This window comes from Pseudoxanthomonas sacheonensis (assembly GCF_031455975.1).
Lineage (GTDB): Bacteria > Pseudomonadota > Gammaproteobacteria > Xanthomonadales > Xanthomonadaceae > Pseudoxanthomonas_A > Pseudoxanthomonas_A sacheonensis_A.
On sequence record NZ_JAVDTT010000002.1, the window covers coordinates 1,017,501 to 1,074,606 of the forward strand.

The following is a 57,106-nucleotide window of genomic DNA, read 5'->3' on the forward strand; positions in this document are numbered from 1 at the left end:
TGACCGACCGATAGTGAACCAGTACCGTGAGGGAAAGGCGAAAAGAACCCCGGAGAGGGGAGTGAAATAGACCCTGAAACCGTGTGCGTACAAGCAGTAGGAGCTCGTAAGAGTGACTGCGTACCTTTTGTATAATGGGTCAGCGACTTACTGTTCGTGGCAAGCTTAACCGTATAGGGGAGGCGAAGGGAAACCGAGTCTGATAAGGGCGCATAGTCGCGGGCAGTAGACCCGAAACCGGGTGATCTAGTCATGCCCAGGGTGAAGGTGCCGTAACAGGTACTGGAGGCCCGAACCCACTCCCGTTGCAAAGGTAGGGGATGAGGTGTGATTAGGAGTGAAAAGCTAATCGAACCCGGAGATAGCTGGTTCTCCTCGAAAGCTATTTAGGTAGCGCCTCATATGAATCTTCTTGGGGGTAGAGCACTGTTATGGCTAGCGGGCCATCGAGGCTTAGCAAACCATTGCAAACTCCGAATACCAAGACAGACTGTATGGGAGACACACGGCGGGTGCTAACGTCCGTCGTGAAAAGGGAAACAACCCAGACCCACAGCTAAGGTCCCAAATTTATCGCTAAGTGGTGAACGATGTGGAAAGGCACAGACAGCCAGGAGGTTGGCTTAGAAGCAGCCACCCTTTAAAGAAAGCGTAATAGCTCACTGGTCGAGTCGGTCTGCGCGGAAGATTTAACGGGGCTAAGCGATGAACCGAAGCTTGGGGTGCATAACTTTGTTATGCGCGGTAGAGGAGCGTTCCGTAAGCCGTTGAAGGTGGATTGAGAAGTCTGCTGGAGGTATCGGAAGTGCGAATGCTGACATGAGTAACGATAATGCGGGTGAAAAACCCGCACGCCGAAAGCCCAAGGTTTCCTTGCGCAACGTTAATCGACGCAGGGTTAGTCGGCCCCTAAGGCGAGGGCGAAAGCCGTAGTCGATGGGAAGCAGTTTAATATTACTGCACCTCGCGTAAGTGCGATGGAGGGACGGAGAAGGTTAGGTGTACCAGGCGTTGGTTGTCCTGGGGAAAGGAGGTAGGTTTGGATCTTTGGCAAATCCGGGATCCTTTAAGACCGAGCACCGAGACGAGCCCTTTTGGGCGAAGTCACCGATACCACGCTTCCAGGAAAAGCTCCTAAGCTTCAGCTTACGCAGACCGTACCGTAAACCGACACAGGTGGGTAGGATGAGAATTCTCAGGCGCTTGAGAGAACTCGGGTGAAGGAACTAGGCAACATGGCACCGTAACTTCGGGAGAAGGTGCGCCCTTTTTGGTGGCTACATGCGTAGCTGAGCTGAAGAGGGCCGCAGTAACCAGGCCGCTGCGACTGTTTATCAAAAACACAGCACTCTGCAAACACGAAAGTGGACGTATAGGGTGTGACGCCTGCCCGGTGCTGGAAGGTTAATTGATGGGGTCAGCCGCAAGGCGAAGCTCTTGATCGAAGCCCCAGTAAACGGCGGCCGTAACTATAACGGTCCTAAGGTAGCGAAATTCCTTGTCGGGTAAGTTCCGACCTGCACGAATGGCGTAACGACAGCGGCGCTGTCTCCACCCGAGACTCAGTGAAATTGAAATCGCTGTGAAGATGCAGCGTTCCCGTGGCAAGACGGAAAGACCCCGTGAACCTTTACTATAGCTTTACATTGAACGTTGAGTTCGTCTGTGTAGGATAGGTGGGAGGCTTTGAAGCGATGGCGCTAGCTGTCGTGGAGCCAACCTTGAAATACCACCCTGTCGTGCTTGACGTTCTAACCTAGCTCCGTAATCCGGAGCGGGGACCATGTATGGTGGGTAGTTTGACTGGGGCGGTCTCCTCCCAAAGAGTAACGGAGGAGCACGAAGGTACGCTCAGCGCGGTCGGACATCGCGCACTGTGTGCAAAGGCATAAGCGTGCTTGACTGCGAGATCGACGGATCAAGCAGGTACGAAAGTAGGTCTTAGTGATCCGGTGGTTCTGTATGGAAGGGCCATCGCTCAACGGATAAAAGGTACTCCGGGGATAACAGGCTGATACCGCCCAAGAGTTCATATCGACGGCGGTGTTTGGCACCTCGATGTCGGCTCATCACATCCTGGGGCTGTAGTCGGTCCCAAGGGTATGGCTGTTCGCCATTTAAAGTGGTACGCGAGCTGGGTTCAGAACGTCGTGAGACAGTTCGGTCCCTATCTGCCATGGGCGTTGGAGATTTGAGAGGGGCTGCTCCTAGTACGAGAGGACCGGAGTGGACGAACCTCTGGTGTTCCGGTTGTCACGCCAGTGGCATTGCCGGGTAGCTACGTTCGGAAGCGATAACCGCTGAAAGCATCTAAGCGGGAAGCGCGCCTCAAGATGAGATCTCCCGGGGCACAAGCCCCCTAAAGGAACGATGAAGACTACGTCGTTGATAGGTCAGGTGTGTAAGTGCAGCAATGCATTGAGCTAACTGATACTAATGATCCGTGCGGCTTGACCATATAACCTCAAGTTGCTTTAGTCTCGACACACGTCGATTGAAATCTAAATAGCAAACTACTTCCCAAGACCTTATGAGAGACAGGCGCCATTCCTCCTTTATAGGTGTGTGCGACGCTCCAACCGTCTCCCTGGTGAAATTAGCGCTGTGGAACCACCCGATCCCATCCCGAACTCGGAAGTGAAACGCAGCTGCGCCGATGGTAGTGTGGCTTAAGCCATGCAAGAGTAGGTCATCGCCAGGGTCTTACCCCAAACGCCGGATCGAAAGATCCGGCGTTTTCTTTTGCGCCGCAGGCGCGACCCGCAACAGGCCACCGCCAGGGTCTTTACCCAGAACGCCACTCCGCGAGGAGGTGGCGTTTTTGTTTGCTCGATCCACAGCGGCGGGATCGCAGGATTGCTAACATCGTTCGAAACCGGGGAGCTGACGATGATTGCGAAATGGTGGTGCGCGGGTCTGGTGCTGTTTTCCCTCCACGCGCAAGCGGATGAAACCGTTTCGCCGAGAGCCCGCCAATTGCACGAAAACGCCATCGTCCTGGATACGCACCTCGATACGCCTTCCAATCTCCATCGCCCGGGATGGAACATCCTTGAGCGTCATGATCAGGATGGCGAATTCGCCCAGGTGGATCTGCCGCGAATGAAGCAAGGCGGTCTCGATGGCGGTTTCTGGGTGATCTATACGGCACAGGACAAGCGCGACGAGGCAGGCAATCGCCAGGCAAGGGATCATGGTCTGGTCAGATTGGCTGCCATCCGCGAAATGATCGCCGCGCACCCGCAAGATTTCGAACTGGCTCTCACCGCGGACGATGCGGCGCGCATCGAAAAAGCCGGCAAGCGGGTGGTCTTCATCAGCATGGAGAACGCCTCGCCTCTAGCCAGCGATCCAAGCCTGCTTACCGCGTACCACAAGCTCGGACTGCGGATGCTCGGCATCACTCACACCAGCAATAACGATTTCGGCGATTCTTCCACCGATCCGGCCGGGCACGAATGGAACGGGCTCAGCGACAAGGGGCGCGCGCTGGTCCAGGAAGCCAACCGGCTAGGCATCCTTTTGGATGCTTCCCACGCCAGCGACCAGGTATTCGATCAATTGGTCGAACTATCGAAAGCGCCGATCGTGCTTTCGCACACCAGCGCCGACGCCGTTTACGAGCATCCACGAAACATCGACGACGCGCGTATTCGCAAACTGGCCGCTAAAGGCGGCGTGATTCACGTCAATGCCTATAGCGGGTACCTAATTCCGGTGCCGAAGATTCCGCAACGCGACGCGGAAATGGAAGCACTGGAAAAACACTATGGCGAATACAGCAAATTGAGCCCGGCGCAGATCCAGCAGTGGCGACGCGACCAAGCGGAGATAGACCGCAAATACCCGGTTCCGCGCGCGAATCTGGACGACTACATGCGCCACCTGCTGCACATCCTGAAAGTCGCCGGCCCGGAGCACGTCGGCATCGGCGCCGATTGGGATGGCGGGGGCGGGGTGACCGGACTGGAGGACGTTTCGGCACTGCCGAAGATCACCGAACGGTTGCTGGCGGCGGGTTATAGCGAGCGGGATATCCGCAATATCTGGGGCGGCAATCTGCTGAGGACGATGCGGGCGGTTCAGACCACCGCAGAAAAGAAGTGAGAAAAATCTCATTGAAAACAGACACTTGTAGGAAGGTGGTCGAGCCCTGCTGTTCTACCTGCGAAACGATGGAACTCTTTTCCTGTTTAGCAGTCCAACCTCGCGACTGCTAAAATGACCGCCATGAACCAGACCACTGCAGCCACCGCCATGGTGGCAAACAATCTTCCCATTCCCAGCGCGCTCGGCTCGCTCGATGCGTATATCGGCGCCGTGCACCAGATTCCGGTGCTGACGGTCGACGAAGAGCAGGAGCTGGCGCGCCGCTATCGCGATGCCGAGGATCTCGATGCCGCGCGCGAGCTCGTGCATTCGCATCTGCGTTTCGTCGTGCACGTGGCCCGCGGCTACAACGGCTACGGCCTGCAGCTGGGCGACCTGATCCAAGAAGGCAACATCGGCCTGATGAAGGCGGTCAAGCGTTTCGACCCCGAAATGGGCGTACGCCTGGTCAGCTTCGCCGTGCATTGGATCCGCGCCGAGATGCATGAGTTCATCCTCAAGAACTGGCGCATCGTCAAGGTCGCCACGACCAAGGCGCAGCGCAAGCTGTTCTTCAACCTGCGCAAGTCGAAGACGCGCCTGGGTTGGATGAACGATGCCGAGGTCACCGCGGTCGCTGCCGATCTCAACGTGTCCAAGCGCGAAGTGCTGGAAATGGAATCGCGTCTTTCCGGCCGCGATATAGGTTTCGATGCGCCTTCCGACGAGGACGACGACCACTCGCCGCCGTCGCCGGGCGCCTATCTGATGACCCAGGACGAAGATCCGTCGCAGGCCTACGAGCGCGCCGACAGCGAAGGCAACAAGCTGGAACTGTTGCGCGAAGGCATGGCGGGTCTGGACAAACGTTCGCGCGACATCGTGATGCGCCGTTGGCTGGACGACGACAACAAGGTCACCCTGCAGGAACTGGCGGACGAATACGGCGTATCGGCCGAACGCATCCGCCAGATCGAGGCCAATGCGTTGAAGAAGATGAAGGCGCTGTTCGCGGCTTAAGCGGCAGCCCGATGGTAGCGAAACGGCCCTGGAAACGGGGCCGTTTTCGTTTGCGCAAGAATCGGATATCGCACGCGCCTGGCCGCATCCATGCTGCCGCCGCCAACAGCAGGAGTGGATCATGGCTTACCGCATTTCAGGCTTGGCCCCGGAAACTTTCCAGGCCTTGTTCGCTTACGACGACACGCAACTGGCCGCGCTCGATATCCGTCGACTGACGGCGGCCGATTCCCACGGATATCCGTGCCGGGTGTCGCTGCAGGACGCGCAGCAAGGCGAAACGCTTTTACTATTGCCTTACGAGCATCATGCAGTCGCAGGACCGTACCGGGCGAGCGGTCCCATTTATGTGCGGGAAAACGCCCATGCCGCTGCCGTGTTCGAGGATTCGGTGCCGCCTTTTCTGCATCGCCGCCTGATGTCGGCGCGGGCCTACGACACCGAGGGATGGATGCACGCGGCGGAAGTAGTTGAAGGGAGCGCGCTGGAGGCCTGCATCACCAACCTGCTCGCTCTCCCGCAGGTCGATTATCTGCATCTCCACAATGCGCGTCCGGGCTGCTATTCCTGCCGCGTCGACCGCTGCTGATTGTCCGCGTCGCTGCCGAGGATGATGCGCGCGCCACGCTGATAGCTCCAGTACGCCCAGGCCCAGTTGAGCAGCACCACCAGGCGATTACGGAATCCGATCAGGAAGAACACGTGCGCGGCCAGCCAGAACCACCAGGCCAGCAAGCCGGAGAGTTTCAATTTTCCGAAATGCACGATCGCCGCCATCCGACCGATGGTGGCGAGGTTGCCGTAGTCCTTGTAACGGAACGTCGGCGCCGATCTGTTGTCCAGGCGCGCGCGGATCGCGTTGGCGACGTGTCGGCCCATTTGTTTGGCCGCAGGGGCGACGCCCGGTACCGGCTTGCCATCCTGCTGCACCGACGCCAGGTCGCCCGCAACGAAGATTCGCGGATACCCCGGCACGCTCAGGTCCGCCTGTACCAGCACGCGGCCGGCACGATCCAGCGGCACGCCGAGGGATTTGGCCAGCGGCGAAGCCGCCACGCCCGCCGCCCAGACCACGGTACGCGCGGCGATGAATTCATCGCCCAGCCGATAACCGGAGTCGTCGATGTCCGTTACGGCGGCGCCGGTGGAAACTTCGACGCCAAGCTTCTCGAGCTGCCTGCGCGCTTTCTCCGAAAGATCTTCCGGAAACGAGGCCAGCACCCGTGGTCCGGCTTCGATCAGGCGTACGCGCGCATCCGACGGATTGATGTTGCGGAATTCGTTGACCAGGGTATGGCGCGCGATTTCCGCCAACGTGCCCGCCAGCTCCACCCCGGTCGGGCCACCGCCGACGATGGCGAAATTCAGCCAGGCGGCGCGCTTGACCGGATCCGGCTCGGCTTCGGCGCGTTCGAAGGCAAGCAACAGGTGCCGGCGCAGTTGCAGCGCATCGTCCAGCGTCTTCAGGCCCGGCGCGTGTCTGGCCCATTCGTCGTGCCCGAAGTAGGCGTGAGTGGCGCCGCTGGCCAGCAGCAGATAGTCGAAATCCAGGTGGCTGCCGTCATCGAGGGAGATCCGCTTCGCTGTAGCATCGATATCGCCGACTTCCGCCAGCCGCACTTCCACATTGCTCTGCTTGCGCAGGATATGACGCAGCGGCGCGGCGATATCCGGCGATGACAAACCAGCGGTCGCCACCTGGTAAAGCAGCGGCTGGAACAGGTGGTGGTTGCAACGGTCGACCAGGGTGATGCGAACCGGCGAAGCGGCCAGCGCGCGCGTGGCCCAGAGGCCGGCAAAACCACCGCCGATGACGACGATGTGCGGAAGCTGGTTGGAAATCATGGAAGGCTCGGTACTAGGTGGTTGCGAAATCGGACCATTCTGCGGGAATAGCGTCTCGACAAGGCAAAGCAGGCGTCTCGGCAAGGCAAAGCAGGCATACAGTGTAGATGTGTCGGTCGGGCCAAACGATCCGGCCGCCCATAAGCCGCGCCGTGGGCTATGGGTTGCCGTCCGGCTAGAGCACTTGTAGAAAGCATTGGTTGTGGGCCATATGTTTGCTTGGGGGCGGGTTCGTCTTAATCCGTGCGTATATTATTGAACTAGCGGTTGGTGGGAGCCGGTGGCATGAGGCCAATGCAAATCGCCGAAGATCGGCTGCCTACGCGCTGGCAGAGTCTGCTTTTCGAAGCCAAGGCTTGTGTGTTCAGGTGGCGTCGTTCACTGCTCGATCTACCCACCTCCGTGCGCAGGCAATTCCATGCATCCGCGCTCCGCGATGCGCCGGTGCTGGCGGAGTTCCGTAGCCCTCTATGGCCAGCAGGGGAAGCGGCCGAATATTTGGTCGCAGGCAAGATTCACAACCTGCGTGTGGCGGCCCGCTCGCTCAATGGCATTGAGGTCCCGCCGGGCGAAGTTTTCAGTTTCTGGAAGCAGGTAGGACGGGCGCGCAAGCGACGCGGTTTCGTCATGGGGCGAGAGTTGCGGGAAGGTTGCTTGGTTCCTGCGATCGGTGGCGGACTATGCCAGCTTTCCGGTGCGCTGTACTACAGCGCGGTTCGCGCAGGCCTGGAGGTGGTGGAGCGCCATCGCCACTCGCGCGTAGTGCCGGGTTCGCTGGCCGAAAACGATCGCGACGCCACTGTGTTCTGGAACTACTTGGACCTGCGTTTCCGCGCTCCTTGGCCATGGCGTCTTGAGTTCGCCCTTGATGAGCGTGAGCTGCATGTCTCAATACGAGGCCATGCTCCGGCGGCGCTGGCCGCGGTTCCTTTGGCGCCCGCCTTGCGCAAGCCTGTGCCTACTGAAGATTGTGCCAGTTGCGGCGAAACGGAATGTCATCGGTACCAAGGCGTCGATTCTTCTAGCGCCTATCGAACGTGGCTTGTGGAAGATGATTGGCCCGAATTCAGCGCCTATCGCAAAGCCGAAAAGTCCGTACAAGACAGAGTGCTGGACTTCGCACACAGGGCGGGACTACGCGAGCGCATAGCCGCAACGAGAGCCAAGGCGGCACGTCGCTGGCTGCTCTGGCGGGGTAAGCCGTTGCCACAAGCGAGATTGGGCGGTCATCAGCTAATCGCCGGCACATATGCACGCCGGCTCGGCTACAAGGATACGCACCTGGTAGTGCCTCAGAGCGTGTTGCCTTTTCTGTGGCTGGCGGGAGAATTGAATGGGCGTTCGTTCGATGTGTTGATGACGGCATTGCCCATGCACGAAATACAACGACGGCTCGATAAAGCGTTCGCGCTCCATCCGTCTAGCCGAACCTTGTCCGACTTTCGCGCAGACCCGACGTTGGCGGAAGCGGAACGAAGTGCGTTGGAGCGCGCGCGGCACTGGATCACACCCCATGCAGAGATACTGCGCATGGCGGGCGGGCGCGCATTGCCTTTGCCATGGCAAAGGCCCGCTTTGCAGACGACCGAGCCACGAATCAATGGAAAACCTCGCGTGTTGCTTCCCGCGTCGTCCTTGGCGCGTAAGGGAGCGATCGAACTCCGCGAAGCTTTGACTGGCATGTCCATCGAGGCGCTGCTTCCCCCGGGGGCCGAAGACCATGCGGATTTCTGGCGGGGCTTCCGGGTCACATGCGTGGGATCCATTGGCGAGGGCGTCGATGCTGCCGACATTGTGGTTCTGCCCGCATGGATAGAGCATCAGCCACGCGGCCTATTGCGCGCAATCGCTAGGGGTAAGCCGGTAATCGCAACCCAAGCATGCGGCCTGCCGAGCGAGCTGCCATGGCATAAGGTGGCCGAGGGCGACACAGAGAGATTGCGCGCAAAAATAAGCGAACTGCTGGTGACCCTGCGCCCTTGAGCGTCGTCAGTAGAGATCCAGCGGGTCCACATCCAGCGACCAGCGCGTCTTGCGCGCTTCGCGCAGTTCGTAGATGACGGGCAATGCGGAATCCAGGAGCGCATGCAACTCGCGGCGGCTGGGGGACGAGAGTAGAAGTTGCATGCGGTGCATGCCGGCGCGCCGGGACATGGGGGCGGGGATAGGTCCTTGGATTTCAATGTTCTGAGCCCCTCTCTCGGCGGGAGAAGGGAATGCAGCCGTCAGCGCCGACTTGGCCGCATGCAGAAACGCGTTCGCGGCATCGACATGCTTGGCTTCTGCACGCAACAAGGCCAAATGCGCGAACGGCGGAAATCCTGCGGCCTGGCGCTGCTCCAGTTCGCTATGCGCGAAGGCGTGATAGCCGCCATTGATGAGCGTGTTGAGCAGAGGATGGTCGGGGTGGTGGGTTTGCAACCAGACCTCTCCGGGTTTTTGCGCGCGCCCCGCGCGCCCCGCGACCTGGATGAGTTGTTGAGCGAGTTTTTCGCCCGCGCGGAAGTCGGCCGAAAACAATCCTTCGTCCACACCCACCACCACGACCAGGGTCAGGTGCGGCAGGTCATGACCCTTGGCCAGGATCTGCGTGCCGATGAGGATGCCGGGGCGGTCGCCGAGCTTTTCCAGATGGCCGGCCAGCGCATCGCGCCGTTGGGTGGTGCTGCGGTCGATGCGCAGTACGGGCACGTCGGTGAACTTCTCCCTCAACCTCTCTTCGATGCGCTCGGTGCCGATGCCCTGGGGCTGCAATGCCAATCCGCCGCAATCCGGACACGCGGGCGGCACGGCCTGGCGCGCGCCGCAGTGATGGCATTGCAGGCGGCGGCCGGCACCGTGCACGGTCATCGGAGAGCTTTTCGTCGGAGTGCCGCAGCGCTTGCATTGCGCGCTCCAGCCGCAGTCGTGGCACATCAGTACCGGTGCGTAGCCGCGCCGGTTCTTGAACACCAGCACCTGTCCGCCGGCCTGCAAGGCACTCGAAATCGCAGCCGTCGTTTCCGCGGACAGCCCCGCCTCGAGCGGGCGCTTGCGCACGTCCTGCACGCGCACCGAAGGCGGCTTCGCATCGCCAGCGCGCTGGCCGAGCCGCAAGTGCGCATAGCGTCCGCCGAGAGCGTTATGCAGCGATTCCAGCGACGGTGTGGCGCTGCCCAGAATGACCGGCACATCCAGCGCCTTGCCGCGGACTAGCGCGAAATCCCGCGCGTGGTAGCGCATGCCGTCCTGTTGTTTGTAGCTGCCGTCGTGCTCCTCGTCGACGATGATCAGGCCGGCGTCGGGCAGCGGCGTGAACACGGCCGAACGCGTGCCTACCGCCACCCTCGCTTCGCCGCGCGCGAAGGCGGTCCAGCCGCGCGCGCGCTCGTTGTCGTTCAAGCCCGAATGCAGCGCCAGCACCGGCACGCCAAGGCGTTGCCGGAAGCGGGCCAAGGTCTGCGGGGTCAAACCGATCTCCGGCACCAGCACCAGCGCCTGTTTGCCGCGTCGTAGGCAATCGGCGATCGCGTGCAGATAGACCTCGGTCTTGCCGCTGCCGGTCACCCCATCCAACAGCAGCGGTGCGAAACCTCGCGCGGCGAGAATCGCGTCTACAGCTGCTTGCTGTTCCGCATGGAGTTCAGGCCCGCTCTGTGGCGAAGGCGCAAGGGTGGAGGCGGGAACCGCCACGCGTTCGGCCAGGCCGCGTTTGGATAAAGCGCGCGCCGCGCTGCGCCAGTCGTCCATGTGCGCATCAAGCGAATCCTCATCGCGCGGAGGGCGCGATTCGATTTCGCGCGTGCCTTCGTGCAGCAGCTCGGCGAACCGGCGCGGACGCGTGCCTTGGCGCAGCCGTTCCCTTCCCTCCACGCCCAGCGCGGTCAGCCGCCAGGCCCAGGCATGCGTGTCCGGCATCGGCTCGCCCTGGCGCAGCAGCGTCGGTAGTGCGGTGCCCAGCACCTCGCCCAGGGGCGCATGGGTGTAGCGCGCCAGCCAACGCAAGGAAGCCAGCAGCTCGCCATGCAGCAACGGGGCCGCATCCAGCAAGCCCAGGGCCTGGCGTAGTTCCGGTCCGTCGCCGGTGGTCTGGCCGATGCCGGCCACCACCCCGGTCATCTCGCGCGAACCGAACGGCACCTGCACCCGTTTGCCTATGTCGTCGGCGCCGGGCGAATGATCGGCCGGCGGCAGATAGTCGAACCACTGCGGCAAAGGCAGAGGCAGGACGACCTGGAGAGTGGGGAACGGGAGGGCGGAATCGGAGCGCATCAGCTCCAGTTTACCGACCGCCGCAAGCCCCTCGCGAAGCGTGCTGCAGTTGCACGTCATTGCTACCTGGGGAGTGACGAAAATCACGCAAGTCGCGGTTGCGCCTGGAGATTCTGCCTTATCCACACGGTCTGTGGATAAAACTGTGCATCAAACCCATGCTCCACGCTTCCGGAGGCTTGCAGCAAGCTTCGGCGTGAGGTTGGCTAAAAAAACGCCAACGCCTGAAACTCCATGAATATCAGCAACTTGCCCGTGAAACAGGATTGTAATGCGAATGCCGGGGCTGACTCCGGACAAGCGTGTGACATTCCGGTGACGGCTGTGCACAACGTGTTTTGGCGCAAACCCTTATGGCGCTTGGGAGAGCAGGTTTTGGGAATCTGTCAAGCAACATTTCGTGCTCTGGAAATGCTTACGCGCAGCTATGATGCGACGACGAATCCCCCGGTTCTACGATGCCCAGCAACTTGAATGACGCCGCGTCCGTGCCGGCCGCTCTCTCCGCGTTCCTGCGTGGCGTCGAACGCCGGGGCGCACTATTCGCGGAGCTCCAGTGCGGCGACCGCGAGGCGGGCGACAGCGCTCTGGCGGCCGCCATGCGCGCGTTCCGCAACCGTGCCGGCACCTTGCCGATGGCCGAGTGGCCGCGGCGCTTCTGGGCCCTGTTGGTGGCGACGCCGCAACTGCGCCAGTCCGCAGCGCCGGCGCAATGGCCGCCAGGCGTCGAAGCGCTGGCCGGCTTGCAGTCCCTGCCCCGGCAGGCGTTGCTGCTGCGACTGGCGGCGAGTCTTCCGGAAGAAGAGGCCGCGGCGGTGCTGGGCATAGCCCCGGAAGTCCACGAGCAGGCGCTGGCTTCGGCCTGCCCGCGCGATGCCAGTGGACAACCCGATGCGCTGGCCTGGCGCGCGCTGGCCGAAGCGATTCAATCGCTGCTGCGCGAATTGCCGCCGCAACGGCTGGCGCATCTGGCGCGCCTGCGGGAAGCGGCGATCCTGGGCACGAAGATCGAGCGCCCTGCCACCGCCATACGTTCGCCGGTCGAGGCGCAGTCGGGGCGCCGGCGTTGGCCCTGGGTCGTGCTGGTATTGGCGTTGTGCGCGGCCGCACTGGCGGCGACCTGGTGGTGGCCGCAATGGCAAGCCTCGCGCGGCGCCGGCGCCAACCTCGATGGCGGCGTCCAGCGTCTGCAAGACCAAGTGGAAATCGCGATCGAAGAGATTCCGGAGCAGCCGCCCGCGGCGAGGTTCGATTCCACTACGTCCCTGCTCACGCATCCGGATTTCGAATTGCTGCTCGAACCGCAGGATGAAGCGATAGCGCGCGACGCGGATTTTCTGGCCTGGTACGCGGCCGGCGCCAGCGCGCCGTCGGATGCTCCGGAAGAGAAAGCGGAAGAAGTAGCGGCGTCGACAGCCACGGGAACGGAGACTACCGATGCGCAGTTCTGATCGGCCGCGCGCGAACGGACCGGCCCGCCATTGGCGCGGCGCCGGAATTCTTGCCGTTTTGCTGGTCGTCTTGCTGGCGCAGCCCCTGCCTGTCTCTGCGGAGGGGGCCTCGGAACAAGTGGCGATGACCCAAAGTCAGCGACAGGCCCGGCTGCAAGCGATGACGCCCGAACAGCGCATGCAATTCGGGCAACGCCTCGCCGCCTGGAATGCGCTGCCGTTCCGCGAACGCGAGCAACGGCGCTCGCGTTACCAGGCGTGGCTGCAGCTAGATGCCAACGAACGCGTCAGCCTGCGCGCGCTTGCGGCCCAGGTCGAAGCGTTCGCGCCGGAACGCAAGCAAGCCTTGCGTGCGCAGTTCGATGCGCTGGACGACGTGCAGCGGCACGGTTGGCAGTTGGGGCCGGCGTTGGGGCGCGATTACGCTGCGCTGCATCCGTTGCTGGCCTATGTTCCCGCGCCGCAACGCTTGCCGCTGCTGGCCAGATTGCGAAGCATGGATGAGCAGCAGCGTGTCGACCTCGCCGTGCTGGCGCAGCGCACGCCGCCGCAGGATCGGCAGGCGCTGCGCAGCGAGCTGTTGTCGGTACCGCCGTCGGAAGTGGCGGCCTGGCTGCGACGCAAACTTATTCAGTAGCTTTGCAGATCGCGCAATACGCGGCGCGTGGAGCGGAAGCGGTCGCCGAAACGGCTGACTCCGTCGGCACGCATGCGCCCCGAATGCACGCGCAGATATTCATCGAGCGCGGCCTGGTCGACCAGCTCGTACTGGGTGCAGAACACGGTCTCCGCCGCGTCGGCTTGGTCCTGCACGGTTTCCATGATGCGCGCGCCGGTGAAACCAGGCAGCGCGAGCATTTCCTGCACATGCGTCGCCAGCCAACTGCGGTACTCGACCGCTATTTCGCGGTCGACGGCGAGATTGACTTCATAGATGACGGACATGCGGTCTAGGTCCTGTGAACGCTATTCGGATAGGCCACGCCGCACCTGAGTGCGTGCAGGGCAAGGAAGAATGAGGAAGTGTATGTCGATACACGACCGAATGATGACGCTGCCCTGTGCGCACTCAGGTGCGGCCCTTCGGGTTGCTCCGCCCAGGCCGCCATGCGCCCGCGCACGGCTTGAACAGGCGGCCAGCCTGCCACTGCGCCGCGCACGAACACCTGACGGCCTGGGCGAAGCAACGTGACCTATCCGAATAGCGTTCACAGGACCTAAACTACCCGGCCCTCCGACCCGGCGCCAGCGCATCCGCGCGACCGCAGTCGAACGATCGCCTCCATGACGCCCCAACCTTCCCACACCCCGCGCTTCGGCAGCGAAGTACGCGCCACGGCCACGCTCGCCTTGCCGCTGGTGCTCGGCCATGTGTCCACCGGCCTGATCGGTTTCGTCGACAACGTCATCGCCGGCCACCACAGCACGCAGACGCTGGCTGCGGTCACCATCGGCACGGCGCTGTTGTGGCTGCCGATGATGGTGCCGATCGGTACGCTGATCTCGCTCACCGCGTCGGTATCGCAGTTGAACGGCGCTGGGCGCCGCGCGGAGATCGGCCCGCTGTTTCGGCAGGCGCTGTGGTTGGCGCTGGGATTGGGGTTGTTGATGTTCGTCTTTCTCAGTCTGATTCCTTATGCGCTGGCGCCGTTCGGCATCGCTGCGGAGATCATTCCCGGCGCGCGCGGCTTCCTGCACGGCATCCGCTGGGGCGCGCCGGCGTTGACGCTGTTCTTCTGCATGCGCTATCTGAGCGAGGGCATGCATTGGACCCTGCCGACCATGCTGATCGGTTTCGGCGGCCTGGCGCTGCTCGCGCCGCTCGGCTATGCGTTCACCTTCGGCAGATTCGGCTTGCCGGAAATGGGCGCCGGTGGGCTGGGCGTGGCCTCGGCGATCATGATGTGGACACAGGCGGTCGCCTTCGCCGTCTATCTGTGGAAGACGGAACGCTTCGCTCACCTCCGGTTGTTCGCGCGCTTCGACGGCCCGCGTGCCAAACCGATCGCGCAACTGCTGCGCACCGGCTTGCCGATCGGCGTGACCGTGCTGATGGAAGGCGGCTTGTTCATCGCCACGGCGTTGCTGATCGCGCGCCTGGGCGCGGTACCGGCGGCGGCGCACCAGATCGCGATCAACGTGTCCGCGCTGTGCTTCATGGTGCCGATGGGCGTGGCCGAAGCCACCACCGTGCGCGTGGGCCACGCGCTGGGCGCGGGCGACGCGCTCGGCATCCGCCGCGCCGCGCATGCGGGCTACGTGATCGTGCTGGCGACGCAGGCGTTGGCGGCCACCGCGCTGCTGTTGGGTCACGATGCGGTGGTGGCGCTGTACACGCGCGATCTGGCGGTGGCGGGCCTGGCCAGCAGCCTGTTGCTGTACGCGGCGGCGTTCCAGTTTCCCGACGGCATCCAGGTGCTGTCGGCTGGCGCGCTGCGCGGGCTCAAGGACACGCGCGTGCCGATGTGGCTGGCGGTGCTTTCCTACTGGGGCCTGGGTATGCCGCTGGGCGCCGGATTGGGCCTGGGGCTGGGCTGGGGCCCTCAGGGGATGTGGATGGGGCTGATCCTGGGCCTGACCGCCGCGGCGGTGCTGATGGCCACGCGCTTCCAGCGCAGCAGCAGGCGCTTGCTGGGCCTTTCCGTCTCACAAATCCCGGGCAGTGACTTACGGGGCATGTAAGCGCGGCGGGCAACCGGTAAGCTGGTCTCGGTTATCCGGAGCTCGCCCCCCATGAATCAAGTCGTCCATCGCGGTCCCATTGCCGCCTTCTTTGTCGGCCTGTGGAACGTGATGAATTTCACCCGCAGGCTGATCCTCAACTTCCTGTTCTTCGGATTGCTGTTCCTGTTCCTGCTCATCTTCGTGGCAGCGGTGGGACGCGGCAACGGGGTGAAGCCCTTGCTGGATCGGACCACGCTGGTGATCGCGCCCGAAGGCAAGCTGGTCGAACAGTACAGCGCCGATCCGGCCACGCGCGCGCTGGCCAAGGCTTTCGGCGACAAGAATGCCGAAGAAGTGCAGTTGCGCGACCTGATCCGCGCCATCGACGCGGCCAAGGACGACAAGAGCATCGAGCGCGTGCTGCTGCGCGTGGACCAGCTGCAGCCCAGCGGTTACGCCTCGATGCGCGAACTGGCCGCCGCGTTGGCGCGCCTACGCGCCTCGGGCAAACAGATCGTGTCGTTCGGCGAGAACCTGGACCAGTCGCAATACCTGCTGGCCGCGCAGGCCAACGAGGTCTACATCGACCCGATGGGCAGCATGCTGCTGGAAGGACTTGGCCGTTACCGTCAGTACTACCGCCAGGGTCTGCAGGACAAGCTGGGCGTGGACGTGCACCTGTTCCGCGTGGGCGAATTCAAGTCCGCCGCCGAACCCTACATCCTCGACGCCGCTTCCAAGGAATCCAAGGAAGCCGACCTGTTCTGGATGAACGATATCTGGCAGCGCTATTTGGCCGACATCGCCAAGGCCCGCAAGCTGTCGCCGGAACAGCTGGCCTCGGGCATCGACACTTTGCCCGAAGGCATCGCCGCCGCCGGTGGCGATCTGGCCAAATTCGCCCTGCAGCAGAAGCTGGTGGACGGATTGAAGACGCAGGAAGAAGTGGAGACGCTGCTGACCGAGCGCGGCGTGGCCGATGAGGATTCGGACAATGGTTTCCGCAGCGTTTCGCTGGGCGGCTACCTGGCTCAGTTGGATGCGAAAACGGTGCGCATCGGCGACGAACGTCCGCAGGTGGCCGTGGTCGTCGCCGCGGGCGAAATCACCGACGGCGAACAGCCGGCCGGCACCATCGGCGGCAAGTCCACTTCGGCGCTGTTGCGCGAAGCGCGCGACGATGAAGACGTGAAGGCCGTGGTGCTGCGCGTGGATTCGCCGGGCGGCGGCGTATATCCGTCGGAAGAGATCCGTCGCGAGGTCGCCGCACTGAAGGCCGCCGGCAAGCCGGTGGTGGTGTCGATGGGCGACCTGGCCGCGTCCGGCGGTTACTGGATCTCGATGAACGCCGATCGCATCTACGCCGATCCGTCCACCATCACCGGTTCCATCGGCATCTTCGGCCTGATTCCCAACGTCACCCGCACGCTGGACAAGGTGGGCGTGCATACCGACGGCGTGGGCACCACGCGTTTCGCCAGCGCGTTCGACATCACCCGGCCGATGGATCCGGCCGTGGGCCGCGTGATCCAGTCGGTGATCGACAAGGGCTACGCCGATTTCACCGGCAAGGTCGCCGCCGCGCGCAAGAAGCCGGTGGAAGAGGTCGACGCCATCGCCCGCGGTCGCGTGTGGAGCGGCGCGCAGGCGAAGGAGCGCGGGCTGGTCGACGAGTTCGGCGGTTTCGAAGCCGCCGTCGCCGATGCCGCCGCGCGCGCCAAGCTGGGCAAGCCGGATAAATACCGCGTGCGCTATATCGAGAAGATGGCCTCGCCGTTTTCGCAGTTCATGAGCGGTTTCGCCAGCAGCCGCCTGGGCGCGGCCTGGCTCAAGGATTCCGACTTCGCCCGCGCGCTGTTGGCCAAGGCCATGCCGGAAACCGACGCGCAGCTGCGCTTCGTCGAACAGGCCGCCAACAGCCGCAACGGCGCGCCGGTCAAGGGGCTGGTGTACTGCTTCTGCGGGCTGTGAGGTACGGCTGCTTCCCTCTCCCTTGATGGGAGAGGGTGGCCGAAGGCCGGGAGAGGGTGTGCCGGAGCCGGTGGCGATGAATTGACTGTGCGTGGCGAGCGAAGCAGAGCCAAAGCACGCATCGCTGCGCTCGCGCACCCCTCTCCTGCCCTGCGGGCATCCTCTCAGCCCTGCACACCCTTCGGGCGCCACAAGGGGAGAGGAGAAAAACGGAAGCAGCCTAATTCGCCGCGGCCTCCACCGCCGCTCTCTGCTCATCTGCCGCGTCCTGCACTACACCTTCGACCGCCTTGGCCTGGTCGATCGGTTTTTGGATCGCATCGCGCAGTTCGGTGTTGTCGGCCGCCACGGCCTTGGGCTCGGGAGGCTCGTCGGTGGGCGGCGGCTCGGGTTTGCAAGCGCCAAGGCCCATCAATGCGAAGGCGATCAGGGCGGTACGGAACATCGGTGCATTCATGACGGCGTCTCCGCGGTGCGTGGCGGTATGCTACGCCCATCCGTGAAGGGCGATGCGATGACTCCCAACCGCTGGCGACTGGATGGACAACTGGCGCTGATCACCGGCGCGAGCGCCGGTATCGGCCTGGCCATCACCCGTGAACTGCTGGCTTTCGGCGCCGATGCGATGCTGGTGGCGCGCGACGCCGATGCGCTGGAAGCGGTGCGCGACGAATTGCTGGACGAATTCCCCGATCGCTCCGTCAACGCCATGGCCGCCGATGTCGCCGACGACGAAGACCGTCGGGCGATACTGGATTGGGTGGAAGACCATGCGGACGGCCTCAACATCCTGGTCAACAACGCCGGCGGCAATCTGACCAAGGCCGCGGTGGACTACACCGAGGACGAGTGGCGCGGGATTTTCGAGATCAATCTTTTTTCGGCGTTCGAACTTTCGCGTTACGCGCATCCCCTGCTGACCAGGCACGCGGTGTCCAGCATCGTCAACGTCGGCAGCGTGTCGGGCATCACCGCGGTGCGCAGCGGGGCGCCCTACGGCATGACCAAGGCCGCGCTGCAGCAGCTCACCCGCAATCTGGCGGTGGAATGGGCCGAGGACGGCGTGCGCGTCAACGCGGTGGCGCCGTGGTACATCCGCACGCGGCGTACGTCGGGCAAGCTGGCCGATGCGGACTACTACGAAGAGGTGATAGACCGGACTCCGATGCGGCGCATCGGCGAGCCGGAAGAAGTCGCCTCGGCGGCAGCCTTCCTGTGCCTGCCAGCGGCCAGCTACATCACCGGCGAATGCATCGCGGTGGACGGCGGATTCCTGCGTTACGGCTTTTGATTTCCCTTCTCCCATTGGGAGAAGGTGCCCGCAGGGCGGATGAGGGAATGGAGTGTCAGCTTGCAATGTAAGCTGGATGGGTAGTCACTGCCATTCCCTCATCCGTCGCTTCGCGCCACCTTCTCCCAGAGGGAGAAGGAAAGCTAAAGCATTACTCCCCGCAGGTGCTTTCGCGATAGATCTTGCGGGTACGCTCGAACTCCGCCTTGTTCTTCGCTTCGTTGCCGGGGCGCGCGTAGCGTGCAGCCACTTCGGTTTCTCCGACGCGCTTATTCCAAGCCTCGCACAGCGCGCCATCGGCTACGCGCGCGCACTGGTCGCGCATCATCTCGCAGGCTTCGCCGGCGCCGGTCTGGGGATTGCCGTCTAGGCCCACCGTGCGCAGCGAGACGCAACGCGATTGCGGTTCCTCGCTTTCGGTGATGTAGGTGTCCTTGTCGTAGGTCGTGCATTGGAAAAGAATCGGAGGCGGCAAACGCTTTTCGACCGCGGGGTCGGCGCCGCTGTCCGCGACGACTTCGGAAGGTTTCGGCGCAGCGGGGACGACCGGTGTTGCCGCCGAGGGCGCGGAGGCGGGCGGCACGGTGGACGGTATCGGCTTCGCCGACGCGGCGTCCTCCATCGGCACCGTGCTCACGCTTTGCATGACCTTCTTTTCCTGCTTGGCGCCTTTCGGACAGGGCATGTTCTGCAGGGTCAGCGCGCCGCTGGCGTCGGTGCAGCGATAGAACACCACTTCGTCCGCACTCGCGGTCGCGGCCAACAACAGCAGGATCGGCAAGGCGTATCGGAACTTCATCAATAATTTCCACAGTCGTTGGCGATACGCGCATCGATGCCGCGCTGTTCCAGTTCCAAGCGGTGCTGGTCGCTTTGCAGTGCGCTGTTGTAGCGGCGGATGATTTCATATCGCCGGTCGGAAAGCCGTGAGCAGACCTCCTGCTGCGGCAATGCATGACATTCGTCACGAACCCAGGTATAGCCGCCCGGAACTATTACGCCGGGAAGGTGCGGGCGGCGGTCGTCAGGCGGCCGGGTTCCGCCGCCACCGGAGCCGCCACGATGCGACCACATCGGATAACCCAGCGTCCACAAAGGAACCGAGCGCGGATTGCCTTCGCCGTTGTCGCTGGTGTACTGCTCGCCGTCGGCGGTGACGCATTCGTACATCGGGCGTGGCGGGGTGCGGTAGATGACCTGTACTTCACGCGGCGGTGGCGGCGCCGGGGGCGGAGCGGCTTTCGCCACCGGCGGCGCACCGGGCGCAGGATCTTTGGGCCGCTGCATGGAGCGCACTTCCTGGGTTTCGCCCTTCGCGCAAGGCGAGTCGCGCAGGGTCAGCTTGCCGGCCGCGCCGATGCAGCGATAGATAGTGACCTCCTGCGCGCGCAGACGCGCCGGCAGGGCCATCGAGGCCAGAAGCAGGAGTAGCAGCGAGGGGCGTAGAAGTTGCGGCATGCACGCATCTTGCGCGCATCGGTGGAGGCGGAAAAGGGAGGCCGGGTGGGTGGTTCAGCTGGTAGGTCGGGGCTACGCCCCCGACCTGCGGCAGATGTCCGACACCGTGCCCGTCGGGGGCATAGCCCCGACCTACTGCCTGATCGCCACGCCGGTCAGCGCATCCCGGATGGCGGTGGGCGCGCCAAGTCCGCCGGTTTCCCCGGCCACCAGTCCGTCCACGCCTTCCAGCACCAGCGAGTCGAGCGTCTCGCGAACCATCGCCGCTGGCTGTCCAGCCCGATTGGCGCTGGTGGACACCAAGGCGCCGCCGTAAGCGTTGCAGAGTTCGATCACCAGCGGATGCGCGCTGATGCGTACGGCGATGCCGGCATGGGCACCGGTTATCCAGCGCGGCGCGGCGCTTGCGGCCGGCATGACCCAGGTATGCGGGCCGGGCCAACTGGCCAGCACTTCGGCCAGGCGCTCGACGGGCACCGCGGTAATGTCCAGGAAGGGGCGCAATTGTTCGTATTGCGAAGCGATCAGGATCAGCCCCTTGTCGACCGCGCGTTGCTTGATCGCCAGCAGCCGCAGCACGGCCGCCTCGTCGCGCGGATCGCAACCCAGACCCCAGACCGCTTCGGTCGGATAAGCGATGACGCCACCGGTTTGCAAGGCGGTGGCGGCTTCGGGAATGGAGAGAAGCGGCGCGGTCATGGGCGATGCATGTATTTGCGGATCGTGATGCCCGCTCACAGACGAAGTCTATCGCCCCGGCTATTTGGCCGCCTTCACAATCCGCTTCTTGCCTATCTCGATGTTGGCCGAAGGCGTCAGCAGGGATTTGGCCGGCTCCACTGCGACGACGACGGGTTTGCGCACCGCGGTTTTCTTGGCCGCCGTTTTTTTCGCAGCACTCTTCTTGGTCGCAGTCTTCTTCGTCGCGGCTTTCTTCACGGCTTTTTTGGCTGCCGTCTTCTTCGGCGCCGCTTCCTTCTTCACTGCGGTTTTTTTCGCCGCCGTCTTCTTGCCGAAGCCCTTGCGCATCGGCTTGCCGGTCTCTTCCATTAGTTTCACCACTTCCTCCAGCGTCAGCGAAGCGGGTTCGCGATCCTTGGGAATGCGGCCGTTGAGCTTGCCGTCGCTGATGTAGGGGCCGTAGCGGCCGTTCAACACCTGGATCTCGCTGCCGTCGAATTCCTTGATGATGCGATTGCGCGCGATCTCTTCCTTCTCCTCGATCAGGAACACCGCGCGCGCCAGGTCGATGGTGTAGGGGTCGTCTTCCTTCTTCAGCGAGGCGTATACGCTGCCGCGCTTGGCGAACGCGCCGAAGCGGCCGATGCCGACGCTGACTTCCTCGTCCTTGTCCTGGCCCAGCTTGCGCGGCAGCTTGAACAGCTCCAGCGCGTCCTCCAGGGAAATGGTGTGCATGCTCTGGCCGGGACGCAGCGAGGCGAAAGTCGGCTTGTCTTCCGCGTCTTCGGCGGTGCTGCCGATCGCCGCATACGGTCCGTAACGACCCAGACGCACGCTGACCGGTTTGCCGGTCTTTGGGTCGGCGCCGAGTTCGCGCGCGCCGGTGGCTTCGCTGCGGTCGACCGATTCCTTCTTTTCTTCCACCAATTTCTTGAATGGGGTCCAGAAGCGTTCCATCAACGGGATCCAGTCCTCTTCGCCGCGCGACACCGCATCCAGCTCATCCTCGAGCTTGGCGGTGAAGTCGTAGTCGACGTACTGGGTGAAATGCCCGCTGAGGAAATTGCTGACCGCGCGGCCCACATCGCTGGGTTTGAAGCGACGGCTGTCCAGTTCCACGTACTTGCGGAACAGCAGAGTCTGGATGATCGACGAGTAAGTCGACGGACGGCCGATGCCGTATTCCTCCAGCGTCTTCACCAACGAGGCTTCGGAGAAACGCGGCGGCGGCTCGGTGAAATGCTGGTCGGTGTGGATGCGGTCCAGCGGAACGCGGTCGCCCGGCTTCATCGCCGGCAACTTGCGGCCTTCGTCTTCGTCCTCGGACGTCTTGTTGTCTTTGCCTTCCTCGTACACGGCCAGGAAGCCGGGGTCGATGATGGTGGTGCCGCTGGCGCGGAACACATGCTCGCTACCCGCGGCCAGATCCACGCTCACCGTGTTCATGGTGGCCGGCACCATCTGGCAGGCGACGGCGCGCTTCCAGATCAGTTCGTACAGGCGGCGGCCATCGTCGTCGAGATATTGCGCGACCTGCGCCGGCGTGCGCAGCGCGGAGGTCGGGCGGATCGCTTCGTGCGCTTCCTGCGCGTTCTTGGATTTGGTCACGTAGACGTTCGGCTTGTCCGGCACCGCCTGGGTGCCGAAATCGCGCGCGATCACGTCGCGGATCTCGCCGACCGCTTCGGCCGACAGGCTGACCGAGTCGGTACGCATGTAGCTGATCAGGCCGACCGTGCCTTCGTCGCCGATCGCCATGCCTTCATAGAGCTTCTGCGCCACGCGCATGGTGCGGCTGGTGGTGAAGCCGAGCTTGCGCGAGGCTTCCTGCTGCAGGGTGGACGTGGTGAAGGGCGGCGACGGACGGCGTTTGCGCTCCTTGCTGACCACATCGGTGACATGCAGCGCGCCCTGCGCGGCCTGCTGGATGCGCAAGCGGGCCGCTTCGGCGGTGTCGCCTTCGGTGATGGTGAACTGTTCGAACTTCTGCCCGTCCAGCTTGGTCAGCTTGGCGGTGAAGGCCTGCGACGGATGCGCGCATTCGGCCTGGATGCTCCAGTACTCGCGGGCGACGAAGGCTTCGATCTCTTCCTCGCGTTCCACGATCATGCGCAACGCCGGCGACTGCACGCGGCCGGCCGACAGGCCGCGCTGCACCTTGCGCCACAGCACCGGCGACAGGTTGAAGCCGACCAGGTAATCCAGCGCGCGCCGCGCCTGCTGCGCGTCGACCAGGTCGCCGGCGATTTGGCGCGGCTTGGTCATCGCTTCCTTGATCGCGCGCGGGGTGATCTCGGTGAACACCACCCGGTGCAGCGGCTTGTCCTTGAGCAGGCCGCGTTCCTTCAGGATCTCGGCGATGTGCCAGCTGATGGCCTCACCCTCGCGGTCCGGGTCGGTGGCCAGGAAGATATCGTCGGCGGCCTTGGCGGCCTTGGCGATGGCTTCCACGTGCTTCTCGTTCTTGTCGATGAGCGCATAGCTCATGGCGAAGTCTTGGTCGGGGTCGACCGCGCCTTCCTTCGGTACCAGGTCGCGGACGTGGCCGTAGGAGGCCAGGACGGTGAAGTCCTTGCCGAGGTATTTGTTGATCGTCTTGGCTTTCGCGGGCGATTCGACGATGAGCAGGTGCTTGGGCATTGGTTGGGTTCGAGCGCCGGCAGGGCCGGCGAGTGTCCTTCAGATGGGGTTGGCGTAGAAGCCAACGCCCGGGGTGTGTGCCCCGGGCGTTCAGGTTTCTTCTATTTATAGTGGAATCACGCCGGACCCCTGCCTGTCAAGCAGGACCGACCGCGTTCAGTTCCAGTTGCCGGCGGAAGCCGCCATGCCGATGGCCAATGCGAACACCGCCAAAACGGCCAGCATCAATACGCCGAAAATCGCCAGAATGACCACGGTCACAGTACCAAGTTCACGCTTCTGCCACTCCGGATGGGCGGTGTAGGCCCACTTGTCGACTACCAGGGTGTCGCAGACCATGTCGTGCAGGGCCTGCTTGCGCTCGGTGAAGGCGGCCATCAGGAAACCGATACCGATGATCAGGCTGCTCAGGATGGTGGCGAAGAATCGGCCTACGCCGCGCGCCAGGCTGATGCGGGTTCCGTCGGTGCGCACCACTTTGATCCCCACCGCCATCTTGCCCAGCGTGGCCTGCTTGGAGGAAGCGTGGAAGGCAGCGTAATAAGCGGCGTTCATGGCCAACGGCACCAGATACAGCGCCGCCACGAACAGGATGCCGGTACCGCTGGCGAACATGGTTTCCGGGTTGCTCATGCTGGAGGCGCTGATGCCGAAAAACACGCCCATCACCACCAGCTGCACGACCTGCGTGGCGATGCCAATCACGAAAGCGTCGATCAGGTAAGCCGCCACGCGCTTCCAGAAGCCGGCGTAGACCACTTCGCCGCCGCCGTAAAACGCCTCGTCGGAAGTCAGCGTGGCGCTGGGTGGCGCGTAGGGCGAATCCGCGCGCGCGCTGGAATCGGCGAAGGCAGACGTCGTCTCGTCGGCGGGTTTTGCCGCTGCCACCGGTTCGACAGGCGTGTAGAAAGTTTCCGCTGGTGCCTGATGCAGCGCCAGTTCGCCGGTGAAGTCGCGCAGCGGCTGCCAGTCGGCCATCCCATCGCGCCATACCAGCGTGTCCAAGCGCAATTGCCCCTGATGGAAACGTTGCGTCAGTTCGTCGGCGCTGAGCGGTCCCTGGCGTTGGCGGTCGGCGTCGGCGTAGTACCAGTTTTGCATGAGGTTTCCCTAAATCCTTTCAACGCACATGTCGAACGGCATCGCCGAATCCCAGCGCTGCCACGAATATCACCGCCAGTACGATCAACCCAACATAGCCCACCAGCACCACGACGGTGGCGGTTCCCAGTTCGTGCCGTTGCATTTCCGGCTGTCCGGTGAAGGCCCATTTATCCACCACCACCGTGTCGCAGATCATATCGTGCAGGGCCTGCTTGCGAGCGGTGAAACCGGCCATCAGATAGCCGATGCCCAGCAGGATGCCGCTGGGGATGGTGGCGAAATAACGTGCGACCGCGCGCAGGAAACTGATGTTATCGCCGTCGCCGCGCACCACCTTGATGCCGATCAGCATCTTGCCGGGCGTTGCGGCATTGAACGAAGCGTGGAAAAAGGCGTAATAGCAGACCTGCAGGGTCAGGGTGACCAGCAGGACCATCATCGCCACCGCAAGCTTGCTGCCTCCGGCCAGGTCGCCCAGCAAGGTTCCCAACGCTTCGCCGCCGAAGCTGCCGATGATCCAGATCAGGATGCCGTCGACGATGGCCGCCGCCGTGCGCTTCCAGAATCCCGCATAGACGACGTCTTCATCGCGCGTTGCTGGCCTGCGACTGCGCAGCGCGGCTTGGGCGGGCCAGTAGGGGTTATCGGAATCGACATTTTCGAGCGCCTGATGAGCGCGATGGCGAACCTCGGCGAGCACCTGCGGCGGCAGTTCGGAAGGCTCGCTGCCCAGGTTGAACACCGCGCGGCCGCTGGTCGGGGCCGGGGCAATCGTCAGCGCAGGTTCCGGCTCGGCGACCACAGGCGAGGGTAACGGCGCCAGCGCCGGCGGCCCGACTTTGGCTACGGAGGGCGCCTCGGTGACGACTGCGGCAGCCGGCAGCAAGTTCAATTGTCCGGCCAGCTCGCTCAGCGCGCGCCAATGCAGCATGCCGTCGCGCCAGACCAGTGTGTCCGGATTGACGATTTCGCGATGGAAGTATTGCTTGAGTTCGTCCGTGGACAGCGGCCCCTGTTGCTGCCGTTCGGCATCGGTGTAATACCAGATAGACATGTGGTCTCCCCAGACCAGTTACAGAAAAAATTTACCGTGTCTTAGGTTGCGTAAACCGCACGGGTTTGAAGCAGAACGCGCGTCTTTGCTGCCCACGCGCTCCTCCGTTTCAAGGAGAAGGCGCAAGATGGGCGCGCGTCATCCGCGGCACTGGGCTGGCAGGTACTTGTCGTCGATTTCAGAACTGCAATGCCAGGACGAATCGGAAGGGTCGTACTCCAGCCACACCGGCTTGCCGTCGAGCGCAGGCTTGCCGGGCACGGTAAGGATCAATTCCATGCCGCACAGATCGCTTTCGAATTGGCCGAACGTGATCGAGGCGACGTTGCCGCTGGCGTAGCGCTCGGGCGCGGCGAAATCGGCATCCTCGTTGCTGGGACAGGTCTGTTCGCGGTCCAGATGGGAAACCACCGCCGGCTTCAGCGGTTCGGCGACCGGAAGCGCCATGGCGACCTTCGCGCGCAACGTGTAATCGTTGTAAGCGGGCAAGGCGATCGCGGCCAGGATACCGACCACGGGGATAGCCAGCACCGCGGCTACGATGACCGCGATCATGCAGCCGGACATGCCGGATTTCGGTGGGGCGGACAAACGTTGCGGATTGAATGCCGGGCGGGGCGGGGGCAGGGGCGGCGGAAGCGGTTCGCCGTTACCTCCAGCAAGGCCTAACTCGGCGGCGAAATCGCCAAGCGGCTGCCATTGTCCCTGGCCTTCCCGCCAGACCAGCGTGTCCAGGCCAATGCGGCCGTAGCGGAATTGCGCGACCAGATCGTCCGTGGTCAGCGGTCCCTGGCGTTGATCGCCACCGGCGGAGTAATACCAGTCGCTCATGCGTTCCCTGCGAGGTTCGTCCTTCCCCGAGGCAGGGAAGGTCACTAATTCTTAGTGTACCGGTTCAGGTTCGTCGTCGAACATCTGAGTTTCCATCCATGCGTACGCGGCTTCGGAGCCGGGCTGGTTGAACAGCACCATCAGCACCACCCATTTCAGGTCGTCCAGGTCCAGTTCGTCCTGGTCCAGGGCCATGGCACGGTCCAACACCAGCTCGCGTTGGTCCGCATCCAGCACGCCGTGCTGTTCCAGGAACAGCAGGAAGCCACGGCATTCCACATCCAGCTTTTCCAGCTCGGGACCGTGATAGACGCGAGTAGGGCCGCCGATGCGCGGCTCGCTGGCGGCCGGACGCTGCTCGGCCAAAGCATCGAGCCAGTCGAATGCCTTGCTGATCTCGGTTGGGCTGAAGCCGGCCTGGATCAGGCCGTTCTGGAGCGAATCGCGGTCGCGGACGGGGTCCGCGTCTTCAGTGAAGTAGTGTTCGAACAGGTAAAGCAGTACATCCAGGATGCTCTCTTTCATTGCCCCTCGGCCTGCGTCCCTGACGCTGTGGAGGAAAGAAACTAGGTCTTGCGCGAGTAGCGCCCATGTTCGACCGCTACCCGTCCATCCAGTTCCATGACCAGCAGCATGGAGGACAGTTCGGCGGCCGTCAATCCGGTCCGCTCGACCAACAAATCCATACCGGTTGGGTCGTGGCCCAGCGCCAGCCACAAGGGCTGGTAGTCCGGGTTCAGCGGCGCAAGTGCGGTGTCGGCACCGATATGGGGACGGGCGAGGCTGCCCGCAAGCCGCCCGCGCAGGAAATCAGCCAGTTCGCTGGCCATCGGAACCAGGGCGTCGAGCACCTCCTGCGCGTTCTCGACCAGGCCGGCGCCTTCCCGGATCAGCCGGTGGCAGCCGCGCGCCAGCGGGTTGTGGATGGAGCCGGGCACGGCGAACACTTCGCGTCCGTTGTCGCCGGCCTGGCGCGCGGTGATCAGGGCGCCGGAGCGCTCGGTGGCTTCCACCACCAGGGTGCCCAGGGCCAGGCCAGCCAGGATCCGGTTGCGGCTGGGGAAATGCGCCGGCTTGGCCTGGGTGCCGGGCGGGTGCTCGCTGACCACCGCCCCTTGCGCGGCGATACGCTCGCGCAGGCCGGCATGATGCGGCGGATAGGCGAGGTCCGGCCCGGTGCCGAGTACCGCGACAGTGACCCCCTGCGGGACCGCCAGCGCCGCTTCGTGGGCGGCAGCGTCGATACCCGCCGCCATTCCGCTGATCACCGCGGTACCGGATGCCGCGAACGTCTTGGCGAAGGAGTACGCATTGTCGCGTCCGCCGGCAGTGGGCGAGCGGCTGCCGACCACGGCCACCCCCGCGCGCCACAGCAGCGACGGATCGCCATCCACGAACAAGGCCAACGGCGGGCTGCTGATCCGTCGCAACAAGGGCGGATAGTCGGGATCGTGCCAGCCCAGCAGGTGATGGCGGGCGGGCCCCAGCCACTGGCAGGTGCGTTGCAATAGTTCGTTATCGGGCTGGCGGAGCCGCTGGATCTGGGCTTCGGTCAGGCCCGCCGCCCTCCAGGCCGGTGCGCCAGCGGCAAGGCTGCGTGCGGGAGTGTCATGCGCATCCAGCAGGCCGCGCCTGGGCGCCACGGCGCCGCCGGCTAGGACCAGTTTCAGTAGAGCGAGGGCCTCTTCGTGCATCCGTCCAGACTAGGCCGGAGACGACGACGGCGCCCTCAGGCGCCGTCGTGTTGTTGCCTAGGAAGTTTCCTACCGATGCGGTCAGTAGGTCGCGTCCGGGTGCTTGAGCGCATAGCCTACGCGCGCCGGCTTGGTGCCTTCCATGACCAGGCCATAGCTGACCTTTTCGAAGGTGCGGAACACCATGACGTGACCGGCATATTCGTCGGGCAGCACGTGGTCGCTACCGCCGGCCCGGGTGCGCGAATTGGGGCGCGTCTCGGTAAGCCGCGAGTCTTCGGGGTCATGCTGACGGTCGATGACGTGGCTGCCCTGGCGCCAGATCGAGAACACGGTGCCGTTGTCGATTCCCTCGCGGCTGCCGCCGGAGATGGCCACCACGTCGCGAGGACCGCCCGAGGTCAGGGCGTCGGCCACTGCCGCGATCTGAAGCTTGCCCTCGGGCTGTAGTACCTTGGGTACATGCGGGAAGAACTGCAGGTCGTAGGGCTGGGCTTCGACCGGGATCAGGCGGTCGCCGACGCGGACTTCGTGGCCGTTGCCTTCCAGGACCAGGGTGCTGGCGTCCGAACCGGGCACCACGCCACGGGTCAGGGTGCCGACGCTGACTTGGGCCAGTTCATAGCCCAACAGTTCGAGCTGCGGTCCGGTATCCAGGGCGGCGCTGTTCCAGTTGCGCTCCCAGTCGATGGTCTGCGAACCCAGGCGCTTGCCGCGGAAGTCGAGATCTTCTTTATAGGTCGCATAGCGGCCATTGGAAACGAAGCGGGTGTGCGTGTAGCGCAAAGTGGGGCGCACGATCGCGAAACGCTGGCCCACCTGGGCGCCTTCCAGTCCCACGGTATAGACCAGCTGGCCGCCGGAGCTGCGCAAGCGGTCTTCTTCCAGGCCTACCACGCGCGGCAGCTGTTCGAAGCTGTCGGTCACGCGCAGGTTCTTCAGGAAGGGCTCGATGTCCGACAGCGGAATCGCCCCGATCGGCGCGTCCTGGCGCGGGCCCGGTTGCACGGCCACGCGGTCCAGATAGGCCAGACTGATCACGTCGCCGGGATAGATGAGATGCGGGTTCTTGATCTGCGGGTTGGCTTGCCAGATTTCCGGCCACAGCCAGGGCTTCTTCAGGAACTTGCCGGAGATATCCCAGAGGGTATCGCCCTTTTTCACCACATAGGTGTCGGGGTGGGCGCCGGACATTTCGGCGGCCGCAGCGTAGGTGGCCACGATGAACGCGGCGGCGGCAAGAACCGTACGAAATTTTCTGAACATGTTAATCCCCACCTGATTCCCCACAGGTTGTCCGCACTATAGTCCAGAAACCCGGGCACTAAGCAAGCCCGGGAGTTAGAATTCGTGAGGCCTTGCCGAATTCCGACGGCATCCCCACTACTGAACCGCCATGGCACTACTCCCCATCCTCGAATTCCCCGATCCCCGGCTGCGCACCAAGGCAGTCCCGGTGGATTCCGCGCAGATCTCCGATCCCGCGTTCCAGCGCCTGCTCGACGACATGTTCGAGACCATGTACGAAGCCCCCGGTATCGGTCTGGCCGCCAGCCAGGTCGATGTGCACAAGCGCTTCATGGTCATCGACATCAGCGAGGACAAATCCGGGCCGCAGGTGTTCATCAACCCGGAAATCCTTGCCAGGACCGGCGAGCAGGTCTATCAGGAAGGCTGCCTGTCGGTGCCCGGCATCTTCGCCGACGTGACCCGCGCCGATTCCATCGACGTGCGTTTCCTCGATCGCGACGGCCAGCCGCAGCAACTGCAGGTCGACGGCTTGCTGGCGGTGTGCATCCAGCATGAGATGGACCATCTGGAAGGGAAGTTGTTCGTCGATTACCTGTCGCCGCTCAAACGCGAAATGGTGCGCAAGAAGCTGGCCAAGCAGCGCAAGCTGGCGGGCGACGCGGCCTGATGCGGTAAGGTAGCGCAGGCCGCGCTGCGAAGCGGCGCCATGCTCTTTTGCACTTAACAGCGCACATCGCGCGGCTTCCTTATTCGCCATTGACCACTCTATGAGAATCGTCTTCGCCGGTACGCCGGCCTTTGCCGTCCCCAGTCTTCGCGCCGCGCACGCGTACAACGAGGTGATCGCGGTCTACACGCAGCCGGACCGGCCCGCCGGGCGAGGACGCGGCTTGACCCCGCCGCCGGTGAAGCTGGAAGCGATCCAGCGCGGCATTCCCGTGCTGCAGCCGGAAACCCTGAAGCGCAGGGAATCGCAGGACGCGTTGCGTGCGATGGAGCCCGATCTGCTGGTGGTGGTCGCCTACGGCCTGATCCTGCCGCGTGCCGTATTGGAGATCCCGCGCTTCGGCTGCTGGAACGTGCACGCTTCCTTGTTGCCGCGCTGGCGCGGCGCCGCGCCGATCCAGCGCGCCATCGAGGCCGGCGATACCGAAACCGGCGTTTGCCTGATGCAGATGGAAGCCGGCTTGGATACGGGCCCGGTGTTGCTGGCTCAGACCACGCCTATCGGCCCTGAAGAGACCGGCGGACAATTGCATGATCGCCTCGCGGAATTGGGTGCAGGCGTACTCGCCGATGGCCTGGCTTTGCGGCGCGCGGACGTGCGGCCGGTACCCTGGGTGCAACCCGAGGCGGGCGTGACCTACGCGCACAAGCTGGACAAGCATGAAGCGCATCTGGACTGGAACCAGCCGGCCACGGTTTTGGCGCGCAAAGTGCGCGCCTTTGAACCTTGGCCAGTAGCCGAAGCGGTGGTTGCGGGTGAGCGTCTGCGCATCCGCGGCGCGGTGGCCCTGGATCTTCCCCACGCATTCGCGCCGGGCACGTTGCTTGCCGCCAGCAAGCAGGGGCTGGACATCGCCTGCGGAGAAGGCGCGTTGCGACTGCGCGTGATCCAGCGTGAAGGCGGCAAAGCCATCACCGCTGCCGATTATCTGAACGCGCGCCGCGATCTGGCCACGCCATGAACGCAGGTCCGGGCGTCGCCACGCGCGTGCTCGCGGCCAAGGTGCTGGAGGCGGTGATCCATCGCGGCCGCTCTCTGAAAGGCGAGTTGGTCACCGCGCTCGCTCAGCTGCCCGATCCGCGTGATCGCGCATTGCTGGAAGCGATCTGTTTCTCGGCGCTGCGCCAGCGCGCGCGTTACGACGCGGCCTTGCAGCTCTGGCTGCAGAAACCGCTGGGAGAAAAAGACGGCGACCTGCGTTCGCTATTGCTGGTGGGTTTCGCTCAGATCGATGCGATGGGGCTGCCCGCGCACGCGGCGCTGTCGGCCACGGTGGAAGCCGCGCGCACGCTAGGCCGCCCGCATCAGGCCGGCATGGTCAACGCATTGCTGCGGCGGGCGCAGCGCGAAGGCTTTCCCGAATCCGATCCGGCCGCGGCGTGGTCGGCGTGGTTGCGCAAGAAGATCAATCTGGAATGGGGCGAACACGCAAACGCGATTTTCCAGGCTAGCGCGCATGCGGCGCCATTGTGGTTACGGGTGAACCGCAGCAAGGGCACGCGCGACGAATACGCCTCGCGTCTGCAGGAGGCGGATATCGTTTCCAGCATCGACCCGAATCTATCCGATGCGCTGCGCATCGATCTGCCCGTCGCGGTGTCGGCGCTGCCGGGCTTCGCCGAGGGAGATGCCTCGGTGCAGGATGGGTCCGCGCAGCAGGTGGCCGATGCATTGCCGCTCGGGCCTGGCGCGCATGTACTGGACGCGTGCGCCGCGCCGGGTGGCAAGGCGGCCCATCTGCTCGAGCGCGATCCTTCTCTGCGCTTGCTGGCGCTGGACGTCGATCAACGCCGTTTGAACCGGGTGCGGGAAACGTTGACGCGCATCGGTGCGCAGGCCGAGTTCCGCGTGGCCGACGCAAGCGATACGCAAACCTGGTGGAACGGCGAGCCGTTCGACGCTGTGCTGCTCGACGCGCCGTGTTCGGCGACCGGCATCGTGCGGCGGCAGCCGGACGTGCTGCTGCATCGCCGCCCAGAAGACTTGTCCTCGCTCGTCGCCTTGCAGGCGCGCCTGCTGGATGGAGTGTGGAAGACGGTCAAATCGGGAGGAGTGCTGTTGTATGCGACGTGTTCGATCCTGAAGGACGAGAACGAACATCAGCTTTCCCGTTTCGTGGCGCGCACTGCCGATGCGCAACCGGAGGCGCTGGATGCGCGTTACGGTCATGCGGCCGGCCACGGTCGGCAGCGACTGCCCGGCGAGCAGGGCATGGACGGATTTTTCTATGCGTTGTTACGCAAACGTAATTCGCACTAGAAATATCGGAAGCTGCAAGAAATAAGTCATGCAGGTGAATGCATCGTTAAGGTGTGGCGCCTTGCAATTGTGAGACGGAATTTCCCGATATTTTTTGCTTCCGCCATTATTATCGGATGCCTGACTTCAAAGGCCGCCAAACGGAATATGGCTGTTTCAGGGAAAAGGTTTTACTCGCAGGGTTATCTGGAGCGGCAGCGTTTCGCAGCCAGCGCGGCCGGGTTGTCCTTGGTTTGCGCCACTGCTTTGATATTCCTGCCCAAGGGCTTCGCCCCTTTCGGCGTGCTGCTCGCAGGGGTGACTCTGCTGGTCCCCGACCTGCTGACGGAAGCATGGACGAAGACCGGACAGGTGCTGGGCTCGTTCGCGCTGCTCGCGGTCCTAGTGCTTGGGTTGGCGATCCTGTCCATGCAGTTTTCCGGTCAGGGCTGGCGAACCATCGACAATTACGCGAGGTTCCTGCTGGTGCCGTGGTGCGGATTGCTGGCGTTCGCGCTGGCTCCGTCGCGCTTGTGGTTATGGATCGGAGCGATATCCGGAGTCGTGCTCGCCTGCGCCTTGGCAATTGTAGAAATGATTTCCGGAGTCGAGCGCGCCGGCGGAGGCGACAATCCCATCGTATTCGCCAACGCCGTGCTGGCGTTGCTGGTTCTGGTGGTCTATTGCCGTCCACAGGGCAGACAACCGTGGATGCTGTTGCTGCTCACAAGCATGCTGATCCTCGGGACCATCGCTATCGTGTTGTCGGGGAGTCGCGGCGTGCTGCCGGGCCTGGGCTTGCTGGTGCTGGTCGCTGCGATCGGCAGTGGTGGTCGCAAGGCCCGGGTCCGGATCGGCATTTCCTTGGCCGCCCTGCTGTTGCTGCTGGCGTTGATGTGTCTGGTGCCCTGGTTGACGGCGCACATGCGGCTGGAAAACATCCAGACCGATCTGCAGAAATATTCCGCCGGCCAAGTGGATTCGGCGCTGGGGGCAAGATTGAAGTTCCTGTCCTTAGCCTGGCACGCATTCCTGGACCATCCCTGGATGGGGCTGGGAATAGATCGGTTCGGCACCTTGGTGGAACAGCTGCCCGAATGCCGCGCGCAAGAATTGACCGTCTGCAAGCTTCGCCATGCGCATAACGATCTGGCGCAATGGTCGGCCACCCTGGGCATTCCCGGGCTGGTCCTGATCGTCGCCCTCTATCTGCTTCCCGCAGCCCATTTCCTGAGAATCATCAGGACCAATCGTTTGACCGTACCCAAGGGTTCTGCGTGGGCGGGTTTGATCCTGGTCGCGGTCTATGTACTTTCCGGCATCACGCAGTCCATGTTCGCGCATGCCCTGACCACAACGCTTTATGCAGTCCTGGTAGGTCTGTTGCTCGGCTTGGCCTTGCGCGAGAATCCGTCCACGCCCGGCATAGCGCCGCCCGAAGGACTATCCGCGCTTGCCCGACACCGGCTGCCCGTGCCGCAGCATCAGCAGCATGATTGATTTCTGCCGCACGTAATTGGCCCGCACGTAGGCGTATACGAGCCCTTGCCAACCGTCCAGGAATCCTAGACGGAAGACATATCCTCGCCAGAACCGCCACGCAGGCGATAGCACGAGTTTGAACAGCGAAGGACGCTTGCCGCGCGCATGTTCGTGCTCGGCCATCATCCGCGCATAGGTCTGGGTCTTCGCCAACTGTTGCTCAAGCGAGCGGTAAGGGTAGTGAATGACGTCGCCCTCCAGCAGCAGGATGGGGCCATCCACGCTGGCCGCTTCATGGATCTCGCGATCGCCGCGCCAGCCTCCGCGGCGCCGGTCGAACAGGCGCAACCCGCGATCGGGGTAGGCATTCCCATGGCGCAGGAATCTGCCGAAATACCACGACAGCCTGGCGAACCGATAACCCGCCGCGCCGGAGAAACCGCCTGCCTGGGCGTCCTGGATCGAGACGCGCAAGCGATCGCTCACGCGTTCGTCCGCATCGAGAGTGAGGATCCAGTCATGGCTCGCTTGCGCGGCGGCGAATGCTTTCTGGCTGCGATAGCCATCGAAAGGCCGCACCAGCACCCTTGCGCCAAGTTGTTCGGCCATCGCCGCCGTGCCATCGGTGGAGCCCGAGTCGACCACCACCACTTCGTCGCAGAACGACACCGACGCCAGGCAATCGGCGATGCGGTCGGCCTCGTTGAACGTGATAATGCAGGCCGAAAGCCGAGGCCGCTCGCTGTGGGCGGTAGTTGGGGATGTATCGATGGCCGAGTACCTGTTGTTCGCTACCGAGCGGTATGCGCTGCCTATTCTGCAACCTTTGGCGCGCGCATTGCATGAGTCGGGCCAGTCCGCTTCGGCCTGGCTGGAAGGCGCGGCGTCGGGCGGACGCTGGGAGACGCCGGTGAGGGCGGTCGGCCTGCGTGAGGCGCTGGCCCTGCGTCCGCGCGCGGTGTTCAGCGCGGCCAACTGGGTGCCGTCCTTCGTTTCCGGAGCCAAGGTGCAGGTGTTCCATGGCTTCAATGTGGAAAAACGCGGCGACACACGGGGTCACTTCCGGGTCCGGGGCATGTTCGACCTGTACTGCACGCAGGGACCTGCGACCACCGCGCCGTTTCGTGCGATCGCCGAACGCGAAGGGCATTTCGTGGTGGCTGAAACGGGCTGGCCCAAGCTCGACCCCCTGTTCCGTCACGACGCGCATGAAGACGATGCGTTGAAGCTGCCAGCCGCCGGTCGTCCCATCGTCCTGTTCGGATCCACCTTCACCGAGCGGCTGAGCGCTGCGCCGCTGCTGTTCGAGGCCATCGCCGCCGAGGTTGCCCGCGGCGACCGTTACTGGCTGCTGACCTTGCACCCCAAATGCCCGCCGGAGTGGTTCGACCGCTATCGATCCCTGGCGGGCCCCAATGCCGGTTTCGTGGAAACGGAGCAATTAATGGCGGCGCAAAGGGTCGCCGACGTGCTGGTTTCGGATACTTCGTCGATAGTTTCCGAGTTCGTCGTGCAGCACAAGCCGGTCGTCACCTTCCGCAATCGCGCGCCCAAACCGCACATGCTCGATTTCTCGGACAGCGTACTGCTACCGGCGATGCTGGAGCAGGCATTCGCGCCCACGGCCGCGCTGAGCGCGGAAATCCTGCGCTACGCCGATGCCATCCATCCCTATCGCGACGGACGTTCCGCCGAGCGCGTGATCGCCGCCACCGAGGACTTCATCGACGGCGAAATGGGCTCGCTGCGCGCCAAGCCCCTGGCCGCGCGTCTGCGCAACCTACAGATCAGGCATCGCCTGGGTTACTGGGGTCCGGGGCGCTGACGGGATCGGACTCCCGGAAACGAGCGGGGACATTCGAATGCGGATCACCGGCATCCGCTGCGACCGCCGAGCGCCATGCTGAGATGACCTGCGCCGCCGATAGGTCGCGCACTTCGCTCTGGTCTCCGCGCTCGCCGCGCAACACCACCACCTTGCCCGGTCCCAGCGGACGCCATTTGAGCGGCGAGGCGGGGCCGAACATCACCACCAGCGGGCAAGCCAACGCAGCGGCGGCATGCGCCGGGCCGGTGTCCACCGAAACCATGCTGTGCGCGTCTTCGATCAGCGCAAGCAGGCGTGGAATCGGCAGTTCGCCGCCCAGGTTGTGCAGGCGCGGATCGTTGCGGGCGGCCACGCGTATTTCCTCCAGCACCGACTGCTCCTGCGGCGATCCGCATAACAGCACCTGTGCGTCCGGCAGGTCTTGCCAGATGGCGCCTGCCAGGGCGGCCCAGGATTCGGGCGGCCAGAATTTGGGATGCTGGCGTGTCGCGACCGTGCCGCGTTTGTGCGTACGTTTGTTGCCAGGCTGCAAGAGGATCAGCGGTCCGTGCAGGCTTTTGGCTTGCTTCCATTGACGGTATTCGTTGCGCGCGGCGTCGCCCAGCACGAGCGAGGGCAGCCGGTACGCCTGCGCATCGACCGCAAGCGTCGGATAGAGCGAAGCCGGGTCGCGTTGGCCCATGTCCAGCCATCGGTCCGGCCATAGACGGATCGGGGCGCCTGGCGCTTCGTCCTCGATCGGCCGCCGCACCATGTCCTCTTGGCGTACGCCACCCCGTCGCAACAACGCAAGCAGGCGCGGATGGTTGTCGCACATGTAGACGGGCCCACGACCGCGCTGCCTCAGCCAGCGCGCGACTCGCCACTGACTGGGGTTTAGCGCATACGGCGTGTTTCGGCTGGTGAGCAGGCGCACCTCGGCCACCGCCGGATCATCGGCCAATAGCGCTTCGGTCCATGCGTCGGCGCCGATCACATCCACCGGCGACCCGTAGCGGGCATGCAGCAGGTGAATCAGCGTAGTGAGCAGCACCACGTCGCCGAAGGCGCCCGTGCGCACGATCAAGGGGCGCGCGCTCAAGCTGCCATCCTCATGGCGCACTCGTCCATTCCGCTCTCATCCGTGAGATGCAGCTCTAGGTCGCCATCTCCGCAGGACAGATGGATGACGTACAAGCAGCGATCGGCATGGTCGGTTTCGTTCTTGGCGATGATCACGCCGGAAAGCGGGAATTGAATTTGCATCGACCTAGATTGACCGCAAGTGAACAGATGCACGATTGTGGCCTATTGCGGTGATCGTTTGCACAGTCGCTGCGCGACTGCTTGGTTATGCTGAGACCCCCCATATGAGGCCTGCAGACGTGCGTGTAAACCTCGTGATATCCGACAATGGTGCTGGCCTGACCCAGGACATGCACCTGCTCGCCGGACTGCTGGCCGAAGCAGGTGTGGACATTACGGTTACCGCATTGAGGCGAGGAAAGCTGCGCAAATGGCTCCGACCCTGGTTCGTGCGCGCTGGCAACACCTTGCGCCGACTGTCGGGAAGAAGGCCGCCGTTTCGCCTGAACCTAATGCAGGAGCACATCCGTGCCGAATACCTGCCATGGGCTGAGATCAACGTGCTGGTGCCCCATCCGGAGTACCTGCTGCAACCCGACATCGCGCTTCTGTCAAGGATCGATTGCGTATTCGTAAAGACCCGACATGCCGAGGAAATCCTGACTCGGCTAGGCAGTCGCACCGAGTACATCGGGTTCACCAGCGAAGACCGCATGGATGATCAGGTGCCGCGCGAACAAGCATTCCTTCATGTGGCGGGCAAGAGTGGCAATAAGGGCACCCAGGCCGTTCTGGAGGCATGGAGACAACATCCGCACTGGCCGCGGTTGACCTTGGTACAGCGTTCAAGAAGCCTGCCAGTGAACGATGCAGATACCGCCAACGTCATTCGGCTGACCGAATACGTGGCCGATGATGCGCTCAGGCAGATGCAGAATTCGCATCGTTTTCATCTGTGCCCATCACGCACCGAGGGATTCGGGCACTACCTCATGGAAGCGCTCGGGGTAGGAGCGGTGACTCTCACCACGGATGGGGCGCCGATGAACGAACTGGTTACCGCGGAGCGCGGCATCTTGATCCCAGTGGCGCGTACCGGCCGCCAGGCCGCGGCGACTACCTGGCTTGTCGATGCTGCCGGAATCGCCGAAGCAGTCGAGCGAGCGTTGGCTCTGGATGAGGGCAAATGCGAGACGCTGGGCAAAGCGGCCCGGGAATTTTTCCTGGAGAACGACCGCATGTTCCGTGATCGCATAGTTGCCGTATTGAATGCCTGGCTAGAAGGCGCCCATGATTCACCAGCGCAGCCTGCGCCGGACCAGCGCTTGGCTGAGTTGCAGGTACAGTAACCGCGCATCGGCTTCCGGCAGAAAACGGATCCGCAAGGGCGGCGCAAGGCCGCTGGCGCCGGCCGTGTCCAGCCACAGACTGGCGGTGCCCATGCGCCTGTCCATCGGCGAGCGCACCAGGCGCAACGCCTGCAACTTATCGATTTCCGCGAAGCGCCAATATCGCGACCACCAGCCGCCGCGAATGGCCACCAGCCGGTCGTCCACCGCATAGCCGGCGCGTCGCGCCTGTTGGATTGCCGCAAAGGCGCTCCACGGCAGCCATAACAGCGGCGCCAGTCCCCAGGCGTTCTGGAAGTAGGAAGCCAACGCCAGCGCCAGGATCACGATGAAAATAAGGGTGGGTAGGAAGATCCGCCACCAGACGCCCGCCGGCAACACCGTCCACTCCGATCGGGGCCATTGCGCTTGCGGCAGCAAATGCTGGATCAGCGCATCGCAGGCGTCGGGCGTGGCGATGGGCGCCAACTCCTTCAGCGCGCGCTGATCGTTCTTGCCCTGTTGTTCGGCCACGGCGGTGTCGATGCGCAGGCTGCGGCGCTTCAGCAACCGGTGCAGGAACCCTTCGTGCAAGGTCCACGCCTGGATGCGCCGACGGGCCACGCTGGTGCGCAGTTTCGACAACAGGCCCCGCTCCACGGTGAGGCGGCGCTGTTCTTCGCTGAGGCGGAAGCCGTGGTACTGCACCAAGGCCAGCAGCACCGAGAGCAGGCGCAGCAACAACGACGCCAGCAACAACAACGCCAGGGCGGCGGCGGCCGTGGTGATCCAACCGTATTGCAGGTGGCTGGCGTATCCGAACAGCTGGCGTGCGAAGCGCTCGAAATAGTCGGCGACCATCCTGTCGGGAAACGCCTGCCACGCCGCGCCGAACGCCGCCGCCATCACGATCATGCCGCGATTGGAGACCAGTCCCAACCGGATCACCTCGGCGGTCGGCAGCGACAACAAGCTGTCGGCTTGCACCGCGGAGGCATCGGCGTCCGGTGCCTGGCCGCGATGCTTGATCAGGCTTTCCAGCGCCAGCGCTTCGTCCAGCCGCAGCACGCGCATCTGGGCCTCGGGTTTCTGCCCTCCGGCCGATTCCAGTCTGACTTCGGCCACGCCGAACAAACGATGCAGCACAGTCTGGTGCAGGACCACGTTGTGGATGCGCGAATACGGGATCTCGCGCAGGCTGCGGTGCAGCCAGCCTTCGCGGATGCTCAATCCATCGCGGCCGATGCGGTAGCGGTAAGTGAAATATTGCAGTACCGAGATCACCACCAATACGCCCACGGCGATCAACGGGCCGATGCCGGCCCAGACGCCGCCGGGACCGCCGCTGCCACCGAACACCAGCAAGGCGAGCAGCGGCACGATGAACTGTTTGAGCTGTTGCACCAGCACGAACAGCCACGACCACGGATGCAGCCGGCGCTCGGGCTTGTTCTCGCCTAGGGCTTCGGTCTGCATCACAGCGCGTCGTCGTCGTGGTCCAACTGACGGGCCAAGCGGTCGCGCAGACGCTCGGCGTCCTCACCGTCCAGTCCGGAGACCGACACCGCCGCCATCCTCGTGCCGGCGGTGTGGATCACCAGGGTGGCGAGCCGGAAGGCCCGCTCCAGCGGGCCGCGTTTGAGGTCCAGGTGCTGCACGCGCGAGATCGGCACGCGGCTCTCGGTCTGCCACCAGCGCCCGCGCTGCAGGGCGAAACCCTGCTCATCGAGCTTCCACAACGTGCGCCGGTGGCGTTTGACCGCGAGCCACGCACCGAATGCCGCGCCGAGCAGCCCGACGACAGGGGCGACCAGCCACGGGGTGCTGAAGTCGGCCAGCCGCGACAGGAAAGCCGACCCCACCGCGAATGGAATCGCGAAGCCGAATGCTCCGCCGAAGGCGGCCAGCTTGGCGCCGCGCGCCGGCAGATGCTGCCAATCGACCACCAGAGGAGCGGGCGCGATGGTTTCCGCCGACAGGTTCTGCGGCGCAGGCGGTGGCGCAGGAGTACTGGGAAGGTCGGTCATGCCGGGGTTTGTTCCTTGTAGGGATTGGGTTCGCCGCTTCCCGGTGGACGCGCGCCGTAACGCTTGTAGGTCCATTGGTACTGTGCCGGATCGCGACGTGCGATGCGCTCGATCATGGCATTGAGCGCCGTCGCCGCTGCCACCGGATCGGAATCCGCGATGCCGTCCGGCGCCGGCTCCACGCGCAATGCGAACTCCAGATCGGCGCCGGTGCGCTCGCACCAGGCGAACAGCACGATGGCGCCGGTGCGTTCGGCCAGCCGGGACACCAGGGTCATGGTCAGGGCCTGCACGCCGAAGAACGGGGCGAATACGCCGTCGCCCAGCTTGGGTTGCTGGTCCGGCAGGATGCCGACCGCACCCCCGTCCTTAAGAGTCTTCCACAACTGCCGTACCGCCGGCCCTTCGGCGCGGACCTGGCGGATGTTGTCGGCGCCACGCACCCGCAGCAGGAAGGCATCGCCCACCTTGGAATCCGGCGGGTTGTAGACGATGGCGATGGGCCCGCGCGAGGACAGCCACTGGTTCAACAACTCCCAGTTGCCGAAATGCGGGGCGACCACGATCACCCCTTTTCCCGAGGCCAACGCCGCGTCGTACCTGGCTTCGCCGTGACGCTCACGCAGCCGCGCCAGGTTGTCGGCGGGCGGCCGGGTCCAGAAGCGCAGGGTTTCGAAGGCCTGGCGCGCGGTCGTGCGCAGGATGCGGCGATGCAGTTCGTCGCGCTGGGAGGGCAGCAGCTCGGCGTAGGTGAGCTGCAGATTGCGGCGGGCGACTTTGCTTTCGCGCGCATCCAGGCGCCGCCAGACCCAGGCCAGTGCGTCGGCCAACGCACGCAACCAGGGCCAGGGCAGGGAAGTCAGCAGGGCGGTAGAGCGGTAGAGCAGACCCGCTAGGGTTTCGGGCTTCATCCGCCAAGTCTATCGGGTTGGCGCGGCCGTCCGGCACGCCCAAGCGGCAACCCGCCGGCGATCAGTATCCCGCTCCCCGCTCGCGGTAGCGAAAGGTCAGCCACAGGCCCACGGAAACGGCATAGCAGAGATTGGGAATGAAGGCCTTGTCCAAGGTCGTCAGATGGGTGGTGACGGCAATGAAGTTGGTATAGGCGGCCTGTGCGGCCGTGAACGCGCCCAACATCAGCACGAAGCGGGTCAACACCGGCCTACCGATCCCGATTGCGATGATGGTCACCTCGGACACCAGCGCCCCCACCAGAAACGGGACGACGGCGCCGATCAGGATCAGCATGAAGATGTCCTGCTGCTGCAGCGAGGACAGCAGCAGGTTGGCGAAAGTCAGTCCCAATGCTTTGGTGATCAGGAACATCAGGATGCCGGTGGCATAGGACATGATCCTGACGTACTGCTCCGGGCCGTCGGAATTCAGGATCACCTTACAAGCGATCCAGATTTGACCGGCGATGGTCAGCAGGATGATCAGTTGTTCTATGGCAGTGAAGATGTCCCATTTCATTCTCGATCTTCCTTGATGCTGCACCCGGCGGGTGAGGGTAAGCGGCCCCGTATGCTCACACAACCCATTCCGGGTTCGGGCTCAAGCTCGTACGCTGCCACTTGCGCGGCTCCCTCCTCAAGCACGACGTCTCTTATGCTTTCACTCATACAGCGCGTTACCCAGGCCAGCGTCAGCGTCGAAGGCCAGGCTGTCGGCGCCATCGGTCCCGGCCTGCTGGCCCTGGTGGCGGTGGAACCCGACGACGGCGAGGCCCAGTTCTTGCGCATGGCCGAGCGCCTGCTTGGCTACCGGATTTTCGCCGACGCGGAGGGGAAGATGAACCGATCCCTGGCCGATACCGGGGGCGGCCTGCTGCTGGTCAGCCAGTTCACCCTGGCTGCCGATACCCGTTCGGGCATGCGCCCGAGCTTCACTACCGCCGCTCCCCCCGACCAGGCTGAACGCGGCTACAACCGTCTGGTCGAAATCTGTCGGCAAAAACACCCGCCAGGGGTGGAAACCGGGCGTTTCGGTGCCCATATGGTGATCAGCCTGATCAACGACGGGCCGGTGACCTTCCTCCTGCGACCGTGATGCAGGCTATCGGTCCCGGGGTTGCTGGGCGCGCTGCGGCGCGTTCAGCACGGATCGCGGGCCAAATCCCCAGCGGCGCGGTATAATGCTGGGTTCCCCATTCTCCTATTGCCGGTGGCGCAAGCACTGATGGCCAACGAACGTCCTGCCCAACAATCCGATATCAAGCTGCTGATCAGCAAGGGCCTGGAACAGGGCTACCTGACCTTTGCCGAAGTCAACGACCACCTGCCCGACGACATCGTCGATGCCGAGCAGATCGAAGACATCATCGGCATGATCAATGGCATGGGTATCGAGGTGCACGAAGTCGCACCCGATGCCGAAACGCTGCTGCTCGCCGGCAACAGCACGGGCAACCGTGAAGTCGACGACACCGCCGCCGAAGAAGCCGCGGCCGCGCTGACCCTCGATACCGAAGGCGGCCGCACCACCGACCCCGTGCGCATGTACATGCGCGAGATGGGTACGGTCGAATTGCTGACCCGCGAAGGCGAAATCGCCATCGCCAAGCGCATCGAAGAAGGCCTCGGCCAGGTGCAGGCTTCGCTGGGCAGCTTCCCGTGGTCGATCGAACTGCTGCTGGAAGATTACGAAACCCACAAGGCCGGCAAGAAGCGCCTGGCCGAGATCGTGGTCGGCTTCAACGACCTGATCGAGGAAGTGCCCGAGCCGGTGGTGGTCGTGGCCGACGATGCCGAAACCGAGGACGACGAGGAAGAACCCGCCGTCGAGGAAGAGGCCGAGGAAGCCGGCCCGACCGGTCCGGATCCGGAAGAAGTCGCGCGCCGCATGCTGGCCCTGTCCGACCTCTACGGCAAGTTCAAGAAGTCCTACGCCAAGAGCGGCGCCGACAACAAGGCCGCGGTCAAACTGCGCGCCGAGATGGCGGAAGTCTTCGTCACCCTCAAGCTGCCGCTGGCGCTGACCGACACGCTGGTGCGCAAGCTGCGCGAAGTGGTGCAGCAGATCAAGGACCACGAGCGTCGCGTGCTGCATCTGTCGACCAATTCGGCCAAGATGCCGCGCAAGGATTTCATCCGCGCCTGGGAAGGCAACCAGACCAATCTGGGCTGGGTGGACGAAGTGCTGAAGCGCAAGCAGAAGTGGTCTTCGGCGCTGCGTGATGTGCGCGAGCAGATCATCGCCGAGCAGGAAGCCACCATCGCCATCGAACACGCGATGCACCTGAACCTGATCGACATCAAGGAGATCAGCCGCGCGATGGCCTACGGCGAAGCCAAGGCGCGCAAGGCCAAGAAGGAAATGGTCGAGGCCAACCTGCGCCTGGTCATCTCCATCGCCAAGAAGTACACCAACCGCGGCCTGCAGTTCCTCGATCTGATCCAGGAAGGCAACATCGGCCTGATGAAGGCGGTGGACAAATTCGAATACCGTCGCGGCTACAAGTTCTCCACCTACGCCACCTGGTGGATCCGCCAGGCCATCACGCGTTCGATCGCCGACCAGGCGCGCACCATCCGTATCCCGGTGCACATGATCGAGACGATCAACAAGTTGAACCGCATTTCCCGCCAGATGCTCCAGCAGTACGGTCGCGAGGCCACGCCGGAAGAACTGGCCAAGGAAATGGACATGCCCGAGGACAAGATCCGCAAGGTGATGAAGATCGCGAAGGAACCGATCTCCATGGAAACCCCGATCGGCGACGACGAGGATTCGCACCTGGGCGACTTCATCGAGGACACCAACGTGGAGTCCCCGATCGAGAACACGGTCAACATCAACCTGTCGGAAACGGTCCGCGACGTGCTCGCCGGCCTGACCCCGCGGGAAGCCAAGGTGCTGCGCATGCGCTTCGGCATCGATATGAATACCGACCACACCCTAGAGGAAGTCGGCAAGCAGTTCGACGTCACCCGCGAGCGCATCCGCCAGATAGAGGCCAAGGCGTTGCGCAAGCTGCGTCATCCCAGCCGTTCGGAACAGCTGCGTAGCTTCCTCGATATCGAGTAAGCGGCACCTGCCGACGCCTTCCGGGCATCGACGCGAAACCAGGAGCCCCGCCAGTGCGGGGCTTCTTCGTTATAGGGTCCGCAGAACAGGTCCGGCTTCAGCCCCAGGATCATGTCTTGGCGCTAACGCGGGCATGCCTACAATGCGGCGGCTTCCCCCAGCCCTGATTCGCGAGGAATAACGGTGCGCAGACGAGAATTGATCCTGGGCGGCCTGTCGTTGCCGCTGGCGACGATAGCCGGCAGCGGCTTGCTGTCGCCGCTGACGGCATTGGCCGCGGACAGCGGCACCGCATTCAACGACGATAGCGTGCCGGCCATGGCGCGGCAGTTGGCCGCCGCCCCTTTCCGCAAACCGCCCGCCGACCTGCCCCAGTGGTTGCAGGACATGGGTTACGACGAATACCGGGATATCCGCTTCAACCCGGCGCATGCGTTGTGGCGCAAGCAAGGCCTGCCGTTCCAGGCGGAGTTCTTCCATCGTGGCTTCCTGTTCAAGGACCGGGTACAAGTCTTCACCGTCGCCGCCGGACGCGCCAGGCAGGTGGATTATTCCCCCGACCTTTTCACTTTCCGCGCCTCCGCGGTGCGCGGCCGCGCCGGAGCCGACCTGGGATTCGCAGGCATGCGCCTGCACGGGAAGATCAATCGTCCCGACTACTTCGATGAAATCGGCGCTTTCCTCGGCGCCAGTTATTTCCGCGCAGTGGCCAAGGGTCAGGCCTATGGCCTGTCCGCGCGTGGCCTGGCATTGAACACGGTGCGGCCCGAAGGCGAGGAATTCCCGGTGTTCCGGGCGTTCTGGATAGAAACCCCGGCGCCCGATGCCAGCGCGGTCGTCGTGCATGCGTTGATGGATAGCCCCAGCGTGTCCGGCGCGTTTCGTTTCGTGGTCAAGGCCGGAGTCGAAACCGTCTTCGACGTGCAGGCGCGGCTGTATCCGCGCGTGGAACTGAGCTATGCGGGCATTGCGCCGTTGACCAGCATGTACGAGTTCGGCGCCAGCGATCGCGTGGGTGTGGACGATTACCGTCCTGCGGTGCACGACTCCGACGGGTTGGCGTTGTGGACCGGCGCGGACGAACAGATCTGGCGGCCCCTGAGCAATCCGGCTACCGTGCAGGACAGCGGTTTCCAGGACACGACGCCGCGCGGTTTCGGCCTGATGCAACGCCAGCGCGATTTCTCCGATTACGCCGACAGCGAAGCGCATTACGAAAAGCGTCCGAGCCTGTGGGTGGAACCGGTCGGCGACTGGGGCAAGGGCGCCGTGCACTTGATCGAGATTCCCACCGGAGACGAATACCACGACAACATCGTCGCCTTCTGGCGTCCTGCCGCGCCGTTGGCCGCAGGGCGCGAGCATCGCTTCGACTATCGCCTGCACTGGTGCAACGAGCACAACTGGAAACGCGAATTGGCCACCATCGCCGACACCATGATCGGCGCGGCGCCGCAACAAGGCCGACGAAGGGTGATCATCGATTTCAAGGGCGATGCGCTCAAAGGCTTGGGCGAGGAAGCGGGCATCAAGCCGGACGTGTGGTCCGGCGCAGGCAAAGTGCTCAATGCCGTCGCCCATCCGGTGGAAGCGACGGGCGGCTGGCGTATCGGATTCGAACTGGATCCGGCAGGCGCGCAAGCGGCGGAACTGCACGCGCGGCTGGTCCAGGGCACGCAACCGGTCTCGGAAACGTGGCTTTACCGTTGGACGGCGTAGACGTGATGCAGGCGCAGCCGACCTCTCCTGCCGACTGCGAATCGCTGCCGATGCCATCGCCGATGGAGATGCCGGTGCAATCGCTGCGCACCGGAGCACTGGATCCGCGCGCGTTGCCCAGTGCGCCCCGTGGAATGTTTTGGCGCCGCGCGTACATTCTGGGCGGCACGGGCGCGCTGACCGCTCTGGCGACCTATCAGATGTGGCGAGTGCTGCGCGTCGAAGGGTTGACCGTGTTGGAGGGCGTGCTGCTTGCGCTGTTCGTGGCCTTGTTCGCCTGGATCGCGCAGTCGTTTCTGGGTGCGCTCGCCGGATTCGTGCTGGTGCTGTCGCGCAACGGAGGGCAGCGGCTGGGAATAGACCCCGCTGCGCCGTTGCCATCGTTACCGCCATCGGCACGCACGGCCTTGCTGATGCCGGCGTACAACGAAGATCCGCACCGACTGATGGCGGGTCTGCAGGCCATCTACGAATCGTTACGCGATACCGGGCAGCTGGACCGCTTCGACTTCTTCGTGCTCAGCGATACCACCCGTGCGGAAACCGCCGAAGCCGAAGTCGCCGAATTCCACGCGCTGCATGCGCGCCTCGGCAACCCGACGAATCTTTACTATCGGCGTCGCACCGACAACATCGAACGCAAGGCCGGCAACATCGCCGAATGGTTGAGGCGTTTTGGTGGCGCCTATCCGTACATGCTGATCCTGGACGCCGACAGTCTTATGACCGGCGACACCATCGTCAGGCTGGCGGCGGCCATCGATCAGCACGCGGATGTCGGCCTGATCCAATCGCTGCCGGCGATCGTCAACGGCACCAGCCTATTCGCGCGCATGCAGCAATTTTCAGGCCGCGTCTACGGTCCGATCATCGCCCAGGGCGTGGCTTGGTGGCATGGCGCAGAGAGCAACTATTGGGGACACAACGCCATCATCCGTACCAAAGCATTCGCCGAACAGGCGGGATTGCCGCAACTGCCCGGCAGCAAGCCTTTCGGTGGCCATGTGCTGAGCCATGATTTCGTCGAAGCGGCGCTGATCCGCCGCGGCGGCTGGGCCTTGCACATGGTTCCCGCGCTGCATGGCAGCTACGAAGAAGGGCCGCCTTCGCTCACCGATTTGCTGGTGCGCGACCGCCGCTGGTGCCAGGGCAACCTGCAGCATGCCGCCGTGTTGCCGACGCGTGGCCTGCATTGGGTGAGCCGCTGGCATTTCCTGATCGGCATCGGCCACTACTTCACCGCGCCGATGTGGGCGATGCTGCTGTTGGTCGGCATCGCGATCCCGTTCGAGCATATCGGTTTGGCTTCCGAGGGCGGCTTGCGTGCCGCGCTTTCCCCGGCGGCTTATTGGAGGTCTCTCGATCCGGAACGGATCCTCTGGCTGTTCGCCGCCAGCATGGCCGCGTTGTTCGCCCCCAAGATCCTGGGCTACCTGGCCATGCTGGTGAATCCTGCGGAACGCCGCGGCTGCGGCGGCGCGCTGCGCGCGCTGCTGAGCGTATTGATCGAAAGCGTGCTTGCGGCGCTGATGGCTCCGATCGTGATGTACGTGCAGTCGCGCGGTGTGGCCGAAGTGCTCGCCGGCAAGGATTCGGGATGGGAATCGCAGCGTCGTGACGATGGCAGTCTGCCTTTGTCGGGACTGTTGAAGAGCTATGGTGGTCTGAGTTTCTTCGGGTTGCTTATCGGCATGTTGGCGCTGTTCGCTTCGCCTTCGTTGGCGGCCTGGATGGCGCCGGTGACCCTGGGGATGGTGCTGGCCGTCCCCCTCGTGGCCCTGACCTCGGCCCGCGGCCCCGGGCAGTGGCTGCGCAGGGCGAAACTGCTCAGCATCCCGGAAGAGACCGACCCGCCTCCCATCCTCAAGCGCGCCACCGCGCTGCGCCGGCGGCCGGTATTGCCGGCGCAGGACAACGTACCGGCGGCATAGGGCCCGCCGATCAATCGCGGTCAGCCGACGAAAAGTGCTTGGCCGCGAACCGGCCAGTTACAATTGCCGTCTGCGACGGGCCCATAGCTCAATGGTTAGAGCAGAGGACTCATAATCCTTTGGTTCCAGGTTCGAGTCCTGGTGGGCCCACCAACCAGTCCGGGTTTCTTTGGAATTTGTTGGAGCAAGCATAAGTTGGCCGTTTCGGCCAACTTTTACTAAAGGAAAACTCGGCTTGCTTGCAGGTCGGAGGCAACTGCGCTGTCCGATGAAGTTTGTCGCCTGTCCGACAGTCCCTTGCCGAATTCGATAGTTGCGGGCGATAGGAAAATGTCGCTTCGATCGGGCAAGGTGGCCGTCGACCTCCGAAGTAGAGTTAGAGGTTTGCTACCAGACGTCGCTTGCTGGCCGCCGATGGTTCGCCGGTAGCATTCAGCGAGCCGAAGTCAGCCTTTGTAGCGCCTGCCACCTTGGCGACTCGCCCCCTGTGAAATATGTACGTTTCGCCTCGCGCGCACGGTCATAGATAGTGTTTTTCGCGCGAACTGTCTGCATGATTCGCTCGCGATCAGCGCTTGAGTGGCACTCCGCGCTTCCAGGCGAACGATTTGCTTCGCTCTTGAAAGGGAGTCTGATCGGCGTCGCTCAGGGTTGTCTGGCAAGCGTGCGGAAATCGCGCGGCGTCATGCCGACGGTGGCTTTGAATTGGCGAGCGAACGCGCTCTGGTCGGCGAAACCGCAGAGCTGACCGATCGCCGCGATGCTCTTGTCGTCCTGCAACAGACGCATCGCCGATTCGATGCGCATCTTGGTCAGCAACTGCTGCGGTGTTAGTTGGAAAACTCGCCGAAAGTGGCGCTCCAGCTGCGCCACCGACACACCGGCCAGATCGGCCAGCGTCTTTATGCGCAGGTTCTCGCCGTGGTGCGCCTGCATGTACTTCAGCGCGCGGTTGAGTCGCTCGTACGCCGAATGCCGACTGTCGGGCTGGCCCAGATCGCGCGAAATTCCGACCACGCCGACCACTTCGTTCTGGTGGCACAGCGGCCGTTTGAAAGTCAGGCACCAGCCGGGAGTACGGTTGGGAAACAAGTGCACTTCGAGCTGGTTCTCTATCACCTCGCCATGCAGCACGCGGCGATCCTGCATCAGATAGTTGCCGCCCAGCGGCAGCGGGAAGACTTCCACCGTCGATTTCCCGATCACTTCGCTGCGGTGCTTGCGGCCCAGGCGCTGCACCAGGGTCAGATTGAGGTGGGTGTAGCGGCTCTCGTTGTCCTTGACGAAGAAAACCACGTCCGGCAACGCATCGAACAGGACTTGCATCTCGTCGGCGGAAATCATGGTGTCCATCGGTCGGGTCTCCTGCGGGAATCTGCGGCCTTCCGTCGCTTGCCGCATCGGTCCAAGTCGCGATCTCGATGCGCTGGATAGCGGATGACGCACGGCGCCATCGGGGCAATGGTCCGGAACGGAATACCGTTCTTAGTTAGCACAACGGCTGCATCGGGTATAGGAGCATACGGGGCAGCCCGCCGTCCGCATGTCTGCCGTCTTCCGCAGTGCCGGTTGGCGATGGCGTAGCGCATTGCGGTCGCGCGAGCCGGAGATGAACCGGGGACTGTATCGGCGGTCGCCGCATGTTTGGGCGCCGTTTGGGAGGTCGTGCATGGCGGAACCCTCTGCCATATGGGCCGGAAAACGCCTACGATTCCGCTGTTTGGCACGTGATATGGGCATGGCCCGCGCTTCATTCGGCGCTTCCCGCTAAGGCCGCGCTCCGCCAGCGATGGGGCGTCGCGGCAGGATTCAGCCGTTTCAGGACGGGCTTTTCGCAGTTAGGAATTATGCGGATTTCCGCATATGTTCGCGATAATCGTTGCTAGCCCGTGGCTGCGGCCGAATGTGAGCATGGCCCATGCTCAGCATTGACGTAATCGATTCGCACACCGGCGGTGAGCCCACTCGCGTGGTCGTCTCGGGATTCCCCGATCTCGGGGCCGGCACGTTGGCCGAACGCCGGCGCCGGTTCGCCGACGATTTCGACCATTGGCGCAGCGCAATCGCCTGCGAGCCGCGCGGTTCGGACACCATGGTCGGCGCGCTGTTGCTGCCAGCGGACGATCCGGAAGCCTGCACCGGCGTGATCTTCTTCAACAATGTCGGTTATCTCGGCATGTGCGGGCACGGCACCATCGGTGTGGTCCGCACGTTGGCCGAACTGGGCCGTATCGGGCCGGGCGCACATCGCATCGAGACGCCGGTGGGCACGGTCGGCGTGGAACTGCGCGAAGACGGGCAGGTATCGGTCGCCAACGTGGAAAGCTACCGCCATGCGGCCGGCGTTGTCGTCCAGGTGCCCGGTTACGGCGCGGTGCGCGGCGACATCGCCTGGGGCGGAAATTGGTTCTTCATCACCGATCAATCGCCGGTGCCGCTATTGCTCGAGCGGCAGCGTGAATTGACCGCCTACACCGAAGCGATCCGCCAAGCCCTGGAGGTCGCGGGCATCGCTGGCGCCGATGGAGGAGAGATCGATCATGTCGAGGTCAATGGCTCTTCGCCCTCACCAGACGCCGACGGCCGCAACTTCGTGCTGTGTCCCGGACTGGCCTACGACCGTTCGCCCTGCGGCACCGGCACCAGCGCCAAGCTCGCCTGCCTGGCCGCCGACGGCAAACTCGCCGAAGGGCGGGTGTGGCGGCAGGAAGGCATCCTCGGCAGCGTGTTCGAAGGCACCTACACGGCGACCGCGCGCGGGATAGCGCCACGCATCACCGGCCAGGCCTATATCACCGCTCGTTCGCGATTGCTGATCGAGGAGAACGACCCGTTCGCCTGGGGCATTCGCCCCGGAGAATCGGAACCGGAATGAAGGCTTACGACCTGGTCGTGATCGGTGCCGGCATCGTCGGCGCGGCCTGTGCCGAAGCGGCGGCCGGGGAAGGCCTGCGCGTGGCGATCGTCGAACCCGGCCCGATCGGAGGCGGCTCCACCGCCGCGGCGATGGGTCATCTGGTGGCGATGGACGACGATCCGGCCGAACTGGCGCTGTCGGCGTATTCGCTGCGTCTGTGGGATGCGTATTCCGATCTGGCCGAGGCCGAGTTCAGTCGCTGCGGCACCTTGTGGGTGGCGCGCGTGCCGGGCGAAATGAAAGGCGTGCCGGCCAAGGTCGCGCGTCTGGCGGCAGCGGGTCTGCGGGCGCGCATGGTTGACGCGCAGGAGTTGTACCGGCTCGAACCGCAGCTCGCGCCGGGCTTGGCCGGTGGCCTGCTGGCGCCGGCCGAAGCGGTGGTTTATCCGCCGCGGATGGCGCGATACCTGGTCGAACGCGCTTGCGCCCAAGGCGCGCATTTGTACGCCGGCCGGCGCGTGCTGGCGCTGACCGCCGATGGCGTGCGCCTAGACGATGGCGGCAACTTGTCCGGTCCGGCGCTGGTCGCCACCGGTTGCGCGCTGCCGGAGTTGCTGCCGGAATTGCCGATGCGGTCGCGCAAGGGTCAGTTGGTCATCACCGACCGTTATCCGGCGCAGGTACACCACCAATTGCTGGAACTGGGCTACGCCGACAGCGCGCACGGCGCTGCAGGCAGCAGCGTGGCGTTCAACGTGCAACCGCGCCCGACGGGACAGCTGCTGATCGGTTCTTCGCGCGAATTCGACGCAACCGACCGCAACGTCTCCGGTGCGCTGCTGCAGCGCATGCTGGAACGCGCCTTCGAATTCCTGCCGGTACTGCGCGATCTGCGGGCGATCCGGGTCTGGACCGGTCTACGCCCCGCCACGCCCGATGGCCGGCCCTACTTGGGTGCTGCACCGGAGCGTCGCGATGTCTGGGTGGCCGCCGGCCATGAAGGTCTGGGCGTAACTACCGCGCTGGGCAGCGCGCGCCTGCTGATGGATCTGATCCTCGGCCGCACCGCGGCTATCGATTCCGCTCCCTACGCGCCGGCGAGAGTGACGGCATGAGCGGTTCGGCGATCATCCGCCTGCAGGTCGACGGGCAAGCGATCGAGGTGCGCCGCGGCAGCAATGTGGCCGCCGCCATCGCCCAGGTGACGCCGTATTTCCGCCGTTCTCCCAGCGGCCAGCCGCGCGCGCCTTTGTGCGGCATGGGCGTGTGTTTCGAATGCCGAGTCGCTATCGACGGAGTGGGACAGCTGCGCGCCTGCATGATTCCGGCGCGCGAAGGCATGCAGGTGCGCACCGGTGGCTGAGCGCGCGCACGAACACTATGACGTGTTGATCGCCGGCGCCGGCCCTGCCGGTCTTGCCGCGGCGCGCACGGCGGCCAGCCATGGCGCGCGGGTGTGCTTGATCGATGCGCAGGTGCAGCCCGGTGGCCAGGTATGGCGTCATGACATCGCCTCGCCGCTGCCGCGCGCCGCGCGAAGGGTAATCGATTCGTTGTCGAACAGAATCGATTTCCTGGCGCAGACCCAGGTGCTGATGGCGCAGGAGCGAAGCCTGCTGGTCGATGGTCCGCAGGGCGCGCGCCGGCTTTCTTACGGCGCATTGGTGCTCGCCACCGGAGCGCGCGAATTGTTGTTGCCGTTCCCCGGCTGGACCCTGCCGGGTGTGACTGGCGCCGGCGGCGCGCAAGCGCTGGCCAAGCAGGGCTGGCCGATGACCGGCAAGCGCGTACTGGTCGCCGGCAGCGGGCCGTTGCTGCTGGCGGCGGCGGCGACCTTGCGCGCGCATGGCGCACGCGTGCTTGGGATTCTCGAACAAGCATCGCAAGGTGCGGTGCTGGGCTTCGCCGCAAGCCTAGTGCGCTGGCCGGGCAAGGCCGCGCAGGCGCTGGCGCTGCGCGCCCGCCTGCTTGGAATTCCTTACCGCACCGGGACCTTGGTGCGCGCCGCATTGGGCGAAGATCGGCTGCGCACGGTGGAAATAGAAGGCCCTCGCGGGGTTGAGCGGATCGAATGCGATCACTTGGCGGTGGGCTATGGCCTGGTGCCGAACGTGGAGTTGGCGCAGCTGTTGGGCTGCCAGCTGCTGCGCACCGGTGCGCACGCGCAGGTGGCGGTCGACGAATCGCTGCGCACCAGCGTCGAACACGTCTATGCGGCGGGCGAAGTCTGCGGCATTGGCGGTCGCGATACCGCTCTGATCGAAGGCGAGATGGCCGGCCATCATGCGGTCGGCGCCAGCGTCGCTGCCGCCGCGCTGCAATCGCACCGCCGGCATGCGCGCGCTTTCGCCGAACGGCTGCGACAGAGCTTCGCCCTGCGGCCGCGCGTGCATGCGCTGGCCGTTGAGGAAACGCTGATCTGCCGCTGCGAAGACGTACCGCTATCGGCGCTGCAGGGCTTCACCAGCCTGCGCGAAGCCAAGCTCGCCACGCGTTGCGGTATGGGCGCATGCCAAGGCCGTATCTGCGGTACGGCGCTGGCGGAGTTGGGCGTGTTTCCCACAGGCGGCCACGACGATGACGGCCGCCGGCCACCACTGTTTCCCATACGGCTGGCAACGCTGGCCGAATCCTTTTCCATCGACTCGCAAGGTGTACATTCATGAGCAATGCTTCTTTCTGGCGCGGCGTCCTGCCGGCCATCACCACTCCGTTCACTGCCGACGGCCGGATCGATCACGCGTTCCTCGCCGATCACGCGCAGGCGCTGATCGATGCCGGCTGCACCGCCATCGTGCCCTTGGGTTCGCTGGGCGAAGCGGCCACGCTCAGCTTCGACGACAAGCTGGAAATCCTGAAGACGCTGGTGAAAGCGCTGGACGGCCGCGCGCCGGTGGTGCCGGGCATCGCCGCTCTTTCCACCGACGAGGCCGTGCGCCTGGCGAAGGCCGCCAAGGAGATCGGCGTAGGCGGCCTGATGGTATTGCCGCCGTACGTGTATTCCAGCGACTGGCGCGAGATGGGCGCGCACGTGCGCGCGGTGATCGCCGCCACCGACCTGCCCACGATTCTTTACAACAACCCGGTTGCCTACAAGACCGACTTCAACCCTGCGCAGATCGCTGAACTCGCCGCCGAATTCCCGAACCTGCAGGCGGTCAAGGAATCTTCAGCGGATGTGCGCCGCTTCGCCGCGATCCGCGAACTCACCGGCGATCGCCTGGCGCTGCTGGTGGGCATGGACGATGCCATCGTCGAAGGCCTCAGCATGGGCGCGGTAGGCTGGATCGCGGGCCTGGTCAACGCCTATCCGAAAGAATCGGTGCGGCTTTTCGAACTGGCGCGCGATGGCGGTTATCCGGCGGCCAAGGAACTCTACGACTGGTTCCTGCCGCTGCTGCGCCTGGATACCGTGCCGAAGTTCGTGCAGCTCATCAAGCTGGTGCAGGAAAAGGTCGACCTGGGCAGCGAACGCGTGCGTGCGCCGCGGCTGGTGCTGGAAGGCGCCGAGCGCGAAGAGGCCTTGAAGGTCATCGACCGCGCCATCGCAACCCATCCGTGGCGCTGAGATGAGCGCCGCCACCGAACCGTTGTTGATCGCGGGCCAGTGGCAGCCGGCGCGGGAGTCGCTTGGTGCTTTCCGCGCAAGCGATCCTTCCACCGGCCAGGAGGTCGGTCCCTCGTTTCCGATCTGCGGCGCGGCCGACGTGGAAGCCGCGTTGGCCGCCGCAGTGACGGTGGCCGATGAACTCGCCGCTGCCGAACCGGAGCGGATCGCGGCCTTTCTCGACGCTTACGCCGACGCCATCGATGCCGATGGCGACACGCTGGTGACGCTGGCCAATACGGAAACCGCTTTGCCGGCGTCGACGCGCCTGCGCGGCAACGAATTGCCCCGCACCAGCGGCCAGTTGCGTCTGGCGGCCAAGGCCGTGCGCGGTTATGCCTGGACCCAGCCGGTCATCGATACCGGCGCCGGCCTGCGTTCGCATCTGGCGCCGCTGTCCAAGCCGGTGCTGATCTTCGGGCCGAACAATTTCCCGTTCGCCTTCAACGCCATCGCCGGCAGCGATTTCGCCTCGGCCATCGCCGCGCGCAATCCGGTGATCGCCAAGGCGCATCCCTCGCATCCGGCCACCAGCCAACGGCTGGCGCAACTAGCGCACACAGCGCTGCTAGGCGCCGGTCTGCCGGCGGCAGCGGTGCAGATGCTCTACCACTTCGACAATGCGTTGGGATTGGCGCTGGCCGGCGACGCGCGGCTGGGTGCGATCGGTTTCACCGGCAGTCGCGCTGGCGGACTTGCGTTGAAGGCCGCGGCGGATCGTGTCGGTGTGTTGTGTTACGCAGAATTGTCCAGCGTCAACCCGGTGTTCCTGTTGCCGGGCGCCCTGGCCGAGCGCAGCGAAGCGCTGGCGCAGGAATTCTTCGCTTCCTGCACGCTCGGCAGCGGCCAGTTCTGCACCAATCCCGGCATCGTGATCGTGCCGGAAGGCGCGGCAGGCGATGCCTTCGTCGCCGCAGTTAGCGCGCATTTCGCCGCAGCGCCGCCCAGCGTGCTGTTTTCGCAAGGCGTACTCGATCATCTGCAGCGCGGCGTAGGGACGCTGCGCGAAGCCGGCGCGCAGGTTCTGGCCGGCGGCGCTGCGGCCGAAGGTCCTGGCTACCGCTATTCGCCGACATTGTTGAAGGTGGATGCGGCGACTTTCCTGGCCAATCCGCGGGCCTTGCAGACCGAAGCCTTCGGGCCGGTCAGCCTGCTGGTGCGCGCGGCCGGAATCGAAGCAATGGCCGTGCTGGCCCGCGCGTTCGAAGGCAATCTAACCGGCACGCTCTATCGCGCCGCCGATGGCGACGACGACGCGGCTTGGATGACGATCGCCGCCGCATTGCGTCCGCGCGTGGGTCGGCTGATCGCCAGCAAAATGCCGACCGGCGTGGCGGTCAGTGCGGCGATGAACCATGGCGGTCCTTTCCCCAGCACCGGCCATCCGGGTTTCACCTCGGTCGGCATGCCGGCGGCGATCCGACGCTTCACCGCACTGCACAGCTACGATGGCGTACCCGATGCGCTGTTGCCGCTCGAGTTGCGCGATCGCAATCCCGGTCAGGTGCAGCGTCTGATCGACGACCGTTGGAGCATCGACGACGTGGAATGTGCGCCATGAGCGGCCCCGCGCAGATCGGCGGCCTGACGCGGGAGCAAGCGATGGTGCAGCTCGCGCCCTGGCCGGATCGTGCGCCGCCAATCCAGTCCGCCGAATATCAGCGGCGACTGGAACAGGCACGCGGTCTGTTGCGCGCGCAGAATGCGGACGCGCTGCTGATCGGTGCCGGCGCATCGCTGCGTTATTTCGCCGGCGTGCCCTGGGGCGCCAGCGAGCGGCTGGTGGCGATGCTGCTGACGCAGTCAGGCGATCCGTTCCTGATCTGCCCGGCGTTCGAGGAAGGCTCGCTCGATGCGGTTCTGAAGATTCCGGTCGAGAAGCGGTTGTGGGAAGAACATGAGGACCCTTACGCGCTGGTGGCGAAAACCATGCGCGAACAAGGCGCACGCACGCTTGCGCTCGATCCCGGCGCGGCTTTCGCGATTTCCGTCGGCCTGGGCGGCCTTCTCGGCGCAGCCAGCGTGGTCGATGCGAGCGCCATCGTCGATGGCTGCCGCATGCGCAAATCTCCGGCCGAACTGGCGCTGATGCAGCAGGCCTGCGACATGAGTCTGCACGTGCATCGCCTGGCTGCGGGACTGGCGCGCGAAGGCATCGGCACCGACGAGCTGGTGCGCTTCATCGACACCGCGCATCGTGCGCTCGGCGCCGACAACGGTTCCACCTTCTGCATCGTCCAGTTCGGCCATGCCACCGCTTTTCCGCACGGCATTCCCGGTGTACAGCATCTGCGCGAAGGCGAACTGGTGCTTATCGACACCGGCTGTACCGTACAAGGCTACCACTCCGACATCACCCGGACCTGGATCTTCGGCCGCGCCGATGCCGATCAGCAGCGGATATGGAACCTGGAGCAGGCCGCGCAACAGGCGGCGTTCGGCGCCGTGCGGCCCGGCGTTACCTGCGAATCGGTGGACCGCGCCGCACGCGATGTGCTCGAACGCGCTGGCCTGGGTCCGGACTACCGATTGCCGGGCTTGCCTCATCGCACCGGTCACGGTTGTGGTATGAGCATCCACGAAACGCCGTACCTGGTGCGCGGCAATACGACGCTGTTGGAGCCGGGTATGTGCTGCAGCAACGAGCCGATGATCGTCGTGCCGGGCCGTTTTGGTGTACGCCTGGAAGATCACTTCCATGTGACCGAAGACGGCGCGGCGTGGTTTACCCCGCCGTCGTCGGCGATCGACCGGCCATTCCTTTGACCTTGTGGTGCTTCCTGGAGCGCGTGCGATGAAGTCGATTCTCTCTCTGTTCACGCATCGCACTGATCGCGACGAAAACCAGCGGGGCATTCTCATGAACAGGCTCTTGATCGGCTTTGTCCTGCTCGCAGCCATGGCGATGGGCGGGAATGTCGCGGCCGCCGCATCCTCTGCGGCCCCAGCCGAGCGCTTCAAGACGCTGTACGAGCG

48 protein-coding genes, 1 tRNA gene and 2 rRNA genes (2 of these 51 only partly in view) are annotated in these 57,106 nt (G+C 64.2%); 30 read left to right on the forward strand and 21 right to left on the reverse strand.

The window, feature by feature from the left end:
- The 5 genes from J2W94_RS11725 to J2W94_RS11745 form a co-directional block, all read left to right on the forward strand.
- A 23S ribosomal RNA gene (locus J2W94_RS11725) occupies window positions 1-2,458 on the forward strand (it extends 422 nt beyond the left edge of the window).
- 128 nt (window positions 2,459-2,586) lie between these two features.
- Window positions 2,587-2,701: ribosomal RNA gene (gene rrf, locus J2W94_RS11730) — 5S ribosomal RNA — on the forward strand.
- A 188-nt stretch (window positions 2,702-2,889) separates the two neighbouring features.
- Window positions 2,890-4,107, forward strand: a complete 1,218-nt coding sequence (locus J2W94_RS11735) for a dipeptidase (protein ID WP_310093445.1) — start codon at window positions 2,890-2,892, stop codon at window positions 4,105-4,107.
- Between the two features lie 123 nt (window positions 4,108-4,230).
- Window positions 4,231-5,109, forward strand: coding sequence for an RNA polymerase sigma factor RpoH (gene rpoH / locus J2W94_RS11740; RefSeq protein WP_310093446.1), 879 nt, complete (start codon window positions 4,231-4,233; stop codon window positions 5,107-5,109).
- A gap of 121 nt (window positions 5,110-5,230) precedes the next feature.
- Window positions 5,231-5,698 (forward strand): DUF1203 domain-containing protein, encoded by a 468-nt coding sequence (locus J2W94_RS11745; RefSeq protein ID WP_310093448.1) that lies wholly within the window; start codon window positions 5,231-5,233, stop codon window positions 5,696-5,698.
- Here J2W94_RS11745 and J2W94_RS11750 read toward each other — a convergent pair.
- The gene (locus J2W94_RS11750; protein WP_430540603.1) at window positions 5,671-6,984 is read right to left on the reverse strand and encodes an NAD(P)/FAD-dependent oxidoreductase; all 1,314 of its coding nucleotides are present in this window, start codon (window positions 6,982-6,984) and stop codon (window positions 5,671-5,673) included. The two genes, J2W94_RS11745 and J2W94_RS11750, sit on opposite strands and share 28 nt — an antisense overlap.
- A 264-nt stretch (window positions 6,985-7,248) precedes the next feature.
- On the opposite strand from J2W94_RS11750, the gene J2W94_RS11755 reads away from it, so the two are divergent.
- Window positions 7,249-8,937 carry a VanW family protein gene (locus J2W94_RS11755; RefSeq protein WP_310093453.1) on the forward strand — a complete coding sequence of 563 codons (1,689 nt, stop codon included), beginning with the start codon at window positions 7,249-7,251 and terminating at the stop codon, window positions 8,935-8,937.
- Window positions 8,938-8,943: 6 nt separating this feature from the next.
- On the opposite strand, the gene J2W94_RS11760 is transcribed toward J2W94_RS11755, so the two are convergent.
- Window positions 8,944-11,205, reverse strand: coding sequence for a primosomal protein N' (locus J2W94_RS11760; RefSeq protein WP_310093455.1), 2,262 nt, complete (start codon window positions 11,203-11,205; stop codon window positions 8,944-8,946).
- Between the two features lie 458 nt (window positions 11,206-11,663).
- On the opposite strand from J2W94_RS11760, the gene J2W94_RS11765 reads away from it, so the two are divergent.
- Window positions 11,664-12,656 carry a hypothetical protein gene (locus J2W94_RS11765; RefSeq protein WP_310093457.1) on the forward strand — a complete coding sequence of 331 codons (993 nt, stop codon included), beginning with the start codon at window positions 11,664-11,666 and terminating at the stop codon, window positions 12,654-12,656.
- A 124-nt stretch (window positions 12,657-12,780) separates the two neighbouring features.
- The gene (locus tag J2W94_RS11770) at window positions 12,781-13,293 is read left to right on the forward strand and encodes a DUF3106 domain-containing protein (RefSeq protein WP_310093459.1); all 513 of its coding nucleotides are present in this window, start codon (window positions 12,781-12,783) and stop codon (window positions 13,291-13,293) included.
- Here the strand turns inward: J2W94_RS11770 and J2W94_RS11775 are convergent.
- On the reverse strand, window positions 13,287-13,601 hold the full coding sequence (locus J2W94_RS11775) for a DUF4286 family protein (RefSeq protein ID WP_310093461.1): 315 nt from the start codon (window positions 13,599-13,601) through the stop codon (window positions 13,287-13,289). The two genes, J2W94_RS11770 and J2W94_RS11775, sit on opposite strands and share 7 nt — an antisense overlap.
- Window positions 13,602-13,940: 339 nt before the next feature.
- On the opposite strand from J2W94_RS11775, the gene J2W94_RS11780 reads away from it, so the two are divergent.
- Window positions 13,941-15,338: an MATE family efflux transporter gene (locus tag J2W94_RS11780; RefSeq protein ID WP_310093462.1), complete on the forward strand. Its 1,398-nt coding sequence runs from the start codon at window positions 13,941-13,943 to the stop codon at window positions 15,336-15,338.
- A 51-nt stretch (window positions 15,339-15,389) separates the two neighbouring features.
- A complete protein-coding gene (gene sppA / locus J2W94_RS11785; RefSeq protein ID WP_310093464.1) occupies window positions 15,390-17,291 on the forward strand; it encodes a signal peptide peptidase SppA in 1,902 nt (633 codons plus the stop codon).
- Between the two features lie 220 nt (window positions 17,292-17,511).
- Here sppA and J2W94_RS11790 read toward each other — a convergent pair whose 3' ends face one another.
- On the reverse strand, window positions 17,512-17,748 hold the full coding sequence (locus tag J2W94_RS11790; RefSeq protein ID WP_310093466.1) for a hypothetical protein: 237 nt from the start codon (window positions 17,746-17,748) through the stop codon (window positions 17,512-17,514).
- A gap of 57 nt (window positions 17,749-17,805) precedes the next feature.
- Between J2W94_RS11790 and J2W94_RS11795 the strand changes: the two genes are divergently transcribed.
- Window positions 17,806-18,582: an SDR family oxidoreductase gene (locus tag J2W94_RS11795; RefSeq protein WP_310093734.1), complete on the forward strand. Its 777-nt coding sequence runs from the start codon at window positions 17,806-17,808 to the stop codon at window positions 18,580-18,582.
- 151 nt (window positions 18,583-18,733) lie between these two features.
- Here the strand turns inward: J2W94_RS11795 and J2W94_RS11800 are convergent, their stop codons facing one another.
- The 10 genes from J2W94_RS11800 to J2W94_RS11845 all read right to left on the reverse strand — a co-directional run bounded on the left by J2W94_RS11800 (window position 18,734) and on the right by J2W94_RS11845 (window position 29,310).
- A complete protein-coding gene (locus J2W94_RS11800) occupies window positions 18,734-19,381 on the reverse strand; it encodes a DUF4124 domain-containing protein (protein WP_310093469.1) in 648 nt (215 codons plus the stop codon).
- On the reverse strand, window positions 19,381-20,040 hold the full coding sequence (locus J2W94_RS11805; protein WP_310093471.1) for a DUF4124 domain-containing protein: 660 nt from the start codon (window positions 20,038-20,040) through the stop codon (window positions 19,381-19,383). The genes J2W94_RS11800 and J2W94_RS11805 overlap by 1 nt, the downstream gene beginning before the upstream one ends.
- A gap of 132 nt (window positions 20,041-20,172) precedes the next feature.
- Complete coding sequence (locus J2W94_RS11810; protein WP_310093472.1) at window positions 20,173-20,739, reverse strand: Sua5/YciO/YrdC/YwlC family protein; 567 nt, start codon at window positions 20,737-20,739, stop codon at window positions 20,173-20,175.
- Window positions 20,740-20,799: 60 nt separating this feature from the next.
- Entirely contained in the window at window positions 20,800-23,361 is a 2,562-nt protein-coding gene (locus J2W94_RS11815; protein ID WP_310093474.1) for a DNA topoisomerase I, read from the reverse strand.
- 156 nt (window positions 23,362-23,517) lie between these two features.
- A complete protein-coding gene (locus J2W94_RS11820) occupies window positions 23,518-24,462 on the reverse strand; it encodes an RDD family protein (RefSeq protein WP_310093476.1) in 945 nt (314 codons plus the stop codon).
- 19 nt (window positions 24,463-24,481) lie between these two features.
- Window positions 24,482-25,519, reverse strand: coding sequence for an RDD family protein (locus J2W94_RS11825; protein WP_310093477.1), 1,038 nt, complete (start codon window positions 25,517-25,519; stop codon window positions 24,482-24,484).
- 138 nt (window positions 25,520-25,657) lie between these two features.
- The gene (locus J2W94_RS11830) at window positions 25,658-26,350 is read right to left on the reverse strand and encodes a GYF domain-containing protein (RefSeq protein ID WP_310093479.1); all 693 of its coding nucleotides are present in this window, start codon (window positions 26,348-26,350) and stop codon (window positions 25,658-25,660) included.
- Window positions 26,351-26,401: 51 nt separating this feature from the next.
- Window positions 26,402-26,875: a DUF494 family protein gene (locus J2W94_RS11835; protein WP_163839183.1), complete on the reverse strand. Its 474-nt coding sequence runs from the start codon at window positions 26,873-26,875 to the stop codon at window positions 26,402-26,404.
- Between the two features lie 41 nt (window positions 26,876-26,916).
- Window positions 26,917-28,044: a DNA-processing protein DprA gene (gene dprA / locus J2W94_RS11840; RefSeq protein WP_310093482.1), complete on the reverse strand. Its 1,128-nt coding sequence runs from the start codon at window positions 28,042-28,044 to the stop codon at window positions 26,917-26,919.
- A gap of 81 nt (window positions 28,045-28,125) precedes the next feature.
- On the reverse strand, window positions 28,126-29,310 hold the full coding sequence (locus J2W94_RS11845) for a LysM peptidoglycan-binding domain-containing protein (RefSeq protein WP_310093484.1): 1,185 nt from the start codon (window positions 29,308-29,310) through the stop codon (window positions 28,126-28,128).
- Window positions 29,311-29,440: 130 nt separating this feature from the next.
- Between J2W94_RS11845 and def the strand changes: the two genes are divergently transcribed.
- The 4 genes from def to J2W94_RS11865 all read left to right on the forward strand — a co-directional run bounded on the left by def (window position 29,441) and on the right by J2W94_RS11865 (window position 33,760).
- A complete protein-coding gene (gene def / locus J2W94_RS11850) occupies window positions 29,441-29,962 on the forward strand; it encodes a peptide deformylase (protein WP_310093486.1) in 522 nt (173 codons plus the stop codon).
- A 100-nt stretch (window positions 29,963-30,062) separates the two neighbouring features.
- A complete protein-coding gene (gene fmt, locus J2W94_RS11855; protein ID WP_310093487.1) occupies window positions 30,063-30,983 on the forward strand; it encodes a methionyl-tRNA formyltransferase in 921 nt (306 codons plus the stop codon).
- Window positions 30,980-32,281: a 16S rRNA (cytosine(967)-C(5))-methyltransferase RsmB gene (gene rsmB / locus J2W94_RS11860; RefSeq protein WP_310093488.1), complete on the forward strand. Its 1,302-nt coding sequence runs from the start codon at window positions 30,980-30,982 to the stop codon at window positions 32,279-32,281. Before fmt ends, rsmB begins: the two co-directional genes overlap by 4 nt.
- 147 nt (window positions 32,282-32,428) lie before the next feature.
- Window positions 32,429-33,760, forward strand: coding sequence for an O-antigen ligase family protein (locus tag J2W94_RS11865; RefSeq protein ID WP_310093489.1), 1,332 nt, complete (start codon window positions 32,429-32,431; stop codon window positions 33,758-33,760).
- Here the strand turns inward: J2W94_RS11865 and J2W94_RS11870 are convergent.
- Window positions 33,704-34,513 carry a glycosyltransferase family 2 protein gene (locus J2W94_RS11870; protein WP_310093737.1) on the reverse strand — a complete coding sequence of 270 codons (810 nt, stop codon included), beginning with the start codon at window positions 34,511-34,513 and terminating at the stop codon, window positions 33,704-33,706. The two genes, J2W94_RS11865 and J2W94_RS11870, sit on opposite strands and share 57 nt — an antisense overlap.
- Between J2W94_RS11870 and J2W94_RS11875 the strand changes: the two genes are divergently transcribed.
- Entirely contained in the window at window positions 34,512-35,567 is a 1,056-nt protein-coding gene (locus J2W94_RS11875) for a CDP-glycerol glycerophosphotransferase family protein (protein WP_310093490.1), read from the forward strand. The genes J2W94_RS11870 and J2W94_RS11875 overlap by 2 nt on opposite strands.
- Here the strand turns inward: J2W94_RS11875 and J2W94_RS11880 are convergent.
- On the reverse strand, window positions 35,530-36,651 hold the full coding sequence (locus tag J2W94_RS11880) for a glycosyltransferase family 9 protein (RefSeq protein ID WP_310093491.1): 1,122 nt from the start codon (window positions 36,649-36,651) through the stop codon (window positions 35,530-35,532). The two genes, J2W94_RS11875 and J2W94_RS11880, sit on opposite strands and share 38 nt — an antisense overlap.
- A gap of 334 nt (window positions 36,652-36,985) precedes the next feature.
- Here J2W94_RS11880 and J2W94_RS11885 point away from each other — a divergent pair, with 334 nt between their 5' ends.
- Complete coding sequence (locus J2W94_RS11885; RefSeq protein WP_310093492.1) at window positions 36,986-37,984, forward strand: glycosyltransferase; 999 nt, start codon at window positions 36,986-36,988, stop codon at window positions 37,982-37,984.
- On the opposite strand, the gene J2W94_RS11890 is transcribed toward J2W94_RS11885, so the two are convergent.
- The 4 genes from J2W94_RS11890 to J2W94_RS11905 form a co-directional block, all read right to left on the reverse strand.
- Entirely contained in the window at window positions 37,931-39,439 is a 1,509-nt protein-coding gene (locus J2W94_RS11890; RefSeq protein WP_310093494.1) for a PH domain-containing protein, read from the reverse strand. The two genes, J2W94_RS11885 and J2W94_RS11890, sit on opposite strands and share 54 nt — an antisense overlap.
- Window positions 39,439-39,990, reverse strand: a complete 552-nt coding sequence (locus J2W94_RS11895) for a PH domain-containing protein (protein ID WP_310093496.1) — start codon at window positions 39,988-39,990, stop codon at window positions 39,439-39,441. Before J2W94_RS11895 ends, J2W94_RS11890 begins: the two co-directional genes overlap by 1 nt.
- Entirely contained in the window at window positions 39,987-40,901 is a 915-nt protein-coding gene (locus J2W94_RS11900; protein ID WP_310093498.1) for a lauroyl acyltransferase, read from the reverse strand. The genes J2W94_RS11895 and J2W94_RS11900 overlap by 4 nt, the downstream gene beginning before the upstream one ends.
- 61 nt (window positions 40,902-40,962) lie before the next feature.
- Window positions 40,963-41,463, reverse strand: a complete 501-nt coding sequence (locus J2W94_RS11905; protein ID WP_310093500.1) for a hypothetical protein — start codon at window positions 41,461-41,463, stop codon at window positions 40,963-40,965.
- Between the two features lie 135 nt (window positions 41,464-41,598).
- On the opposite strand from J2W94_RS11905, the gene dtd reads away from it, so the two are divergent.
- From dtd to J2W94_RS11930, 5 genes are all read left to right on the forward strand, one after another.
- Window positions 41,599-42,039, forward strand: coding sequence for a D-aminoacyl-tRNA deacylase (dtd, locus tag J2W94_RS11910; RefSeq protein ID WP_310093502.1), 441 nt, complete (start codon window positions 41,599-41,601; stop codon window positions 42,037-42,039).
- A 129-nt stretch (window positions 42,040-42,168) separates the two neighbouring features.
- Window positions 42,169-44,016, forward strand: coding sequence for an RNA polymerase sigma factor RpoD (gene rpoD / locus J2W94_RS11915; RefSeq protein ID WP_310093504.1), 1,848 nt, complete (start codon window positions 42,169-42,171; stop codon window positions 44,014-44,016).
- Window positions 44,017-44,199: 183 nt separating this feature from the next.
- A complete protein-coding gene (locus J2W94_RS11920) occupies window positions 44,200-45,735 on the forward strand; it encodes a glucan biosynthesis protein (RefSeq protein WP_310093506.1) in 1,536 nt (511 codons plus the stop codon).
- A gap of 5 nt (window positions 45,736-45,740) precedes the next feature.
- Entirely contained in the window at window positions 45,741-47,666 is a 1,926-nt protein-coding gene (mdoH, locus tag J2W94_RS11925; RefSeq protein WP_310093739.1) for a glucans biosynthesis glucosyltransferase MdoH, read from the forward strand.
- Window positions 47,667-47,743: 77 nt separating this feature from the next.
- Window positions 47,744-47,819: transfer RNA gene (locus J2W94_RS11930), tRNA-Ile, on the forward strand.
- A 492-nt stretch (window positions 47,820-48,311) separates the two neighbouring features.
- On the opposite strand, the gene J2W94_RS11935 is transcribed toward J2W94_RS11930, so the two are convergent.
- Entirely contained in the window at window positions 48,312-49,019 is a 708-nt protein-coding gene (locus J2W94_RS11935) for an AraC family transcriptional regulator (RefSeq protein ID WP_310093508.1), read from the reverse strand.
- Between the two features lie 565 nt (window positions 49,020-49,584).
- On the opposite strand from J2W94_RS11935, the gene J2W94_RS11940 reads away from it, so the two are divergent.
- The 8 genes from J2W94_RS11940 to J2W94_RS11975 all read left to right on the forward strand — a co-directional run.
- Window positions 49,585-50,541, forward strand: a complete 957-nt coding sequence (locus tag J2W94_RS11940; RefSeq protein WP_310093510.1) for a 4-hydroxyproline epimerase — start codon at window positions 49,585-49,587, stop codon at window positions 50,539-50,541.
- The gene (locus J2W94_RS11945; protein WP_310093512.1) at window positions 50,538-51,638 is read left to right on the forward strand and encodes an NAD(P)/FAD-dependent oxidoreductase; all 1,101 of its coding nucleotides are present in this window, start codon (window positions 50,538-50,540) and stop codon (window positions 51,636-51,638) included. The genes J2W94_RS11940 and J2W94_RS11945 overlap by 4 nt, the downstream gene beginning before the upstream one ends.
- Window positions 51,635-51,886 carry a (2Fe-2S)-binding protein gene (locus J2W94_RS11950; RefSeq protein ID WP_310093514.1) on the forward strand — a complete coding sequence of 84 codons (252 nt, stop codon included), beginning with the start codon at window positions 51,635-51,637 and terminating at the stop codon, window positions 51,884-51,886. Before J2W94_RS11945 ends, J2W94_RS11950 begins: the two co-directional genes overlap by 4 nt.
- The gene (locus tag J2W94_RS11955) at window positions 51,879-53,189 is read left to right on the forward strand and encodes an FAD-dependent oxidoreductase (RefSeq protein WP_310093517.1); all 1,311 of its coding nucleotides are present in this window, start codon (window positions 51,879-51,881) and stop codon (window positions 53,187-53,189) included. Before J2W94_RS11950 ends, J2W94_RS11955 begins: the two co-directional genes overlap by 8 nt.
- Window positions 53,186-54,091: a dihydrodipicolinate synthase family protein gene (locus J2W94_RS11960; RefSeq protein WP_310093519.1), complete on the forward strand. Its 906-nt coding sequence runs from the start codon at window positions 53,186-53,188 to the stop codon at window positions 54,089-54,091. Before J2W94_RS11955 ends, J2W94_RS11960 begins: the two co-directional genes overlap by 4 nt.
- Window position 54,092: 1 nt before the next feature.
- Window positions 54,093-55,691 carry an aldehyde dehydrogenase family protein gene (locus J2W94_RS11965; protein WP_310093521.1) on the forward strand — a complete coding sequence of 533 codons (1,599 nt, stop codon included), beginning with the start codon at window positions 54,093-54,095 and terminating at the stop codon, window positions 55,689-55,691.
- Window positions 55,688-56,896, forward strand: coding sequence for a M24 family metallopeptidase (locus tag J2W94_RS11970; RefSeq protein ID WP_310093524.1), 1,209 nt, complete (start codon window positions 55,688-55,690; stop codon window positions 56,894-56,896). Before J2W94_RS11965 ends, J2W94_RS11970 begins: the two co-directional genes overlap by 4 nt.
- 94 nt (window positions 56,897-56,990) lie before the next feature.
- Window positions 56,991-57,106: the 5' end (the start) of a DUF885 domain-containing protein gene (locus J2W94_RS11975; RefSeq protein WP_430540589.1), read on the forward strand. 1,654 nt of this gene lie beyond the right edge of the window; the window shows 116 of its 1,770 coding nt (coding positions 1-116); it begins with the start codon at window positions 56,991-56,993; its stop codon lies beyond the right edge, outside the window.

Bases quoted from the DNA above. Each gene is read 5' to 3' on its own strand.
- rpoH (WP_310093446.1), top strand. From the start codon at position 4,231: ATGAACCAGACCACTGCAGCCACCGCCATGGTGGCAAACAATCTTCCC.
- J2W94_RS11885 (WP_310093492.1), top strand. From the start codon at position 36,986: ATGCACCTGCTCGCCGGACTGCTGGCCGAAGCAGGTGTGGACATTACG.
- J2W94_RS11900 (WP_310093498.1), bottom strand. From the start codon at position 40,901: ATGAAGCCCGAAACCCTAGCGGGTCTGCTCTACCGCTCTACCGCCCTG.
- J2W94_RS11895 (WP_310093496.1), bottom strand. From the start codon at position 39,990: ATGACCGACCTTCCCAGTACTCCTGCGCCACCGCCTGCGCCGCAGAAC.
- J2W94_RS11830 (WP_310093479.1), bottom strand. From the start codon at position 26,350: ATGAGCGACTGGTATTACTCCGCCGGTGGCGATCAACGCCAGGGACCG.
- J2W94_RS11780 (WP_310093462.1), top strand. From the start codon at position 13,941: ATGACGCCCCAACCTTCCCACACCCCGCGCTTCGGCAGCGAAGTACGC.
- J2W94_RS11770 (WP_310093459.1), top strand. From the start codon at position 12,781: ATGACCCAAAGTCAGCGACAGGCCCGGCTGCAAGCGATGACGCCCGAA.
- J2W94_RS11950 (WP_310093514.1), top strand. From the start codon at position 51,635: ATGAGCGGTTCGGCGATCATCCGCCTGCAGGTCGACGGGCAAGCGATC.
- fmt (WP_310093487.1), top strand. From the start codon at position 30,063: ATGAGAATCGTCTTCGCCGGTACGCCGGCCTTTGCCGTCCCCAGTCTT.
- J2W94_RS11745 (WP_310093448.1), top strand. From the start codon at position 5,231: ATGGCTTACCGCATTTCAGGCTTGGCCCCGGAAACTTTCCAGGCCTTG.
- J2W94_RS11935 (WP_310093508.1), bottom strand. From the start codon at position 49,019: ATGGACACCATGATTTCCGCCGACGAGATGCAAGTCCTGTTCGATGCG.
- J2W94_RS11790 (WP_310093466.1), bottom strand. From the start codon at position 17,748: ATGAATGCACCGATGTTCCGTACCGCCCTGATCGCCTTCGCATTGATG.
- J2W94_RS11805 (WP_310093471.1), bottom strand. From the start codon at position 20,040: ATGCCGCAACTTCTACGCCCCTCGCTGCTACTCCTGCTTCTGGCCTCG.
- J2W94_RS11820 (WP_310093476.1), bottom strand. From the start codon at position 24,462: ATGCAAAACTGGTACTACGCCGACGCCGACCGCCAACGCCAGGGACCG.
- J2W94_RS11755 (WP_310093453.1), top strand. From the start codon at position 7,249: ATGCAAATCGCCGAAGATCGGCTGCCTACGCGCTGGCAGAGTCTGCTT.
- J2W94_RS11960 (WP_310093519.1), top strand. From the start codon at position 53,186: ATGAGCAATGCTTCTTTCTGGCGCGGCGTCCTGCCGGCCATCACCACT.
- J2W94_RS11825 (WP_310093477.1), bottom strand. From the start codon at position 25,519: ATGTCTATCTGGTATTACACCGATGCCGAACGGCAGCAACAGGGGCCG.
- J2W94_RS11800 (WP_310093469.1), bottom strand. From the start codon at position 19,381: ATGAAGTTCCGATACGCCTTGCCGATCCTGCTGTTGTTGGCCGCGACC.
- sppA (WP_310093464.1), top strand. From the start codon at position 15,390: ATGAATCAAGTCGTCCATCGCGGTCCCATTGCCGCCTTCTTTGTCGGC.
- J2W94_RS11775 (WP_310093461.1), bottom strand. From the start codon at position 13,601: ATGTCCGTCATCTATGAAGTCAATCTCGCCGTCGACCGCGAAATAGCG.
- J2W94_RS11760 (WP_310093455.1), bottom strand. From the start codon at position 11,205: ATGCGCTCCGATTCCGCCCTCCCGTTCCCCACTCTCCAGGTCGTCCTG.
- J2W94_RS11890 (WP_310093494.1), bottom strand. From the start codon at position 39,439: ATGCAGACCGAAGCCCTAGGCGAGAACAAGCCCGAGCGCCGGCTGCAT.
- J2W94_RS11905 (WP_310093500.1), bottom strand. From the start codon at position 41,463: ATGAAATGGGACATCTTCACTGCCATAGAACAACTGATCATCCTGCTG.
- J2W94_RS11875 (WP_310093490.1), top strand. From the start codon at position 34,512: ATGGCCGAGTACCTGTTGTTCGCTACCGAGCGGTATGCGCTGCCTATT.
- J2W94_RS11835 (WP_163839183.1), bottom strand. From the start codon at position 26,875: ATGAAAGAGAGCATCCTGGATGTACTGCTTTACCTGTTCGAACACTAC.
- J2W94_RS11815 (WP_310093474.1), bottom strand. From the start codon at position 23,361: ATGCCCAAGCACCTGCTCATCGTCGAATCGCCCGCGAAAGCCAAGACG.
- J2W94_RS11940 (WP_310093510.1), top strand. From the start codon at position 49,585: ATGCTCAGCATTGACGTAATCGATTCGCACACCGGCGGTGAGCCCACT.
- def (WP_310093486.1), top strand. From the start codon at position 29,441: ATGGCACTACTCCCCATCCTCGAATTCCCCGATCCCCGGCTGCGCACC.
- J2W94_RS11865 (WP_310093489.1), top strand. From the start codon at position 32,429: ATGGCTGTTTCAGGGAAAAGGTTTTACTCGCAGGGTTATCTGGAGCGG.
- J2W94_RS11845 (WP_310093484.1), bottom strand. From the start codon at position 29,310: ATGTTCAGAAAATTTCGTACGGTTCTTGCCGCCGCCGCGTTCATCGTG.
- J2W94_RS11810 (WP_310093472.1), bottom strand. From the start codon at position 20,739: ATGACCGCGCCGCTTCTCTCCATTCCCGAAGCCGCCACCGCCTTGCAA.
- J2W94_RS11945 (WP_310093512.1), top strand. From the start codon at position 50,538: ATGAAGGCTTACGACCTGGTCGTGATCGGTGCCGGCATCGTCGGCGCG.
- mdoH (WP_310093739.1), top strand. From the start codon at position 45,741: ATGCAGGCGCAGCCGACCTCTCCTGCCGACTGCGAATCGCTGCCGATG.
- dtd (WP_310093502.1), top strand. From the start codon at position 41,599: ATGCTTTCACTCATACAGCGCGTTACCCAGGCCAGCGTCAGCGTCGAA.
- rsmB (WP_310093488.1), top strand. From the start codon at position 30,980: ATGAACGCAGGTCCGGGCGTCGCCACGCGCGTGCTCGCGGCCAAGGTG.
- J2W94_RS11735 (WP_310093445.1), top strand. From the start codon at position 2,890: ATGATTGCGAAATGGTGGTGCGCGGGTCTGGTGCTGTTTTCCCTCCAC.
- rpoD (WP_310093504.1), top strand. From the start codon at position 42,169: ATGGCCAACGAACGTCCTGCCCAACAATCCGATATCAAGCTGCTGATC.
- J2W94_RS11765 (WP_310093457.1), top strand. From the start codon at position 11,664: ATGCCCAGCAACTTGAATGACGCCGCGTCCGTGCCGGCCGCTCTCTCC.
- J2W94_RS11970 (WP_310093524.1), top strand. From the start codon at position 55,688: ATGAGCGGCCCCGCGCAGATCGGCGGCCTGACGCGGGAGCAAGCGATG.
- J2W94_RS11965 (WP_310093521.1), top strand. From the start codon at position 54,093: ATGAGCGCCGCCACCGAACCGTTGTTGATCGCGGGCCAGTGGCAGCCG.
- J2W94_RS11795 (WP_310093734.1), top strand. From the start codon at position 17,806: ATGACTCCCAACCGCTGGCGACTGGATGGACAACTGGCGCTGATCACC.
- dprA (WP_310093482.1), bottom strand. From the start codon at position 28,044: ATGCACGAAGAGGCCCTCGCTCTACTGAAACTGGTCCTAGCCGGCGGC.